Origin of the sequence: Rhizobium sp. AN6A, assembly GCF_900215635.1 — a bacterium.
GTDB classification, from domain to species: domain Bacteria; phylum Pseudomonadota; class Alphaproteobacteria; order Rhizobiales; family Rhizobiaceae; genus Agrobacterium; species Agrobacterium tumefaciens.
Map to the genome: position 1 here is coordinate 1 of NZ_OCNC01000002.1, position 57,528 is coordinate 57,528.

A 57,528-nucleotide genomic window follows, 5' to 3' on the forward strand; every position below is an offset into this window, starting at 1 on the left:
GCTGCTCGCAACTTCGGTTTCTGCTCTGGCGATGCATGTGCCGGCCGCAGCGCAGGGCACCGGTCAGGCAAGCGCCTCACCACGACAGATTTCGATTGCCGCCGGGCCGCTTACCTCCGCCCTCAATCAGCTAGCCACACAAACCGGCCTGCAGATCATGTTTGACGGATCGGTTGCCAATGGCAAACGGTCCCGCGGTGCCACCGGTAATCTGACGCCGCCACAGGCGCTTGACGCAGTGCTTGCCGGCACAGGCGTCCAGTCGCGTTTCGCCGGTCAAAATCAGATCGTCCTCACTGTTGCCGCGAATAATACCGATGCTGTCGGCAGCGACGGCACGACGGTACTGCAGGCGATCACGATTTATGGCGCCCGCAATGCCACGACGCTGGCCAGCACGTCTTCGAGCATCGGTATCGTCACCGCGCAGGAAATTGCCGATGGACAGATACACAGTTTTCGCGACAGTTTCCGCCGCATGGCAAACGTCATGGATGGCGACTGGGCCGACGCCGGTTTCATCATTCGTGGTGTCAGCTCCGAGGGTCTTGTCCCCGGCGGCGCGCCTCTTGCAACGCTCTATATCGACGGCGTTCAACAGACGGTGCGAGGTGCGCGCCGCGGGGCACGCGGGTTGTTTGATGTCGAGCAGGTCGAAGTCTATCGCGGACCGCAGTCCACCCTGTCGGGGCGCGCTGCCATGGCTGGTGCCATTTACATCAAGACCAAAGATCCCACCTTCGAAAAGGAGGCGGAACTTTCGACCACAATCGCCACCGGCAATCTCTACGGCACCGGCTTCATGTTCAATGCGCCGCTGATGGACGATCAGCTCGCCGTTCGTATCTCCGGCGAAGTTCAGCGCAGCAAGAACGATATCAACTACCCGACATTCGCGGGTTACGAGAACTACAACGAGTTCACGCACGACTTTTATTACCAGGTCCGCGGCAAGGTCCTGTTTGAACCGGCGGAAATGCCGGAGACGCGCGCCCTTCTCAGCTACTCGTTTTCGCATGACAACCCAGCTGTTCGCGATATCGGCGGCCCAAAAGGCTCCACCCCCTTCAGCTTCGACCAGAAACGCGGCGATTATCTGCTTCCGGCCTACATAGAATATCGCCCGACCGACGTGCATAATGTCGGGCTGGAGGTAACGCATGATTTTTCAGACGAGCTGAAGCTGACGTCACTTTCGGCCTTCAGCTATTCCGACGCCGATCGTCTCTCGGTCAATTATGGAACCCCGGGCGAAATCAACACCTATCATGGCTACTACAAGGAATGGATCGCCTCCCAGGAACTCCGCCTCAATTATGAAGGTGACAAATGGGACTGGGTCGGTGGCGTCTATTTTGCTTTTGAAGATGAGAAGAATTTCTACGATCGCACCATTCCGCTGACCGCCACCGTCAACCGCAACCAGGTTCAGCACAATACGCAGAAATCGTTCAATGCCGCCCTGTTCGGAGAGGCGACATATGAATTCGTTCCGACATGGAAAATCACCGTCGGCGGCCGGCTGGACTATACGGATCAGGATATAACCCAACATCTGGTGCGGACCCAGCCTCTTGGCGGCAGGCCGACCGTTTTGACGGACTATGCCGCATCCTTCAACGAGGTCAATTTCGTACCGAAAATCGGCCTTTCGAAGGAACTGACGGACACACAGACGGTCGGAATTACCTATTCCCAAGGTTTCCGGACAGGTGGCGCGAGCTACGATTCTTATCGTCGGACGGCCTATAACTACGAACCGGAAACGGCATCGACCTACGAGATTTTCTACAAAGGCTCGTTCATGGATGACCGGCTGACCGTAAATTCAAACGTTTTCCTCACCAAATATTCGGACCAGCAGGTTCTGATGCAGCTCGATCCGACGGATCTGCTAAGCCGGCGCATCATCAACGCCGCGTCATCTGAAGCGTGGGGCTTCGAGTTCGAGCCGTCGTTCAAGGTAACTGACAACCTCGAAACCTTCGCATCGCTTGGCTACGTCCATACCGAGTTCAAAAACTTCAACGATCTGACTTACGGCAATCTGTCCGGCCTGCCATTCCCGGAAGCGCCCGAGTGGTCGCTGGGTCTTGGCGCTCGCTACACGTTTGATAACGGTGTCTATGTCGGTGCAGACGCCAAATATACCTCGAGCTACCTGGCACGGCTGGGCAGCCTGCCGCACGATTATCTCGACAGCCGTTGGATCGTGAACCTGCAGGCCGGCTACAAAACGGAGCGGTGGGAAATCAACGCCTTCGCGCAAAACCTGCTGGACGAGGAATATTTTGTCTACAACGACAATGATATTGCCGCCACGCTCGGCGAGCGCCGCAGTGTCGGCCTGAACCTCAAGGTCAAGTTCTGATGCGTTTCCTGCGCGGCTCCATGCCGCGCAGGCTTCCATTTCTGGAGTAATGAATGATCCTGCGATCGTTTCTCATCTTGCTGATGGGACTTTTTGCATCCGGCGCTTCGGCGCAATGTTCGGGCCGTTCCCTCACGACAGGCGTGTATGGCGCACCGATCTGCGTGCCGGACACACCTCGCAGGATCGTTGTGCTCGATCCCTTCTATAATCTGGGGATGGCGCTTGAACTCGGCCTGCCTGTGGTCGGCGCGCCGCTTATGTCCGTTCAGGACCATGAACTGAAAGGAAAGGCCGACAAGGCGACGGTCTCCGATATTGGCGAAGCCCGGCAGCCCAGTCTCGAGCGCATCGTGGCCCTGAAGCCGGACCTGATTGTCGGAGACGCAGCCCTGCACGGTCAATCCTACCAGAACTTCGCCAAGATTGCGCCGACTGCGCTGATCGACGCAAAGAACTGGAAAGACCATTTCCGCACATTGGCGCTCCTTTCGGGAAAAAGTGATGGGGCGGCAGGGATGCTGGCCAGCTACGAAAAACGTGTTGCCGCCATCAGAGAGAAGACTGCTTCCCATAAGGTATCGGTATTGCGGGTGACGCCCAGCGGTTTTCATGTCTATCTCGACGGTCCGGCTGCCTATGCGCCCTATGCAGTTCTTCGTGACGCCGGCATAAAACGCAGCGTTTATGAAACGACTGAGGACAACACGGTCTTCAAACGACCCGAATGGGAGGACCTCGCCCTCCTCGACGGGGACATCCTGCTTTACGTCGTTGCCGGCAGATACGATACAACCATGGACGATGCGCTTGCCGACCGCACGACGAGCAACCCCTTCTGGCAAATGTTGCCGGCAGTCGCATCCGGAAACGCCCACCGGGTAAAGCGCGAAACATGGATGAGCTTCAACGGCATCGGCTCCGCAAACAGAGTCCTCGATGACATCGAGCAATATCTGCTGGACAGGCCGTGACATTGTTTCGCAGACTATCGAAGGCAGAAAGACCGATACATCCTCGCCGGTCGGAATTTTTCTGCTCGGTCCTGCTTCTGCTCGCCATTGCTGGCCTGCTGGTTTCCGCAATGCTGGCAATAATGGCTGGCCCGGCGCCCCTTTCGCCATCGACGGTGCTCTCTGCAATCTTCCGCTTTGACGGCTCGCGTGATCATCTCGTCGCAACGTTGCTGCGCTTGCCACGCGTCGCGGCGGCCATGATCGCAGGTGCGGGCCTGGCCGTTTCAGGTGCAATCATGCAGGCGGTGACAAAAAACCCACTGGCTTCGCCGGGGCTTCTCGGCATCAATGCCGGCGCAGCTTTTGCGGTCGTCGCCGGCCTGTCGATCATGGGCGTTTCGGGCGACGTGCTGGTCTGGTATGCCTTTGGTGGCGCGGCATTTGCCGCGCTCTGCGTTTTCTTCATCGGCTCTATCGGCCGTGTGGGTGCGACCCCGCTGATCATGGTGCTCGCTGGAGCCGTCGTGGCGACATTCCTCACATCTTTGACCACGGCAATTCTGATCTTCGACCAGACGACACTCGATGCCGTGCGCTTATGGACAGTCGGTTCCTTAAGCGGCCGGACGATGGAGCACGTCTTCACCGTGCTGCCATATTGGCTTGCAGGACTGCTCGGCTCACTGCTGCTCGCCCGTCATTTGACGACACTCAGCCTTGGCACCGACGTCGCCACCGCGCTTGGCCAGAACCTCGCCCTTTGGCGCAGCCTGTCGGTGGTGATCGTCATTCTCCTCTCCGGCAGCGCCGTTGCACTTGTCGGGCCTGTCGGCTTCGTCGGCCTCGTCGTACCGCATATCGTTCGTATGGCCATCAGCGTGGATTACCGGTGGGTCATTCCCTTCAGCGCCGTCATCGGTGCGATCATGGTTGTCATCGCCGATCTCACCGGGCGGATCATCCTGGCCAACCAGAGTTTCCCCGTCGGCGTCACGATGGCGCTGATCGGAGCACCGTTTTTCCTCTGGCTGGCGCGTTATCGCACGGGGGCAGGCAGGCCGTGACACGAGCAATAACTGTTCTGATCATTCTCAACCTTCTAGCCGTCATTGCTGCCATGATCTGGGGTGACCAGTCGATTGCCTGGCGTGATGTCGCCAACGCGGTTATCGGCGGGGCGTCACCCGACCTGCAGATGATCGTCATCGAATTCCGGCTTTCAAGAGCAATGCTGGCCCTGCTTGCCGGTACAGGACTTGCCGTGGCGGGCACGATTTCCCAGACCGTCATGCGCAATCCCCTGGCAGAGCCCGGCGTTCTGGGTATCAATGCGGGGGCAGCGCTCGTTGCAAGCGTGGTTATCATCCTTTTTGCTAATGTTTCACCAACCGTTCTGCCCTGGGCGGGCTTTGCAGGGGCCGTCACAATGGCGGCGGCCGTCTACGCGCTCGCCTGGAAACGAGGCACGTCCTCTCTCAGGATCATCCTTGTCGGCATAGGCCTCAGCGCCATGGCCGGCGCGGGAACCAGCTTTTTGACCGCATTCGGCAATGTCATGGATGTGCAGCGGGCAATGATCTGGCTTTCGGGCAGCGTCTACGGCGCTGACTGGACCAAGGTCAAAAGCCTTTTACTGTGGCTCTCCGTTCCGCTGGCTCTCACCTGGTTCTCCTACCGGCAGCTGGACCTCATGCGTTTTGGCGACGATGTAGCGACCGGGCTTGGGCAGAAGGTCAATCTCGTGCGTGCATTCCTGATATTGCTCTGTACACTGATATCGGGTGCCACCGTCGCGATGGTGGGGCTGGTGGGGTTTGTCGGCCTGATCGCCCCGCATGTTGCGAGACGGATCGTTGGCCCTGCCCATCAAGCCCTCATTCCGGTTGCTGCTCTGACAGGCAGTCTTTTGCTGCTGGTCGCTGATATTATCGGCCGCACGGTCATCGCACCGGCCCAGCTGCCGGCCGGTATCGTTACAGCCCTGCTGGGGGCTCCATTTTTTGCCTATCTTGTGAAGGGCCGCCGGCATGCATGAAGACCATCGCCTCGCGACACGCAATCTGTCCCTTGGATATAACGGCTCCGTCATTGTCGACGACCTGAACCTGAAAATTCCGTCCGGGCAATTCACCGTTCTCGTCGGGAAAAACGGATGCGGCAAATCCACGATATTGCGTGCACTCGCCGGACTTCTCAGCCCGATGAAAGGCGAGATATTTCTGGACGGCACAACGACGCGGAAAATTCCATCGCGGGAACGAGCAAAACACATCGGCGTTCTCACGCAGGGGCCGCAGGCTCCAGAGGGGTTGTCCGTCGCCGAACTGGTCCGGCAAGGACGTTATCCCCATCGCAGGCTGTTCGAGCGCTGGTCCAGCCGTGACGAGGATGCGTGCACCCATGCTCTCGACCTGACCGACATGACATCGCTTTCCGGCCGTCCGGTAGAGGCTCTCTCCGGCGGCCAGCGACAGCGCGCCTGGATAGCGATGACGCTCGCCCAGGAAACGGATATTCTTCTTCTGGATGAACCGACGACTTTTCTCGATCTCGCTCACCAGATCGAAATACTTGAACTGATAAGGCAGCTTGTTCATGATAGAGGTCGCACGATCGTGGCGGTTCTCCACGATCTCAACCAGGCTGCCCGTTACGCCGATGAAATCGTTCTCATCAGGGATGGCAAGGTATTTGACTCGGGGAACCCAAGCGCCGTCATTACGGACAGGAATGTTCTTGATGTCTTCGGAGTGAATGCCGTCATTGTGCCGGATCCGCTTTCGGGAACGCCGATGTGTGTCCCGGTGCCGTCATGCAGCTGAGCGGGCCGCAAGATGTGGCGGCCCCGCAACATTCGTTAGGTTTTTCGTAATTTGCAATGCTGCTTCTCTCATCGCTACGCATTCGCACCCAAGCTAAAAGATGTAATGAATCCAGACATAAACATGATAAAAACTGTCTTCTTTTTAACGGGAAAGGGTTTCTTGTCGCCATAGACCGTAAATCATTGCACTTGCATCGCTTTTTCCTCGCCATTAGAAATTCCTCAGCGGCAACGATGGGAAAAAAACTCCATTGCCGGATGATGACAAGGTTCGGACGAACGCCAAGGAGCTCCAGTTTGCGCTCCGTATCCGCCCTTTAGTTGTCGCATATTGCAACTTGCGGAGGATCAGGAAAGCGATGCGGATGTCGACGGCCAGCCTCAATGAGAGTAGCGGAACCGACCTGCTGAACAGGGCGATCGTTGAGCACTACAGCGACATCATCAAGGCGGTGGGTGGACGCAACCGTTCAGACGGAGCTGCGCGGGAAATTGTTCACGATCTCTACGTAAAGCTTGCACTGCAACCGGATGCGCTCTCCGGCAAGCGATCGATAAAAGCCTTTCTGTGCCGCGCCGCTTCCAACATGCGGATCGATCGGATCAGACGCGAGCAATTCGAGTCCCGGCTTTTCTCCGGTTCGGACGAGGATGCAAGAGGGATGATCGCGACGGACTGCGCTCCCGACCAGGGGCTGGACGTCGAGGCGCGACTGGCGATACTGAAACAGGCCATTGCCGACCTGCCGGAAAAACGGAGGACGGCATTCGTGCTGCACAGGCTGCATCATCTCACGCCCGACCAGATCGCCTCCAAGTTGAAAATTTCGCGCAACATGGTCGACCGGCATCTCAGACGTGCGCTCAGCCATTGCCTCGACCGCCTTTTCGAAATGGAGTAAACATCCTAATCTAGGCAGTTCATTCGTCTACACATTGGAGAGCATAATTGGAGCGTTCCGTGCAACGTAGACGTCTGACGCGCGATCAGCGCAAGCGAAACAGAGATGCAGCCGACTGGGTCTTTCGCAACCGCGACCCCGAGCAGCCCGAGACGGAGCGGGCGGAGTTCCATCGCTGGATGGAGCTGGATCAGGAGAACTGTCGGGCCTACACGGCTGCAAAGCGCATTCTTGGCGAAGCGAGAACTGCGATCCGCTCCGATGCCGGGCTTAGTGATATGCCGGTTGAGAGTTCACCGCGTGGGCGCAACGCGATCATCTCTTCAATTGTGGCAATCATTTCGGCCGGCGCACTCTTCATTGCCCTAGATGGCCCCATGCGTCTGAGCGCGGATGTCATGTCCAGCGCCGACGAAATGCCGGAAGTCACGCTGGAAGATGGCTCCCGGGTCCAATTGAACGCGCAGTCGGCAATCGCACTCGATTTCACCAGCGAACGAAGAACGGTTCGGCTCCTGCGCGGGCAGGCCTTCTTCCAGGTAGCCCCGGATGCGAACCGTCCGTTCTCCGTCAGCACCGAGGATGCGCTGGTCACAGCCCTTGGCACGGCTTTCGATGTTCGCCAAAGCGCGACAGACACGCGCGTTGCCGTAACGGAACATTCCGTCATGGTAGAGTTCAAGACTGAGGGAGGCATCCCGGTGAAACTCGGGGAAGGTGAAGAAATGCTTCACCTGAACGAGACAGGCGAAAGCACGATCCGGAAAACGGATGCAGCTACGGCTCTCGCCTGGCGTCAGGGCCGGCTCACCGTAGACAACGTGCCGCTCTCCTACGTTATCGAGGAAATACAGCGGCATTTTCGAGGGCGCATTGTCATCGGGAACGAAGCGACCGCTCGACGTATCGTCAGCGGCACGCTCTCCGTTAGCGATACAGAGAGTGCGCTAAACTTCCTGCGCACCGCCCTTAATATCCAAACATACAGGATTGGCCCCGTCATTGTCGTAACGTCCTGATCTTTAAATGTCTTGGGTACAAAAACGCTAGGGCCGCACCCTTTTTATGCGACCCTATTATCGCTCCCTCAAAAGGTTTGTTTTATTGAGATGAAATGAAAATCGGCTGGAGTTGCGATCGGCGCCGATAATGACTTCACCCTCATTGCGAGTTTGCAAACAAGTCAAGCCCTTACCGCTAGCGTCGCCTTAACATTTGCGACGGTATTTACCGCGATGAGCTCGAACCTGCCGACCGATGCGGGCTATGAAGATCCCGAATTCGCCGGAACCATTCAGTGGTGCGGTGACTGCTTTGATCCAGAATGGTTCGAGCTGTGCATCGTGGCCAAAAATGCCCGCAATGCTCTGCGCTCGAACGCCAAAGGCGCTTGTTTCAACAGAAGGTTAAAGCCTCCCCGAAGAAATGACGGGGCTCGATCTAAGGTGCGGCTCTTGAGCGGAATCGAACAATCGTTCACCTAGATAATGACGTTAGTGGAGTTCATTGCACTAGCAGCAATTTATTTCTGCAATGACAGCGATCGGGTATGCCGACGCTCGCCCGTACGCGTCAGTGCACCGATCTGCGGTGTTGTACCTGAAGTTTTGCCAGTTCCACTCCATGAGTTATAGAATCCCTCTCTATAACTCAAAATGCCATAAATGAGCTATTGCAAGCCCGTCTATCGCTCAGCACCACAATCTGCAGCTCTCCATTCAAGAGGCAGCGATCGACAGCTAACCACTTGCCCTAAACATATTTTGTTAACGGGCGCCCCCTATTTCCGCTCGCTCTCGGCATTGGTGTCGAGAGAAACGGAATGAGCATGACGAAACACGACCTTTCATCACGTCATTTTCAGCGGAAAATTTCAGAGCTCTACGAGCTTCGCATCGCTCCCATCGCATCCAGACGAGTGTTGGAGAATATACGGCCTTATATGGCCAGTTTGATCATCTACCGGAAATCGCCCCCGCTTCTGAATGGCCATATCGACTGGACGATGATCAGTCAGGCCTGTGGGATCGAAGCCGAGTTGACGGCAGAACTGCACGCCTGAGCTCCTCTGTACTCCATTCAGGTTGTGATGTGCCTTTGCTCAATTTCAAATGCCTCCCACCCCATACAAAAGCTGACATCGATCTAGAACCAGCTGGCCAGCGAAGCGTTGTTAATGTTCTACGTAGGATCTGCTTTATTGGGATGGAAGTGGAATGGCATTAATTTCGGACCGGTATCGGGACATATTTGTTGGTGATGGAGAGATGGCGCAGATGATGCGGCGCCATGATTGGGCGGAGACTTCACTTGGTTGTCCGGACGAATGGCCCGAAGCGCTGAAGGTCGCAATTCGGCTGTTGCTCACCTCAAAATTTGAAATGTGGCTCGGCTGGGGTCCAGACATCGCCTTTTTCTATAACGACGCCTATAGGCCGACCTTGGGAAATAAGCACCCCAACGCGCTTGCTGTGCCGACAAAGATTTTATGGTCTGAAATCTGGAATGATATCAAAGGGCGCTTGGAAACCGTCTATTCAAGCGGAGAGGCGACGTGGGACCGAGCGCTGCTCTTGCTGCTCGAACGCGACGGGTATCCGGAGGAGACGTATCATACCTTCTCTTACAGTCCGCTGATCGGAGATAGTGGCAAGGTCGAGGGCGTCTTCTGCGCGGTCACGGAAGAAACCGAGCGGGTCATCAGTGAACGCCGCCTTGCAACCATGCGTGCCCTGGCGTCTGGCCTCGCCGTGGCCGACAGCGAGGTCGAAGTCTTCAACGCTTCACGCGAGGCGCTTAGCGACAACCCTCAGGACCTTCCCTTCTGCGCACTTTACGTTTTTGACGACAATGGCAATGCGAGGCGCCGGTGGGTTTGCGGCGCAGCTGAAGCCGACGCTTTATTGCCGGTAACAATCAACCGTGGTGTGGGCATCTGGAACCTTGAAAGCGCCTGGCAAAAACAGGCCGTGGAGCTGATAAAGTTCTCGGCCACAGACGTCGTTCCTTCGGGGCCTTGGCAAAGAGCGCCATCTCAGGCTGCGGTCATTCCTTTGGTCGGACAAGCCAGCGACCAACCCAAGGGGGTAATGATCAGCGGGCTCAATCCGCACCGGGCGGTCAGCGACGATTATCTGGATTTCCTTAAATTGATTGCCGGCCAGATTACCTCGCGTTTGGCGAGCGCTGAAGCGTTTGAAACAGAACGTCGACGGGCAACGGCGCTTGCAGAGGCTGCTGAGATCCGGGAAAAAGCAGCGCTGGCACTCGAGCAACTCAATCGTCAACTCTCGTCGGAAGTGGAACTTCGGACCGCGGAGCGGGATCGGATGCGCGTCCTGTTCCAGCAAGCCCCAAGTTTCATGTGCATCCTCAGGGGGCCTGAACACACATTCGAGCTGGTCAACGATGCCTATAAGCAACTTGTCGGGCATCGCAAGCTCCTTGGCCTCAGCGTTAGAGACGCGCTTCCTGAGATTGCCGGGCAGGGTTTCTTCGAATTGCTCGACGGTGTTTTTCGATCGGGCAAACCTTACATAGGTCGCTATGTGCCTGTTTTCCTGGAACGGAATGGCAAGGAGCAGCCGGATGAGCGCTTCGTACATCTGATCTACCAGCCAATTTTTGATCTCAACGGATCGGTTACCGGTATCTTCGTTGACGGCTTCGATGTCACGGACCAAAAGCGTGCTGAGGATCAGCTTCAGAGCCTTAACCACACCCTTGAGGAAAAGGTCGAGCAACGCACTCTTGAACTGAGAACCACGCTTCTGAAGCTTGAGAAAGAAACTGTCGAGCGCGAAACCGCACAGATCGCTTTGAGACAGGCGCAAAAGATGGAAGCGCTGGGCAACCTCACAGGCGGCGTGGCGCACGACTTTAACAATCTTCTCCAGGTCGTGAGCGGCAACCTGCAGCTTCTCACCAAAGATATCGACGGCAATAGGCGGGCAGAACAACGCCTGCATAATGCCTTGGCCGGTGTCGCTCGCGGCGCAAAGCTGGCATCGCAGCTTTTGGCCTTCGGCCGCCGTCAGCCGCTTGAGCCCAAAGTCGTCAATGTTCGAAAACTCATCCAGAATATGGACGATATGCTGCGCCGGGCACTGGGCGAAGAGATAGAACTCGAAACCGTTGTCTCCGGCGGCCTGTGGAATACGCTGATCGATCCGAGTCAGTTGGAGAACGCCATCCTGAACCTGGCAATCAATTCGAGGGACGCGATGGAGGGTCGCGGACGATTGACCATCGAGACCGGAAATGCGGTTCTCGACGACGATTACGCCCGTTCGCACGACGATGTCCGTCCCGGACAATATGTACTCGTTGCAGTGACCGATACGGGGTCAGGAATATCACCGGATATCATCGAACTTGTCCTAGAACCGTTCTTCAGCACGAAAACGGACGGGAAGGGAAGCGGCCTCGGTTTGTCGATGGTTTACGGTTTTCTGAAGCAGTCCGGAGGCCACCTCAAAATTTACAGCGAGGTGGGGCATGGGACGACCATGAAGCTCTATATGCCGCGCACGATGCAGGCCGAAGACAGCCTGAGCGATCCAAAGGCCATTGCGGTGACGGGCGGCACGGAAACTGTTCTCGTGGTTGAGGACGATGACGGCGTTAGGGAAACATCGGTGGCGCTGCTGACTGACCTTGGTTACCGCGTCCTCAAGGCTCACGATGCACAGTCCGCATTCGCCATCGTCAGCAGTGGCGTTCAGATCGACCTGCTGTTCACGGACGTCGTGATGCCGGGCCCGATGCGCAGCACAGATCTTGCGAGGAAGGCCAAGGCTCAGTTCCCAGGCATGGCCGTATTATTTACCTCAGGTTACACCGAAAATTCGATCGTCCACGGCGGCCGGTTGGACGCTGGTGTCGATTTGCTGTCCAAACCCTACACGCGCGAGGCACTGGCCCGCAAAGTCCGCCACGTTCTGAACAACGCGCAGCAACACATGATTGCCTTGCAACGGACGGAGCGCCAGAAGCCGGCGCTTGCACCCGAGCCGAAGCCGGAACCGGAGCCGCGTGATAGCTGCCCAACGGTGTCGGCAAAACCGCATGTCCTCATCGTTGAGGATGAGCCGCTTATCCTGATGTCGACGGTCGACATGGTAGAGGAGCTCGGTCACACGGTGCATGAGGCCAACTCAGCGGAAGATGCCCTTGGCGTTCTTGAAACCAACAGGATCGACATGTTGCTGACAGATGTCGGTTTGCCCGGCATGTCCGGGATCGAACTTGCAAGGCAGGTACGGGAACGCTGGCCAAACGTGCGGATCGTTTTTGCAAGCGGCGACGACAACGCCAAGACAGCCTCGGGTATTGCCGATGCGCAGCAGTTATCCAAGCCTTTCACTATCGACGGGCTGCGACAGGTGTTGGGTAAGGCCCATCAGACCATGTGACCTCAGTTTCGCTGGAATGGCGTGCGCATGGGTGTAACGACATTTGCCATCGCGCTGTTTGGCGATGGCGTGCCGGTCACTCGCTCGAGGTTGACTATCCCGTCTCACCCGCCCTGTTGACCACCGGGTCATCACGATTGTGGGGCTGGATCTGTGGAGATACCCAGATGGCCCCTGGGCGAGCGAGGCCACCTCGCCTTTCGCCGGGTAATGCGCCGTTCGTTTTATAGCGAAAGTCGACGCCTCCTCGGCGTACGGCATAGTCCGATCGACAAGAGCCGTGTGGCATATAACACCACCAGGTCGATACTGGAGCAGCCGTTCGCCGCGGGGACGAGATCACTACAAGCTGACGCCCTCCAATTTCGCGATCAGCGTGTTGCGATCCTCAACCGATTTCAATCGCACCGTTAGAGCTTCGCTCTTAACCGGCACCTGGGGCGGCAGAGAGACCGCAACGCCGGGAATGTGTTCGGCTGCCCACCGCTTGAAGCGAGGCAACTTGTTGGGGCCGCTGATGGGAAGGGTGTGGGTATATCTGAAAGTCATGACTGCTTCTTTCTGGATGCGGGCAATGCCTTGGCACAGGCGGCCAGATTTGCTCCGCAGTTTTAGTGTCGGGTTGCGAAAATCCTGACGCCAATGTCGCGATCGCAACTATCGGCGCCAGGCAATCAGCGTCCGGCACTAACCCTTCGGATAGGAAAGACGTAACGCATCGTGAGCGCGAAACCCGTAAGGTCCATCGTCGCCATGTCAGACACCAGAACTTTGCGGCTCGCTCAATCCCAGGATCAGACGGCCAGAGCGACGGCGGGTGTGGAAGCACCCCGGCTCCTCTTCGAGCTTCCGTACAAAGTCGGCCAGCGCGATATCATCCAGCCTGTCCGCCGCCGCTTGTGGGGAAAACCATCGTCTTTTTCGATGCGCTTTTTCGCGCCAGTGGGTCAAAGTGCCGTGCACGTTCATACCGAATATCGTGACGCAGCAGACAAGCTGAGGACCACCGTTGATGGCCTTGATATATCTGTAAGTCATCACCGGAACCGGGGAAATATTCCCAATAATCCCTGCCACTTTGAACGCATGTCGAGAGGCTGTAACGAAGGGCGGACATTCTTTCACGAGCGAGCCATTGGGCACGATCCAGCGCTCGCGCCCACGGTCCGTGACAAGCAGCACCTTGCGCTCGCCGTCGCGCCCGATCCGCGAGGGAAGTACTCCGACCTGCTGCAACTCGCCTCTATCAACAGGTGACGAGACGATACGGCTTGTTGTCGTCGCGCGCGTCATTGTCCTGCACCCTCCGCGAGCCAGCGAAAGGGCAGTCGAAACTCGTTGCGCTTGCAAAGATGAGGGTGGCGTTCGGCTCTCAGCGGAACAGACGCTTCACACCAAGGGCACCGGGCGGCGGCACCCGGCAGCTGACGGTTGCAGGCAGGGCAGATTGGAAGGGGGCGAAAGAGGGACATAAAATACGCTCCATGGACATCTCGCGCGAGCGACGCGAAACGAACCGCACTGTTAATTGCGTGGTTCCCGGAGCGGCTGGGTCTATGGCGGCGTTAAAGGTTCAGTGCTGCCAGCTCCGGGTTAGGGAACGTGCCTGATCAGTAAGCCTGAAAAATAGGGTTTTCATGGTCTTTTGCATGATGCTTATCTGGGCGAGGATCGTGTTACCTGCAAGGTGACCTTTTGCCGCACGATACGAATGATGTCGGACTATCCGCGCCAAATTGCGCCTAGAGAAACTTCGTGAAATCCACTCAGCGTCAAAAAGCTCTGCGGCACTTTATCGCCTAACGTTCAGGCCCATAGAGGCCATGGACGATCCAGCGCCTAAAGTTCGCCCTTCCGGTGTTGAGATGGGCTGACCCCAAATGCTTTTTTGAAGCTCTGGGTGAAGGCACTTTGGGTTGCAAATCCCCACATCTGAGAAATCTCCTTTACGGACCGATCCTTATTCCGATAGATCTCGTCGCGAGCTTTTTGAAGGCGCAGAGCAAGCTGATACTCACTGATTGTTTGTCCCACGCAGTTCAAAAAGGAATACTGCAAAGAACGAACACTGACCCCGCTCAGGCCCGCCAAGAGTTCAGGAGAGCTTCTGGCCGCTGGGTGCGCATGGATATAATCAATCGCTCGACGGACCTGTCGTGGAGCAATGACGGGCACAGGCGCCTCAAGTTTTTGCGTGTAGTTGTTCGGATAGTTTAGAAGAAAACTGTCAACGATCAGATTACCCATACTCGGGGACTGCTTATTCAATGACCTGGCAATTCCTTGTAATGGTGAACCGTTCAGCATTTGGACAAGAGCCGGAAGTCCTTCGAGACTGCCATGATCCAGAGCGCGTTTGCTAAATTCGATCGGCTGAACCACAGGCCGATCGAGCAATATCGACATGCGTCTTGATAATAGAGCGTCTGAGATTACGACTGTTGAATGTTCGCTACCATCAAGGACATCCACACTGTCGGCGTGCCGGTAGCCAATGACCTGATTAGCCGCAATCGATAGCCTTTCACCCCGGAAGTCATATTCTGTTGCTCCCTTGCTCGCGAAATTAAACAGAACAGCGTCGAACATCGCAATGGGAGTAACGCGATACGAGCCTATCGTCGCCGACCATTCGAAGAATACTTCATCGATCACGGCGAGATGACCGGTGACCCCGTAGTTGTCGTGTGAGCCCAGTGGCATGACAGCGACGGGGGCATAGGCCTCACTCAGGTACTCTTCGACTTCCCCAATATCTCTCGACGAGATCTTGAGCTTTTTGTACAGCCCGTCCGACATTTCCCACACATCCCAACATAGGTTGACGTGATAAAAAGCGCATTAGGTACCAATTCAAATCACCTGAAATGGCATCATAGGTCCCTATAATACCGACCGGTGCGGCATCATTTAGATCGGTCGGTCAACCGACGGTATCGCTCCAATTCGGTCGTAATCAGTCATGCTTGCAATCTGCGTTGCCGAAGACGTTCTCGACGTCCTAGCGGACGGTTCAGAGGACATTTGTCCGGTACGACGGCAATAGTCGCAAAAAAATTGCACCTCAGAAACATACCTGCACTTTACAGGTGGCTCATCGGCTTCACGCGCCTTTTGAGAGTGAGAGTTTTCGACTATTCTTAATTATAAACATTGGCCCCTTACCGGTCGCGGCTCTAAACCTCTAAAACGTTCACGTCGAATGGCTTAGCCAAGGATTACGGCCTAAACGTCCGCGACATAAAGTGGTTTGGATACGGATTTGATACAGAGATGTCTGGATGAGCAATCAATTATTTCGGCCTCCAAGCTTTTAGCGGCGATGGAAAACCCGAAAAGGCTCGCAATACTGCGGATTCTCGTTGAGGCCGAAATGCCGGTTGGTGAGTTGGCACATCGGGTTGGCCTCAGCCAATCAGCCTTGTCGCAACACCTCGCCAAGCTGCGCAATGCAAACGTCGTACAAACCCGCCGTGACGCGCAGGTGATCTACTATTTCAGCCATTCCGATGCCGTGCGGCGTATTTTAGCTACTTTGGAAGCGATTTTCCGCGAGCAGCCGCCTGTGTCTCCGGCTGCGGCGCCAAGCGGGAGATAAATTCGCGCCGGCACATGAAGCCGGCAACGTTATGGATGGCCTGTGAGGACTGGAAAAGCGGCTATTGCCAAAGCCCATACCGAGTGGTGTTGCCATGTGGTTACGTGGCAAAACACGCGGCGGGAATTCGGCGAAACGCTAGCGCGAGATCGGCAACTCTACGCCTTCCTTCATCGAGATCGATGGGCGCGGGAAGACCGGCGCACTGACTGAGCTTGACGGACTTGCCAACCGAAAGCGGCGCGAGGCGAACGTGCGCTTCCGCGACGAGGCCAGCGACTGCGACTGCGACTGCGACCTCGACGACATCGGCAATGGCCGCCGGGTTCAACCCGGGCAGAGAGGTTGCAGACGTTTTTCTGACGGATGTGACCATGTTCCTACTCCTATCATCTGCGACGATAGATAGTACGTATCGCATGTTTTGATCATGCTTCGGATTTTTCCTTCTCCGTTTGCCGTGCTATCCCTACTCCCCCATTCGGCGCTGGTGAGACGCCGTTCACGGCGAAATCTCCAACGATACGGTCGTGATAGATACGGGGATTGTGCGAGGTTATCGTGCGGGCGTTTCGCCAGTGACGATCAAGACCATGGCTGCGTTTTGCAGCGGAGGCGCCAAGCGCATCGAACAGGACAGTGGACGCATCCAGGATAAGGTTGCTGACGACCGTGACCGACTGGCTGACCTCCAGCTCCGCGTCACGGTTCGCAGATGCAATGCGCTCCTCGTCTCCAGACAGGTTGGCATCATAGGCAGCCTGCAGGGCTTCTGCCGCTTTTAAAACAATGGCGCCGGCGCTATAGGCCGCTCCTCTGATCCTCCCCACGACCTGCAGCACCTGTGGGTCTTCGGAAAAACGCGCGGCGTTACTGCGTTGATAGATCCGTTTGCGCTCTGCCACATGGCGGGCGATTTCCAAAGCGGCCGCACGGCCAATACCGGCAAGCGAGGCCAGATGGACGAGCTGGAAAAAGCCACCCGAATAGCTGAAGCGAAGAGCGCTGGGCTTGATCAGGTCTTCGGAAATCGCCACGTCCGTAAAACGCGCCGTGCCGCTTGCCGTCAGCGCCTGCCCAAAACCATCCCAGTCGTTGAGGATCTCGACGCCTTCGGCCTTTGTGGGAACAAGCGCACCAACCGGTACGCCATCGCCATCCACGGCTCCGAGCGTGATCCAGTCGGCATAGAGCGAGCCGGTCGTATAATATTTCTCGCCATTCAGCCGCCAGCCGCCGCCATCCCGGGCGAGCTGAGTGGAATACGTTCCAAGTTTGGCATCCCCAATTTCCGAAAAGCCGCTGCCAATGGTTTCGCCACGCCCGATCCGCTCCAGCCACGCATCCCGCCATGGCGAGGGTGCTGCATTGAGCAGATCTTCCGTAAAGCCAAGGTGGCTGCGATAGGCATTGGTGAGGTTGGGATCCGCCTGCGCGAGTTCAATGATCAAGCCAAAAAGCTCAGGAAGCGTCAGGCCCAGACCACCAAATTTCTCCGGCAGGCGCAGTCTGGAAAAGCCAGCCTTTTTCAAAGCTTCATAGTCGTCGAAACGAAGCTCGCGTTCCAGATCGTGTCGTATTGAATCTTCGCCAATTTCGGAAAAAATTCCCCGAAATCTCTCGGCGATCGCGTCAAAGCGTTTGCTGGGCGCAGAACCCCAGGCATGGATGGCATTGGTCATTGGAAGTTCCTGTCTATGGAGCAGTCCGGCGATTACCCGGCCGGGGCCTAAGCGGCTGCCGCTTCGACACCCTGTTCGAAGTCGTGCAGATGAAGAGCGATTTCGAAACCGCGACGTTGCAGCCAATGCGCCACGACCCTGGCGCGTGCACCGAGCAGGTCGTCCACGAGAATGACCCGCGCTCCGCGCACGGCAATTGTGCGATAGGCAACACCAAGAAGCTGCCCGCCTTCTGACGAAATCGAACCTTGCAGATGGGACGCCGCGAACTCTTCCGGCGTTCGAACGTCGAGAAAATAAGTCGTTCGGCTCGTGTCACGCCGCCACGTTTCGGCTGTTGCCCGATCGATAAACAGCAGTTCGTCATTGTGGGAGAGTGTCGCCAGGCGCGCCCTTGCGGCATCTTTCGCGTTGTCGCTGGCAAGCGGATAGGCCCGTGAACGCCCCGTTTCCAGTTCAAACCCGTCATCTGTCCAGCCGCGCGTCCCATCGTGCAAATAACTGACATCGTTTTCAACACCGGCGTCGATCAATGTCTGCGCCCCGAGGATAGCGCGGGGAAGGCCCGCGCAGGAAACGACAACCCTTGTGTCGGGTGATGGCACGAGGTCGGAAAAACGCAGCAGAAGTTCGGCACCGGGTACGCCGATGGCGCCCGGCACGTGCGCCTTTTCATACTCCGCTATCGTGCGGGTGTCGATGACGACAACATCCTCGCCGGCTTCCTGCCACGCCTTCAGTTCACGGGCGAAAACCACTGGCGTGTTCTTTTCACTTCTCACCTTCTGGACGAAAGGAACGCCGGGAATATCGAATGTCGGCAGGGCGTCAAGGCCGCCCTCGATCCACGCCGGGATCCCACCACGGAGAAAATGAATATCGCTCCATCCCCTGGCGGCAAGCCGTTCCGCCGCCCGCTCGGCACTGCCCTCCCCGTCATCAACAAGAACCGTCCGCACGGCAGGGCGCGGAATGAAGCGGTCGATTTCCGTATCCAGCCTTTCAGCCGGAAGGTTGGTCGCAAACAGCGGCGAAGCATACCCCACCTCCCCTGCGGAGCGAATGTCAAGAACGGCAAGTTCCTTGCCATCTCTCAGCCATTCGATCAGACGGTCTTTGGTCACAGCATGCACAGACATCGTGTATCCTCTTGGTAAATCCTGGTTTCAGATGTGGGTTTCAGGCAGGTGGGTCGAGCCAGAGATCGCCGAAGCTCCAGTTGAGACCCTGCGCACCGGTGACGTAGTTCTTGACCCGCTTGTGCGCGACGATCTGGCTTCCCGCTGCAACGAGATCGACGGAGGCGACGTCGTCATGAATGAGATGCTGGAATCTGCTCCAGGTCACCCAGCGCTTCTTCGCATCGGGCTCGATGGCCGCCGCCTCCAGAAGCGCATCCGCCTCCGGATTGGCGTAGTTGGCCGCGTTGGAAAAGGGCAGTCCGATCTTGAAATTCTTGCTCCAATAGGCACGCTGAATACCGAGCGACGGATCGAACGTGTTGGAGAGGGATTCCACGACAAGATCAAAGGCGCGGTCCGTGTAGACCGTCTTCAGATAGGTCGGCAGGTCGTATTTGCGGATTTCGACGGCAATGCCGATCTTTTCAAGCTGGCTGCGAAGGACATCGGCAAAGCCGGGCGTCAGATAGGAATTGTAGGTCAACCGCACAGGAAAACGTTTGCCGTCTTTCTTGCGGGGATATCCCGCCGCATCGAGTAGTTTTTCCGCCTGCGCCGGATCATAGGCATGGGCCTTGACGGATGCGTCATACCAGTTCGACAGCGCGGTGCTGACGGGGCTTGGCGATACCTGTGCATAACCGAAGAGCGCTACATTGACGATTTCATCGAGGTTGATCGCCTTCGCAATGGCCAGACGCACATCCTTCTTGCGGAAAACTTCATTATCGTAGTTGAAGAACAACTGCTGCTGCGGCCCGGCATAAGCATAGGTGTTCGTGTCCAGAACGAGATCGGGGTTCTGCTTCAATCGCTCGAGGTCTGCCAGCGGCACTGGATTGTCGCCAATATCGACTTCCCCCGTCTCCAGTGCCACCGCGCGCGCGGCGGGATCGGTGATGATGCGCAGAATGATGCGATCGAGATAAGGTTTGCCTGCGTCCCAATAGTCGGGGTTTCGTTCGAATATCAGATGACTGCCTGGCGTCCATTCCGTTAGCTTGAAGGGACCCGTGCCAATAGCGGTCTGCAGTGTCTGGCCATCGGCAGGCTTCAGCTTTTCGAAAATATGCTTCGGTACGATCGGAGATTCCGAACTCGATTGCGCGGCGATCAGGAACGGCGCGGGTTTGGACAGAACGATAATGGCTGTCAGGGGATCGGGCGTTTCCACCGATTGGACGTTCTGGTAAGTGATCCGGCCACGCGGATGAGCTTCCTTCAGACGAAGAATTGAAAACGCGACGTCTTCCGAGGTGAAATCCTCACCGTCATGCCATTTCACATTCGGCCGGAGTTTGAACGTATAGCGCAGGTGATCATCCGAAACGGACCATTCCGTTGCCAGCAAGGGCTGCGGATTGAGGTCGAAATCGAATGTCAGAAGACCTTCAACGATCTTGGGGCCGATTGCCTGCCCTGTGCCTGATGAAGTGTTGATGGCGAAAAGCGCGTTGCCGGGATCGACACGATATAGCAGCTTGAGTGTGCCGCCGGACACAGGCCGGCTCGCATCGCTGTTTGCAGCAAATAACGAGCCAGGCAGGGCTGTGCCTGCCGTTGCCAGAAGAAGCATTTTGTTGAACTGGCGGCGTCTTATCGTCATGAAGATCCCCGTTTGAAAACGTCGTTTCGATAGTCAAAGCATCAGGGCAAAGCGGCATGTTCCTAAGAAGAAAATTCTTCTCGAGTGCCAAAGTAAACATTTCTTGCGAAATTTTATTTCAATACGTATGCAACCAGGCATCAAAATTTGTGCTGATTATAGGATTGCCTTGGATCGCCGTTGCGCTCCTTCGCCGCATGGCGAGATAAATGGAAATTTTGGCTGCAAGCGTTCGGAAGCTCGCATGGAATGTTCTTTCGCTGACAAATTGCCAATGAGTAAGACATTGCTCGGCACGGGATCTGGCAAGGCATATCAAGTAACAGCATTTTGCCGCCTTCCCGGTGTTCATCTGGCCCACCTCCGCTTCCAACGCAATGGAGTTTCGTAGAATGACCCTGTCCAGCCCGATTGCCACACGTGACATCCCAAAGCAGCGGATCGAGGCCCGTTACGGAGTGCAAACCGCCGCTTTCTCCCCGCCTTTCTGGAACGACACCATCGACGCATTGCTGAACCACCGAACTGCGCGCGCCTACCTTTCCACAGCACTTCCGAAAGGCAGCCTGGAACTTCTGGTCGCCGCCGCCCAATCTGCGCCCACCTCGTCCAATCTGCAGGCGTGGAGTGTCGTGGCGGTTCAAGACAAGGATCGCAAGGCGCGTCTGGCAGACTTCACGGGTGGTAATGGCCACATCAGAGAAGCGCCTGTTTTCCTCATCTGGCTTATCGACCTGAAGCGGCTGCGAACGGTCGCTTCAAACCACGGTAACAGCGGAGAAGGGCTGGATTATCTGGAAAGTTTCCTCATTGGTGCCATCGATGCGGCGCTGGCCGCGCAGAACGCGGTTGCCGCCATCGATTCACTCGGTCTTGGCTCCTGCTACGTTGGCGGCATTCGTAACAGACCGGAGGATGTATCCCGTGAACTGAACCTGCCTCCCGAAACGATTGCCGTCTTTGGCCTCACCGTTGGTTATCCCGACCCGACCGTGAAGACCGACGTCAAACCGCGCCTGCCCCAGTCGTCCATCCTGTTTCATGAAACCTATTCGGAGGCCGCACGGGATGATCTTGATTCTTATGACACGGTCTTGAAGACGTTCCAGGAAAAACAGGGCCTACCGCAAAACGGCTGGACAGCACCCATTTCCCAGCGTGTCGAGAACGCCGCGGCGCTCAAGGGTCGCGCGGAACTGAGCCAGACATTGCGTCGCCTTGGGTTCGGCATCAAATAACGCTTATGGCAACTGCCGAACAACAAGGCGTCTGGCAGTAACGGTTACCAGCACGCCATCGACCCATAATTCTGCACCAACAACGACCGATGCTCCATCCGCAGCGAAGCCGGCCAGTATCACTGTAATCAACGTGATCGGTGCCATCGTACGCTTTGAAGGGAGTCGAACGATCGGTATACTCTCCGTTCAGACGCGCAGCGCGTCGATGATGGCGCGCAAGCCGGCCGACAGGTATTTCCGCGTCGGGTAATAGAGATAGAGCCAGTCCTCCGTCGCACTCCAGGATGTCAGGCATTCGATGAGGCTGCCGTTCTGGACATAGGGACGCGCCCGTTCCTCCCAGACATAAGCCAGCCCCACGCCCGAAAGCGCTGCCTCGACCATCAGTTCGTGGTCATCCAGCGACAGAGACCCTGTCGGCTCGAATTCGATGATCTTGCCGACGCGGCTGAACTCCCAGGCATATGGCTTGCCGCTTGGATAGATATTGCGGATGCAGACATGCTGACGCAGATCATCAGGGGTTTTGGGAAGCGGATGATGCTCGAAATAACTTGCTGAGCCCACGACCGCAAACCGCAGTCGCGGCTTAATCTTCACGGCCGTCATGCCATCGCGCAGACTTTCGCCGAGACGGATGCCGGCATCGAACCCCTCCTCCACAATGTCGACAAGCCGGTCGGTCGCGACAATTTCCATCTGGAGACCAGGATTTTTTGCGATCAGCGGGCCGATCACCGATCGGAAGACGAACGGCGCCACCGAATTGGGCGCGTTGATGCGGACTTTGCCAAATGGCGTATCGCGAAACTGGTTGAGGGCGTCGAGCGCCGAGCCGATCTCTCCGAAGGCGGGCGAGAGTTGCGCAAGCAACATCGCGCCGGCATCGGTTAGCGACACGCTGCGGGTGGTGCGGTTTAGCAGACGAATGCCCACGCGCGCCTCAAGATTGCCAACAGCATGGCTGATCGCTGAAGCCGTCACACCGCGCTCTTCGCCGGCGCGGCGAAAGTTGCGGTGGCGGGCAACCGCATCGAAGGCCGCGAGTTCCGAGAGATCCGTGCTGCGCATTGTCAAATCTCACTCATCATTGAGAGAAAGATTATCCCTCTAATCCTTATTGCCAAAAAGGTCCAGATTCTCCTCGCAAACCGGCACTGTGCCGGGCCAGACAGGAGACAAGACAATGGCCGATTTCATCCCTCCCGCCCACAACACTGCATCGCCGTTCACTGACATGCGCGGACATCACGTTGCGGTCCGCACGCCCGACCTCGAAACCGCCAAGCGCTGGTATGTCGAAAAACTCGATTTCCGCGTCGTTGCAGAATGGGACTATGCCGACGAGCAGCTTGCCTATCTTGCACCTGCCACGGACGACCATTTCTATGTGGAAATCCTGGGTGGTGGTGATCCGGCGCCGGTGAACGTCCGCCCCTATACCGATCTCGGCGATAGCCTCAAATATGCCGGCTACCACCACTTTTGCCTGAATGTGACAAGCGTCGATGCCACCGTCGAGGAGCTGCGGGCACGCGGCGTCACCATCGTAACCGAGCCGTTCGAGCTTTTGGCCATCAGCCGCCGCCTCGCCTTCTTCTGCGATCCCTTCGGCAATCTGATCGAACTGGCAGAAGTCCTGCCGTGACCCTTTCTAGCCCGACTGGCCGTCACGGAATCGCGGTGGTCAGCACATCAGGAGAACACCCCATGACGAACTCCATCATGATTATCGGCGCCGGCCCCGGTATCGGCCAGGCCGTCGAAGGCAGGATCGATCGACTATCACCTGCAACGCGACAGCGACGATCCCAAAGTCTGGATCCTCTATGAGAACTGGCGATCGCGCGCCGATCTCGATACGCATTTCCAGCAGCCCTATACCAAAGCCGTCATGGCGCGCTTCCCGGACGTGCTGGCCCGCGACATGGAACTGACATTCTGCACCATGGCATCAGTGCGTCCCTGAGATCCGGCGCAGCACCCTCCCCATCAATCCAACATCAAGGAACATCCCTATGAAAGTCTGGTTCATCACCGGCGCCTCGCGCGGCTTTGGCGCCCTCATCACTACGCGTGCTCTTGCACAGGGCGACGCCGTCGTCGCCACCGCCCGCAATCCACAGGCGATCACTGAACGTTTCGGAGAGCACCCCAACCTGCTTCCGATCGCCCTCGACGTGACCGACGACAGACAGGCTACCGCAGCAGCGAAAACCGCGATCGATCGTTTCGGCCGCATCGATATCCTGCTCAACAATGCGGGTTTTGGACTGATGGGGGCCGTCGAAGAAGCGACGGTGGACGAGGTCGAGGCAGTCTATCGCACCAATGTCTTTGGTCTTCTAAACGTGACGCGCGCCGTACTGCCCTTCATGCGCCGGGCGCGCTCCGGCCGCATCCTGAATATTTCATCGATCGGCGGCTATCACGGTGCGGCCGGTTTCGGTGTCTACTCCTCGACAAAATTTGCCGTCGAGGGCCTGAGCGAAGCCCTTCATGACGAACTCGCGCCACTTGGCATCCATGTCACGGTCGTCGAGCCGGGTTACTTCCGCACCGATTTCCTCGATAGCTCGTCCCTGTCGGTGAGCGGCAACATCATCGGCGATTATGCAGACACCGTTGGCAAGGTGCGAACCATAGCCGCCGGTCTCAGCCATAACCAGCCCGGCGACCCGCAAAAGCTGGCAGAGGCACTGAGCGCCTTCGCTGACGCTCCCAATCCACCGGTGCGCCTGCCGCTCGGCAGCGACACGGTCGCCGCGATCGAAAAGAAGCACGCACAGGATGCTGCCATCCTCGCCGAATGGCGCACGGTCTCGGTCTCGACCGACTTTGCCGTTAATTGACGACGGCTCCCGTCCGTTCCAGCCGCGTTCGATGGGAGCTCGTTCGCGACTCCCATCGACTTGATGAGAACAGAACCTTGGACCCCGCAATTCCAAAAGCATGCAGTGATTGTATTTGAACCGAGGACAACGACTGCGCGATGTCAAATAATGGCCGAGCAAGTCTCGAAAGAACAATTTAGTCAGGCATTACAAAAGGCGCTGAGGTCCTACGTCTCGTCTCGCGGCTTGCGAAAAGAGGATGGATAAATTCCCAAGCGCTGCAGTCGGGCATAGAGGCTCCGTCTCGGTAGTTTGAGCACCTTCGCGACCACGCTCGCATCGCCGCCATGGCTTTGGAGCGCTTGGGTCAGGACGCTGGCCTCGAAGGCATCCATCTGCTCAGTCAGACCCAGTCCGCTCGAAACCTTGCGGTGCGGCGATGCAAGACCAAGCGCAACCTGGGTTGCATAGTTGCGCAATTCGCGGACATTGCCCTGCCATTCATTGCTCAGAAGAAACGCCTCGATCTCAGCATCGATCTGCCGGCTGGAGTACCCGTGGCGGCGCGCTGCATCCTCTAAAAACACACGGAACAGGATGGCGATGTCGCCCTGCCGTTGTCGCAGCGGCGGCACGCCGATACGCACGGTCTCGAGGTGATAAAGCAGATCCCTGCGGAAGTCCGCCTTTTCGTCATTATTGGAAGGGTGTTTCCTCGTCAGGGTGGCGAGGATCCTGATATCGACCGGCGTCATCCCGCCGCTCGGACTGGGCATTTCCCGGCTTTCCGCCACGCTCAGTATCCTCCCCTGCATAAGTGGAGACATGGTCTCCGCCCCATCCAGAAACAACGTTCCGCGCTGGGCCTCGGTAATCAGTCCGCGACGCAGGCGTGTTCCAAAGAGCGTCTCGTCCACCATCGCATCGGAGATCGACGCGCAGTCGATGCGGATGAATGGGCGCGCGCGCCGTGGGCTTCCCTGGTGCAACAGTCTGGCAATCAATTCCTTGCCCGTACCAGTCTCGCCTTCGATCAGGACATTCACGTCCGTCGGGGCGACCCGCTCGATCAAGTCCCGCAACTGCACCATCGCAGGCGTCTGGCCGAGCAGCGGCGATGTGAGTTCCGCTTCCAGCGCCGCCTGGCGCAGTCGCCGATTTTCAACCACGAGACGGCGTGTTTCCAAAGCGCGCCGGACCGAGGCGATCAGGTGGTCCGTCACGAATGGCTTTGCCACAAAATCGAAGGCGCCCCGCTTCAAGGCGGCCACCGCCATGGCGATATCGCCATGCCCTGTCATCAAAATGACCGGCAGTTCCCGATCGCGGGCCAGAATTGCGTCGAACAGATCGTTGCCATCGAGGCGCGGCATGCGAAGATCGGTAACGACGACACCAGGCAGCGTGGTGGCGAGGCTGGCCAGCGCCGATTTCCCATCGTCATGCACCTCCACCTCCAAGCCAGCGATGGCGAAGCTGTCTGCCAATGCTGCGCGAAAGGCGAGATTGTCTTCGACGAGCAGAATCTTCTCCGGTGTATTCTGGGTCATGCCGCCCTCATGGTAACGGTAAAGGCCGCGCCCCCAAGCGCCGAGGCCGTGATGTTGAGGGAGCCGCCGAGATCGCTCATGATATCCTGAGCAATGCCGAGACCGAGCCCAAGGCCATCGGACTTGCCGGTGATGAAGGGCTGAAACACTTGCTTGCCGAGCTTGGGATCGATACCCGGCCCGTTATCCGCAACCGTGAGGCAGATAACGTCCTCATGGCGTTCCACCGTCATGGTAATCTCCGGGTCGGGGCGCCCCTCCAGCGCGTCCATGGCGTTCTGCAGCAGATTGACCAGAACCTGTTCGAGGGGCACACGCTTGCCAAGCACGCCTGGCTGACCGCTTGGGGGCAGAGTTAAGCGAATGCCTGCCTTCCGGATCCGGTCTTCCATCAACAGCATCGCGCCTGCAATGATTCCGTCCAGGGGTTCCTCGGCGATCTGCCCCTCTCCCTTGCGGGAGAATCTGCGCATCTCCTGCGTCAGGCTGCCGATCCGTTCCGTCATCGCAATCATGGTGCCGAGACTGTCGCGAACCCGCTCGCTGCGGCTGGCCGCAAGATGATGGAGCGCATTTTCCGAAAGGGTGCGAATGGTAGCGACCGGCTGATTGATCTCATGCATGAGGCCGGCAGCAATGGAGCCAACGGAGGCAAGCCGATTGGCCTGTGCCAACTCCTCGCGCGCCTCCCGATAACGCTGGTCGGCAATTGCTCGATATCCCATTTCCTCGCGCAATTGCGCAGTTCGTTGGGCAACCGCCGCCTCAAGGCTGCGCCGCTCGGCGGCGCGCCGTGCCGTGCGATTGGCCTGCCACCAGACACTGAAACCGCCAAGAAGCAGAGGCGGTAGGATAGCAAGCGTCGCAAATGTGGCCCTGCGGTCGGCAGCGAGACGCGCTGGCCGCGTGTCAAGAAGATGCAGGATGCGAAGATCCGTTCCCGCAATGGGCAGTGCGGCATACACCATTTCCGCGCCCTGAGCAGTCTCGATCCGATCCGGCCCCGCAAAACGATAGTTGCCCGGCTCCAGCTTTGCATCGCCATATTGACTGATCGCATCGGTCCGTTGCCGAACGGCGGTTGGCAGAGGGGCAAGCGTTGTCAGAATCTGGCCCTTGTCGGGTGCCGCCAGAATGATGCCGTTGGCATCGACGATCAGCGTGCGCCCCGGATCACCGGCCCAGATAGCAGAAAGAGCGCCGAACTCATATTTGACGACGACGACACCGGAGGCGGCATCGCTTTGACCGACACGCCGCGCCAGAAACAGGCCAGCCTGACGGGTGAGCAGGCCGGCGCCGTAATACTCCGCCTTCCCGTTCTGCATCGCACCAGTGAAATAGGGGCGGAAGCCGAAATCCTGCCCGACGAAGCTTCTGTCATCGCGCGCATTGGAGGCGGCCACGGCAACGCCATCGCGATTGATGAGATAGATATATGACGCGCCCGTCTCTCGCACGAGAGAACCAAACTTCTCGCTGAGCCTCGCTGCCGTCTCCTGGTTCTTGGTCGAGAGAACATCGACAAGATCGCCATACTCGCCAAGAACGATCGGCATCAGCCGAAAACGGGCAAGCTCGCTGTCGATCAACAGACTGTGCTGGCGCACCAGCAACTCAGCCTCCTCCGCCAATTGTTCCGCCGCTTGCCGACGCGACCAGAAGGAAGAGCCACTCCAGACGAGAGCGATAACGGCCAGCACGAGCAGCGACAGCATTGAGGTCTGTAGGCGAGGTTTTAGAAGCATCTGTGCAGGATATTGCACAATCAATCCAAACGCCATGCAAAAATCAGCACAGATTCTTCCGCAGGCGCGATGATTAAATCGACTAAACATATTATTTTCAATTACTTAATCGAAATTCAATGAATCCTTCACACGACCACCTTCCCTCCCGCAGATTGCATGAAGAGGACGCGCCGTCGGGAGGATGGCCCAACAGCTTTAACATCAACGGCCATGTGCTGATTGGCAAGGATGCTTTCTGCGGAACGCTCGCTGGTCACGCGGAGGGAACACCCCAAGCTCAAGCCGCGCGTCACGATCTCGGCCCTGCCTGACGAAGGCACCGGGCGTCTTTGTAGAACTTGACCAAGGGAGGGTCTGAGTGTGTTGATCGAGACCGAAAATACTGTCACCCAGAGAGTAGCAGATAAGGCAGCCACGCAGTCGCCAGACCGCAAGCATCGCCTGAAGTCGATTGTCGGCGGCTCGACGGGTAACCTCGTCGAGTGGTTCGACTGGTACGTCTACGCCGCATTTGCGCTTTACTTCGCGCCTCACTTCTTTCCCGCAGGCGATCAGACCGCACAGCTTCTCAATTCCGCAGCCGTCTTCGCCGTTGGCTTCGTGATGCGCCCCGTCGGCGCGTGGATCATGGGTCTTTACGCCGACCGTCATGGCCGCAAGTCCGGACTGGCGGTTTCGGTGACCCTGATGTGCCTTGGCTCGTTGATCATCGCCCTCACACCTGACTATAATACCATTGGCGTCGCGGCACCCACGCTGCTGGTCATTGCTCGACTGCTGCAAGGCCTCTCAGTCGGCGGAGAATATGGCGCCTCTGCCACCTATCTCTCCGAGATGGCCGGCAAAGAACGCCGCGGCTTCTTCTCCTCTTTCCAATACGTGACCCTGATCTCGGGCCAGCTTCTGGCAATTGCCGTCCTCATCATTCTGCAAAACGTCATGTCCACGGAAGATCTGAATGCCTGGGGCTGGCGCATCCCGTTCTTCGTCGGTGCGGCACTCGCCGTCGTCGTCTTCTGGCTGCGTCGTGGTCTTGCGGAAACCGAAAGCTTCAAGAACGCAAAGGCTGAAGGCAAGCCAAAGTCGGGCTTCTGGCAGCTCTTGACCAAGCATCCGAAAGAGACCGCCCTCGTCATGCTACTCACCGCAGGCGGAACCCTGGCCTTCTACGCCTACTCGATCTACATGCAGAAATTCCTGGTCAACACCTCCGGCTTCTCCCGCGAGGTTGCCAGCGAAATCAATGCTGTCACGCTCTTCATCTTCATGCTGCTGCAGCCAATCGCGGGCGGACTTTCCGACAAGATCGGCCGCAAGCCGCTGATGGTGACATTTGGTGTACTGGGCGTGCTCTTCACCTACCCGATCTTCTCGGCTCTGGAGCATGCCAAGGATCCGCTGACGGCCGGATTGCTGGTCATGGCCGCACTGGTGATCGTGACGGGCTACACCTCGATCAACGCGGTGGTCAAAGCAGAGCTCTTCCCCGCCCATATCCGCGCACTCGGCGTTGCTCTTCCCTATGCGCTCGCCAACACGCTCTTCGGCGGCACAGCGGAGTTCGTTGCACTGCGCTTTAAGAGCGCCGGTTGGGAACAGGGCTTCTACTGGTACGTCACAGCCATGATCGGCGTTTCGCTCATCGTCTACCTGTTCATGCGCGATACCAGCAAGCAGAGCGAAATAATCGAAGACTAAGAGCGTCTGTCAAAGCCACACTTACAGGTTTTTTGAAACAGACGACAGCTCAAGTGAGCGGCGGTTTCGGTCCGCCCTCACACCGGCCGCAGCTACGACCACTTGGTAATAGTAAGCGAGCGTTTCAAGGTGAAACGCCGTGAACCGGGGATGGTCAAAAGCTGCTGGTAACGCCTAGCGGTACTAGAGAACTTTTCCTGATCGCTGCTCTTGGTGTGACTCGAACCTATGACGAACTCCACCAATTGACACTAAGATGCTTAATATATTCGATAATGTCCTTGATCACTCCTACAGCTGCTGGGCAGGGGCGACCCAAGCATGCCGCATCGAGGCTCCGATCCGGGAACCGTAGATGTCGAGTCCTGCGCGGCCGATTGTGATTGCGCCGCGCGTTTTCTTCATGTTCAATCTCATCGACAGTTAAGTCACGCCCGTTAGCGGACGCAATCGCCTGAACCGCCCTGAGCTCAGCGGCGGTTCAGGTGCGGAATTTGACCCCTTATCCGGTTGCGGACGGGTTCTAGATTGCTTGGGGCTTGAAGTCGCTCACTGCCACAGGCATCACTCCCTGCATCAAGGCGATAGACTTCTCCAGTCCCTCGAGACTATTCAGGAGCACGTCCTCATGTTCGATCGACAACCAACCATCATAGCCGGCCATCTTCAGCCGATAGCAGAATTGGCGCCACCATTCTTCGCCATGACCGAAGCCGAGGGTGATATAGGACCAACTGCGCGCTGGTATGTCCATCAAGCTGCCGTTTTCGAGCAAGCTCGTGACGGCCTGCTTGGGTGCGTTGAGGAACGTGTCCTTGGCATGAACGTGATAGATAGCTTCGCCGAGCGCTTCCGCAGCGACCAGCGGATCGGCGCCCATCCAAAAGAGATGCGAGGGATCCAGGTTCGCGCCGACGATCGGCCCGACAGCTTGACGAAGCTTCAGCAAAGACGGAACGTTGTAGACGCATTGGTTGCCGTGAAGCTCAAGCGCGATGCGCTCGACGCCGTTTTCCTTGGCGAGAGCCACGATCTTTGTCCAATACGGAATGAGCTTCTCGTCCCACTGATATCGCAGAATGGCCTGCGTTTCCGGGGGCCAGGAGGAGATAACCCAGTTCGGCATGGTGTCCGTTGGGCTGCCTGCAGGAAGTCCGGACATCGTGCAGACCGTTGTTATCCCCAACGCGCCTGCGGCGCGGATCGTGTCCTCAAGGCCTTGACCCTGGGCAGGATCGGTCGGGTGCAGCGGATTGCCGTTGGCGTTCAGACTGATCACTTCCAGTTCGCGCTTCGCGAACGCATTCAGGAAGGTCTTCTGCGCGTTCTTGTCGCCGAGAATGGCGCGCAGGTCAAAATGCGGGGCCGTCGACCAGCCGCATGTGTTGATCTCGACGCCGGAAACATCCAGTCGTTGAGCGTGGTCGAGCATATCGCCAAACGGCAAGCCCCCAAGGCTATCCGATACGAATCCCAGTCTCATGCGTAAAACTCCGGTTTAACAATCATTTTGATCGGTATCTTGCGGCCCTCATCCAAGGCTCTTACGCCGGCTTCCGCCACCACCGCGGCGCAGTATCCGTCCCAACTGCTCGACGCGATGTCGGGGAAAGCCTCGGTCTCGACAAAGCGCAGAAAGGCCCGGTTCTGACGGCGATAGGCTTCGGCGTAGCGTCCTCGCCAGTCGGCTTCGTAACTCGTGCTCTGACCAAGTGCTCGGTCGATGCGCGTGTAGTTGATCGCGTTCATCGCGATCGTAGCCTTCTCACCCACCAGTTCGGCGCGAACGTCGTAGCCATAGGCCGCGTTGTTGTTGATCTCGATATTAACGAGCTGGCCGTCCTCCGTTTCCAGTACCATGTGGACGGGAGCCACCAGTGAGTCGGAGCGCTTTGGCTGAAATGCCGAAATCGATACGTATTCGGTTTCCAACACGTGTCGCGCGACGTCGAATTCGTGCGGAGCGGAATTTGTGATCGCCATCGCTCCGGTGAAGTCCGCGGCTGGCGTCGAAACGTTCCGATGAAAGTTGTGCATCATCAACGCGCGTCCCAGAGTGCCGTCCTGGATTGTGCGCTTCATTTCTACATACGACTGGTCGAAGCGGCGCATGAAACCAAGCATGATATGCTTCGATCCTGCCACCTGTTCGGCCCGCATGATGTCGATGCACTCCTTCGAAGACTGCGAAAGTGGTTTCTCACACAAAACCCGTTTGCCTGCATTGATGCAGGAGAGTGACAAGGGTGCATGTGTAAAGTCAGGGCTGGCGATGATGACGGCATCGACATCGGAGCGATCCGCTACGCGCTCGGGATCTGCGTCTATGTCATGGGCACCGTATGCCTCGGCGACCTTGCGAGCGCGATCCGCATTCATGTCGCACACGACCTGGAGCGTCGCACCGGGCAAATCTTCTGCCACGATCTTTGCATGGTCGGCTCCCATCAGCCCCGCGCCAATGATGGCGATCCTTGTTGTCATTTCGATATATCCTGTAGCTAAAGAACCTGTGGGCAGATGCCTGCTAAACAACCATGGGCCTGCACGAAGAGCGTGACGGGAACACCATCCCCGACACGCGCCCTTGGGAGGGTTTACTTCTTTGTGTATTGGTCAACGTTGTCCTTGGTGATCGAAGCGAACGGCACCAGCTTTTCTGTCGGAGCCGCCTCGCCTTTCTTGATGCCCGCGACCACATCGAAAGCAGCCCTTGCCTGGCCTGCGGCATCCTGGAAGATCGTCTGTGACATCGTACCGGCCTTGATGGCGTTCAGGGCATCGGCCGTGCCGTCGACACCTGAGATCATCACGCCCTCGAGACGATCCGCGCCCTGAAGCGCCTCCAACGCGCCGAGAGCCATCTGATCGTTGGCAGCAACGATCGCGTCGAACTTCGGGAAGCTCTGGATCCAATCTTCCGTCACCTTCATGCCTTCGGCGCGATCATAGTTGGCTGAAAGGCTAGCAAGCGTGGTGACGTCTGCGCGGCCAAGCGCGTCCTCGAAACCCTTCTTGCGCTCCTGAGTATGAGAAAGGCCGGGAGTGCCCTCAAGATAGAGGATTTTGGCGTCCTTCGGCAGATGCTCCTTCATGTACTCGCCCTGCAGTCGGCCGGCGTCGATGTTCTTGGAGCCAACGAACGTGTATTTGCCACCCGCCGACTGAATGCCCAGAGCAATGACGGGGATGCCGGCTTCGTTCGCCTTCTCGACACCAGGTACAATGCCTTGGTAGTCCACCGGCACGACAACGATCGCGTCCACCTTCTGTGCGATGAAGTTGTCGATCTGGTCGAGCTGCTTGCTTGCGTCGTTGTTCGCATCAGAGAAGTTGACTTCGACTGCGGGGTCAGACTTTGCAGCTTCGATGAAGGCGTTCTTTCGTGCCATGACGAAAACGTCCGTGTCCGCCATGTTTGCGTAGCCGACGACGAACTTGTCGGCGGCGAAAGCGGCGCCGGCAGAGAGAGCGGCAACAGATACGGCGCATGCGAGAGCGAGTTTGGCGATAACTTTCATAGTTTCCTCCCAGAGAGTTTCGGATTGATTCAGAGGCGGGAAAATCCGCGTCGACACACAGGTGTTTCCTAGGCGGAGCAGAGCCCCGCCCGGAACGTTGTTCATGCCTTCTTCTTGTTGCGGGCAGACTTGGTCCAGACGTCCAGGATCACAGCGATCGCAATGATCAGACCCTTGATGATCTGCTGCCAGTATGAGCTGACGTTCATGAGATTGAGAATGTTGTTGATGACGCCGATGATCATCGAGCCGATGATCGTCCCTGTGATGGTTCCGGTCCCACCCATGAGGCTCGTGCCACCAACGACGACCGCTGTGATTGCGTCGAACTCGTAGCCGACGCCGCCTGCCGGCTGCCCGGAATTGATACGCGACATCAGAACAATGCCTGCGATGCCGCACAGGATTCCGTTAAAGATGAACGCCTTCACCACGACGCTGTCCGGATCGATGCCGGATGCGCGTGCAGCACGCTCGTTGCCGCCCACTGCATAGACGTACCGTCCGAACTTGGTCTTGTTGAGCAGTATCCACGACACGACGACGACGGCCACAAGGATCAAGACAGAGATCGGGACAGGACCAAGCGAGCCTTGGCCGATCACCTTGAAGTCACCCAGACCAGTCACGGGCGAGCCGCCGGTGTAAAGAAGCACCAATCCGCGCGCAACCGTGGTCATGGCCAGCGTCATGATAAACGACGGGATACGGAAGAACGTGATGACAAAGCCGTTGACGATGCCGGTCAAGATACCGACGGCAATGCCCGCCACGACTGCGAGGATCACGCTTCCGGTCATGGCCATCACACTTGCAGCGAGGACACCGCAGAGTGCGAGAACCGAGCCGAGCGAGACGTCGATATGGCCTAGAATGATGATGAAGGTGACCCCGCATGCGAGAAGGCTCACCACCACCACCTGGCGCAAGACGTTGGTCAGGTTAGCTTCCGTCAGGAACGTCGGGCTTAAGATCGACGCGAGGATAAAGATACCGACAAAGATCAGAATCGTTCCGTATTTGCGGTAGATCTGGGCGAAGCTCAAACTTCCGTCATTCGTAATACCTTGGCGTGTCGGTTTTACGGGTGCGGGTGCGTTTGCAGGTTCGATGCTCATCAATGTCCTCCCGTAGCGAGGCGCATGATGCTTTCCTGAGTGGCCTCGTCTCTGTTCAATTCGCCGGTGACCCGGCCTTCGTTCATCACCACCACGCGATCACTCATGCCGAGAATCTCGGGCAGTTCGGACGAGATCATCAAGATCGCCAAACCCTGACGGGCAAACTGGGTCATGAGCCGGTGAATTTCTGATTTCGATCCGACGTCGATGCCGCGCGTGGGTTCGTCAAGGATGAGAAGTTTGAGATCCCCCAGCAGCCACTTGGCCAGAACGATCTTCTGCTGGTTGCCGCCGCTCAGGTTTTCTACAATCATCGCCGTGTCGGGCGTCTTGATCTGTAACATCTTGATCATACGCTGCGACGCGGTCTCCTCGCGCTGCTCGCTGATGAAAAGGCCCGACGCAAACGTCTTCAGGTTTGCAAGCGATATGTTCTCGCCAACGGAGCGGCAAAGAACGAGCCCCTCCGACTTGCGGTCCTCTGAGACCATCGCAATGCCCTTCGCAATCGCGTCCCTCGGTGACTTAAGGTTAAGAACCTCTCCATTCAGTCGGATCACACCTGCGTCAGCCGCGTCCAGACCGAAGATAACCCGAGCGACCTCCGTACGGCCCGCCCCGATGAGGCCGGAAAGTCCAACGATCTCGCCGGCACGCACATTGAAATTTACGCCCTCAAAAGTCCCCGCACGGGCCAAATTCTCGACCGAGAGAACGACGTCACCGATCGGGACATCCTCTTTTGGAAAAATGCTGGAGATTGTGCGGCCAACCATCTGGGAGATGAGCTTTGCGGAGTCGTATTCGCTTGCCGGAGCGGCCGCGACGAACTGCCCATCGCGCATGACCGTGATATCGTCGGCGATCTGGAAGATCTCGTCCATCTTATGGGTGATATAAATGATGGCAACGCCCGCTGCCTTCAGGTCGTCAATCTGCTGAAATAGTTTGGAGACTTCAGTGTCGCTGATCGCCGAAGTCGGTTCGTCCATGATGACGAGGGACGCCTCGCGCGAGATCGCCTTGACGATTTCGATGAGCTGCATCGTGGCAATCGACAGATCGCGCATCTTTGTTTCAGGCCCGTATTTCAGGCCGAGCCGGTCCAGAAGCGCCTTGGTGTCGGAATTCATACGCCCAAAGTCAATGAACCGGGACAAGACGCCGATCCGCGCGTACGTGGGCTCACGACCGAGGAAGATGTTTTCGGCGATCGTCATGTCGAGAACCGGGCTAAGTTCCTGATGTATCATGGCAATGCCGCGCTCGAGGGCGGACGTGGCGCTCTGATGGTCGAACCGCTCGCCTTTGAAAACGATCTCCCCATCATCGATCTGGTAAAAGCCGCTGAGGATCTTCATCAGCGTGGACTTGCCAGCGCCATTTTCGCCGACAAGGACGTGTACGGTTCCAGGCCGGACCTTGAGGTTCATTTTGTCGAGGGCACGAACACCTGGAAATGCCTTGGTAATCGCGCGCATCTCGAGGACATAGTCGAACCCGTGCGCTTTAGACGCAGATCCTCGTTCGCCGCCAACGAGCGGCGCCGCCTTCTGAAAGGTCGCTGACATGAATTCCTCCGATTAGGGCTCTCCCAAGCCCTCAGGCCGCATCGGCCTCGTTACCGACATGAAATCGGAGAGAATGAGAGATTTGTCAACAATACGGTAGATTTTACTCTCAAAAACTCTCATAAAGAATGTCAGAGAATGAGAGGAAAACATGTCTCGCCCCACAATCCCGGAGCTGGCGAAAGCCGCGCAAGTTAGTATCTCAACGGTCGATCGTGTACTCAATGGTCGTGATCCGGTCCGCGCACAAACCGCGGAAAAGGTTCTAGCCGCTGCTCGGCAGATCGGATTCCATGGCGTGCGAGCGATCGAGCGGCGCCTTGAACGAGACAAGCCGGTCATCAAGTTTGGTTTCCTTCTCAAACAATCGCATCGCAAGGTATATCAAATGTGGAACGAGGTTCTCACGGAGGCAACGGATACGTTCGCTGCCGCTCATGGCCGGGCAATTGTTCGCTTCATGGACGACCTGTCTCCCGACAAGGCTGCGGAGGCTATTTATTCTTTGAGCCGCGAAGCCGACGTCATCGGGATTATCACGTCCGACCACCCTCAGGTGAATCACGCGGTCGATGGTCTTGCCGCCGAGGGAATTCCAGTGGTGACGATGATTTCCGACCTCTCGACATCCTCTCGTGCCGGTTATGTTGGCAACGACTGCGTGAAGAAGGGCCGAACCGCAGCATGGTTCATAGCTGGGCTCAATGCAAACGGCGGCAAGGTCTCAGTCTTCGTCGGAAGTCATCGCTATCTTGCCCAGGAACTGAATGAGATGGGCTTTCGGTCATATTTTCGAGAAAGCGCGGCGGACTTCCAGATGCTCGAAACCATCGCCACGCTGGAAGAACCAGAAATCGCTTACGAAGCTACGCGCCGACTTCTCCAGACCGAGCCGGATTGGGTTGGACTTTATGTCGCCGGAGGTGGAATCACGGGCGTGATGCGGGCCCTTCGGGAGGATGGTGGACCCGTCGCGAAGGGTCTAGTCGTGGTTGCTCATGAACTGACGAACGACACAAGAACTGGCTTGGCAGAGGGGCTAATCAAAGTTGTCCTATCCCATCCGGCAAAACTGCTTGCGGAAACCTTGGTGCGTTCCATGGCGGAGGCACTCAACGCGGGTCCAGCGGCCACAGTATCTCAGCACATTATTCCTTTTGACGTCTACACCGTGACGAACATCTAGCTTGGCTTTGCGTGGATATGAACCAACGGCAAGTCGGTAAGCTACAGCGTTGGTTTCTCAATTGAACCGCTTGCTGCACGATCTCGCGCGTCAAATCTGCACAGGCGGCGAAAATGAACTGTCTAACCGCAGGCGTGGCTGACTTAAACCCTCTAGTGCGCGGCAATTTAGCCGATAACCTCGGCTTGGCGCTTACGATACGTCGGTTTGTGTACTTGCCGTCCACCATTAATCCGGGGGAAGGACGACACCAGTACCAAAAGCCGCCGCAGTAACCCAAAGAGAAGCCAACACCGATTTGGCCCATTAACCGCTGCGATGAGAGTAGCCTCTCCCACCAGCTCTTTTGAAAGGGTAAAACTAACTAGGCGATACGCACTTAGAACGGCAATATCGACATCGAAGACTCCCAATAATGCTAACTGCCCAGAGAGGGCTCAAATCGGGTTCATCAGATAGGTCTAATTTCGCGTATTTTCCGCCACATCGGTACCATCAAATTGCCCATCGCGGCCACGGCAACAGCACCGATGATGATAGCAAGCACAGCTTGCTGAACAGACGTCGCAAGCCAACCCACGACGGATGGAGCGAAAGAGATGGCAGAAACGACCGCGGCTGAAACATCGTGGATGAGATGTTCCGGACCAGCATAGCCGAGCTGGGCAAGCCCATGAACCACAATGCTGCCTCCCACCCACAGCATCGCCGCGGTGCCGAGAGCCGCCAGCACTTTGAGGAAGATCGGCATGCCGTAGACGAGACCGCGACCAATGACCTGAAGGGCCAACGATGAGGTCTTGGCCATCGCGATGCCGACGTCATCTGCCTTAACAATAAGCGCGACGAAACCGTAAACGGCAAGTGTGATCAGGATACCCACGGCAGCGAGCACAAAGCCCTGCATAGAGACACTGGACTGTGAGACATCAGCCAGTGTCAGCGCCATGATTTCCGCAGAGAGGATGAAGTCGGTGCGAACCGCGCCGCTGACCTTTTGGTTTTCAAGAGCGACCGGATCAAGCTCTTCACCCAGAACCTTCTTTTCGTGATCATGCGCAGCATGCGGAAAAAACACCGAATAGAGCTTTTCGGCACCTTCGTAGCAGAGGTAGACACCACCGACCATGAGCAGGGGCGTAATGACCCACGGCGCAAAAAAGCCGAGAAGAAGCGCTGCCGGCAGAAGAAACACAAGTTTGTTCTTCAACGAACCCAAAGCAATGCGGGCGATGATAGGGAGTTCACGGGCGGGACTGAGGCCCACCACATATCGCGGCGTGACGGCAGCATCATCAATCACGACACCTGCTGCTTTACCAGTGGCCTTGACCGTTTGCGTCGCAACGTCATCGACTGACGCAGCAGCCAGCTTTGCGATTGCCGCGACATCATCGAGAAGCGCTATCAGACCCGTTGCCATGAAAAATGTAGCCTTTGTTTTTTGAAATGAATGGAGATGAATTCGCGTCCGTCAGGGAACGAAGACCGAGATTGCCTTTTCCCTGATATGAAACGTCACGGGTGTGTTGGTCTTTAACTCGCCGTCGAGATTGACCGCGCGAGGATTGCTGGTGCGAATGGTCAGATGTTTTGTCGAGAACGACCGGACATCGTTCCAGTCGCCATGCGTACCCTTGCGCAAGCTTGGCAAAAGCGCCAACAATCTCCACCAATGGTCGACCTCGAGACTATAGAAATCCAGCATGCCGTCTGTCGCCGTGGCATCTGAATGCACGGTCATGCCACCACCGTAAAAGCGCCCATTGCCGACAGCCACCTGCAAGGTTCGCAGTTCTTCGGTTTGGCCGTCATGCTCAAGCGTTGCGGTGAATAGTCTTGAGCTGGCGAGCAACCGGGCAGCGACGATACCGTAGCCGAGCGTGCCCCAACGCTTCTTGGCCTTTTCGGTGAGCGACATTGCCAGATCGGCACTGAAGCCGACACTTGCCACATTGAAGAATGGATGCCCGTTCGCTTCGCCGAGGTCGATCTTGGTCGTGTTGCCTTTGGCAATGACACCCACTGCCTGAGCAAGATCCAACGGTAGACCTATGGTGCGGGCAAAATCATTTGCCGTTCCAAGCGGCAGAACACCCAAGGGAAGCCCTGCTTTCAAAAGCCCGAGCGCCGCGCCGTTCAGGCTGCCATCACCACCGCCGACGATGACACGATCAACCAAGCCGATATGCTCTTCAATCGCCTGGGACGTCGTACCCGCATAGTCGCCCGGCAACTCGGTGAAACGGATTCCAGCTTGCTCTAGTAACCGTCGCACCTCTGGCAGACTGTCTCTCCCTTTGCGGGAATTCGGGTTGACCAGCAACAAGGCCGCTTGTGACGTCATACTCTCAGTTTCTGCGCCCTGCGCACGTTTGCCAACGTTAGATCGGTAGCGGGTTGTTCAAGTTAAAAAGATCGACCGCTTTTATATGTGCACTGCAGCATTCGTCGTCAATGGCATGCTTGTGCGGCTTGCTCGGCATATCCATCTACAGAAAAAAGAAGAGAAGATTGACGGATTTCACGTCTCTATTTTTCCATGATTCCGGCTCTCAATCCGCCTTAGTTTGACGTAAAGACAAGAGGAACGGACCACGCTCTGCGTCCAGCAACCGCAACAGGGCCGCATCCCCACGACATTATCCGGCTCAAGGCCGTAACCTGTTCTTGAAAGGAACGAGATGACAGTTGTCGCCTCCTATATGTACCGTGCGGGCAAACGGGCAGAGGACGTTCCCTTGAACGATCAGCCTTTTGAGACGGACGACAATGCCTTCGCCTGGATCGGGCTGACGGAACCCACGGTGCAGGAGATGGCAAGCCTGAAGGTTATGTTCGGGCTGCATCCGCTGGCCATCGAGGATGCCTTGAAGGGCGGTCAAGTTCCGAAAGTCGAGGTCTATGGCGATCGGCTTTTCATCGTGGCAAAGACTGCATATCTCGAGGGTGACAAGATCGCCTATGGCGAGACCTATGTTTTCGTTGGTCCGAACCACGTCGTCACGGTCAGACACGGGTCGGCCCGTGGGCACAAGGAATTGCGGGAGCAACTCGAACAGTCACCGCGGCTTCTGGAACATGGCCCGGATTATGTGCTCCACGGTATTCTCGATTTCGTCGTCGATGGCTATCTGCCGATGGTCGAGAAGCTGGAAGACAGGGTTCTCGAAATGGAGAAACATATGTTGATCTCCTTTCTCGAACGCGACCAGATCAGACGTCTTTTCCGGATGCGCCGGCAAGTTATCCTGTTTCAGCGTGTCCTGGGGCCGATGTCAGAAATGATCGGCAGGATGACCCATCTTGAGTTGCCGTGCATCGACGAGAATGCAAGACCGTATTTTCGCGATGTCCACGATCACGTAAGACGGGTTGAGGGAATGGTGTCAGGCCTGCGCGAAGTGGTCACATCCGTTTTCGAGGCCAGCAATCTTCTTGAAATGCAGCGTCAGGGCACGATCACCAGACAGCTGGCAGCATGGGCCGCAATCCTCGCCGTCCCCACCGCCATCGCCGGGATCTATGGGATGAACTTCCAGCATATGCCCGAACTTGAGACGCAGTACGGCTATTATGTCGTCTTGGCAGTCATCTTTTCTCTCTGCGGCATCTTGTATTACCAGTTCAGAAAATCTGGATGGCTATGACGCTTTAGTTTTCCAGATGCGGCATCTCGACCGGCGAAACGACGTACATGCTACCATGATCGTCGTCCTTCCAGATCAGATAGACAGACATGCAAAGACCCGTTGGAAGAAAACCAAGATGCGGTTCAACAAGAAAATTCCCCTGTGAGCCGATGTTTCGCCCAGCTTCGATTGCGGCACCATAGAACTCTTCGAACTTGAGGAGTTTAGCGAGCTGGATTTTTCGCTGGCCTTCGTCCTGCTCCAAGGCATAGATGTTCGCAAGTTTACAACGGTAATCATCACAGCGTGTGAGGTTTTTCCATTCTATTTCAACGCCATCGAGTTGGTATGCGTAGATATGTTTCACTTTCATAGTGATTTGCTCCATCTGTGATGTCAGGAGAACCCGCGAAAAATCGTCGGAGCGACTGTGAGGATGATAGCGCTACATGTGATAGCGGCGAGAAAAAGGAACTCGAACGCACCTCTTATGAACGTCCGTAGCAAACGATATCTGAACATCAATTTTGGCTCCGAAACAGTACTCGGGCCGGATGGCGCCGTGTTGAGCCGACATTGAAAAGATCCTTGACCTCAAGGCTTTGCTTTCCACGTCCCCAGTAAAAAAGATCTGAACGGTCGCCGCTTTCGGTTCTTGCGAAGCGAATGGCAGACGCTTTGTCAACGAATATGCCACCAACCAGGCCGAGCGTGTCACACACAAGCCAGCAGCCTTTCCTGTTTCGCCCGATCGTGAACCGATTTCCTGCGTTCGGGTCGGGTCCAAATTTGTCTTGCATCGTCTCTTCCTGTGAGAAAACTTGCGTCTTATCTCGATGTCAAAAGGACATGTTTTCGTCTATTGGATGCTGCCCATGATGAGCGACACCGCGAATATCAGTCCACCGACGACGGCGAACAGGCGAACAAACATCGTCAGTTCTGTCACGGCTTGTCGGCGTTCAAGTGGAGTTTTGTGTTCTTCAGCCTGGTCTGTCGCAACCCTTCGCCGCAGTTCCGACTGAAGTCTGTAATAAAGTCCTAAGCGTCCGTGCATCTGCAATAACTCCTTGAAAGAATGGTGTTTCCAACCTCAACTCTATGGTCGGCGTAGTCCTGTGCTTTCAGGATGGACGATCACCGCCCTGCGAAATGCGCGCAGTTCGTGCCTCCAAAATCAAAGGTGATTGAGGACGACGAGGGCGGGCGTGTCGCAGAGGCTTCAGCGCCCGCATGACGGCGTGGGCTGTCTCGTCGCTGATATTTGTCATTGGCAGTCGGACTGCATCATCAATGCCGCGCAAACAAGACAATGCGTGCTTTAGGGATGCCGAGGTATTTTCAAGGGATACGGCACTTGCCAGCGAAAGCAGTTGTTGATGGAGGTGTTGTGCCTGGTGTGCATCACCTGCCCTTATCGCCCGCTGCATGGAGGAAACGGTCGCAGGGCACATATTGGCCACAGCCGATATCGATCCGTGCGATGCTGCAATCGCGTCGTCACCGGCGAAGTCATCGCCACACAGATATATGACATCGGCTGCGGCATGATCTACAGACTTGGCAATGCGCGCCATAGTGCGGGTGTCGTCAACAAGACCGACCACGTTCGGAATCTGCAAAAGTATATTCACTGTGCAATGGCTGATTTCCACAGCGGTATGACGCGGATCGTTGTGAAGGAAAATCGGCAGCTGAACCCGCTTCGCAGCCTCCTTGAAATGGTGAATGACGCCTTTCTGACTTGGCCGACTATAGTAGGGCTGAACGATGAGCACTGCGTCTGCACCGAGTTGTTCAGCCTCAATGGTTCTTTCGCATGTCGTGGCAGTGCTGTTGGTGCCAGTCGCAGCGATGACTGGAATGCGCCCCCTCGTCAAATGAACGCAACGGCTGATCAAACTGCGGCGCTCTTCGGTCTTAAGAGTGGGGCCTTCGGCTATCAGGGTGTTCAGTACGAGGCCATCAATTCCCTGGTCGATCTGCCATTCAACCAGATGATCGAATGCTGCATAATCGATACCATTACCAAGGAACGGCGTGACCAGAGCCGTCATTGTTCCCGAAAAACGATGCTTTCCATGCAATTGCTCCTGCATCTCAGTCACCCTCGCCGGTTTTTAAAACTGTCTTCATGTTGCTCTGCCGCTGGTATTTCAGGATGGTGAGAAGAGCTATGAACACGGCACCTTCCATGTCTGCATGCCGACCCACTGCCTTTCGTGAGGCTCCGTCGATGGCCAGAGATGCCGAGCACATCCATCCGTGGCATGTCCTGCGTATGGCTTTGAGGGAGATGGAAGGGCGCAACGTCGACACTGCCAAAAACAATGCATCGATAAGTGCATCGGCTTCCAGGAGCGTTTGAAAGCGCTTCCCTGCTGCGGTATTTGCCGAACAGAGCTGAGGGAACGTATGCTTTGCGAGACACCATACGTGCTCTTCACGTACCCTAGAGCCGTTTTCGAGTCGTTGGCGAAGGTCGGTGATGTTGAGAATATCTGGCTGCATGGAAAACCGCTACACTGTACACGGTCTCCGTTTTACCCCCGATCGACATAGGGATTCGATTGGGTCCTAGGGTCTATAAAATAAAGAAACCATAAGTGACGGATGCTTTCGGGCTGAACGCTAACCTATGGATCAACCCTGTCAGTTCGGCCACCGGCAGTGACTCGCCGACGCAGATACGAATCTACCGCGATCTGCTGCCGGCAGGGTAGTCTCCACCCTTGACGTTGACCATGCCTTCGGATGTCCCGAGAAGATCGGCCATCCTGATGACGTCGGCGGCGGTGTCGGCCCGCATCTTTCGCATCGCCTGGCCACGATGGACTTTCACGGTGACCTCGCTCAGACCGATCTCAGCTGCGATCTGCTTGTTGAGACGTCCGCGTGGGCTGCCGCACGACGTTCTTCGATATCGTTGAGCCTAGCGCTTCGGCGCATCATCCGGCAGGTTTCAAACGTCTTTTAAATCTGGTCAGATCAAACGAACAGCAATCCAACGATACACTCCGCAACGCCGAAAGGTCATGAATTTTCCTTCCCCCGTAGGAGTGTCTCCGAGGAAAACCTCAAAAACGGAGATAGCCATGATCGGAAATTCTTTTCCAGACCCATCAAACGCAAAACAACATCTTTTTGCAGTGCCGCTACCACTCCGCCGCAACCTGCTGATCGCCGGTCTTTCGGCCCCGGTTCTCGCGGCAATGCCCGCCGCTGCGGCAAGCAAAACCGCCTCCACCAAGGTCGGTAATAGGGCCAAGGAAGGACGCGATATGAACTATGTCACCACCCCCGACGGTGTCGAGATTTTCTATAAGGACTGGGGTCCCAAAGATGCCCAGCCGCTCGTCTTCCATCACGGATGGCCACTATCTGCTGACGACTGGGACGCTCAGATGCTCTTCTTCCTCGGCAAAGGATATCGCGTGATCGCACATGACCGGCGCGGCCACGGACGTTCGAGCCAGGTTAGCGATGGCCATGACATGGATCACTATGCTGCCGATTTCGCGGTGGTTGCGAAACATCTCGACCTTCGCAGCGCCGTTCATATAGGCCACTCCACCGGCGGCGGCGAGGCAGCGCACTATGTTGCCAAGCACGGCCAGCCGAACGGACGCGTGGCAAAGCTGGTGCTGATCGGTGCAGTGCCACCGATCATGGTCAGGAACAAGGGCAACCCCGGCGGCCTGCCGATCGAGGTCTTCGATGACCTTCGCGCACAGCTTGTGGCGAACCGCGGTCAATTCTACTACGACCTCGCAAGCGGCCCCTTCTACGGCTTCAATCGGGAAGGCGCCAAGATGGTCGAAACCATCGTTCAAAATTGGTGGCGCCAATCAATGATGGGCGGCGCTAACGCGCAATATCTCGGTATCAAGGCGTTTTCGGAGACCAATTTCACCGAAGACCTGAAGGCGATTACCGTACCTACCTTTGTCTTACATGGCGACGATGACCAGATCGTACCGGTCGCCGACGCCGCGCCACTTTCGGCAAAACTCCTGAAGAACGCTACACTCAAAATCTATCCCGGCCTGCCGCACGGAATGTGCACGACGCATGCCGAGATCGTCAACGCCGACCTACTCGCCTTCATCAAGAGCTAGTCGGCTGGGAAGCGGTGCCATCCGCCGCCGGCACCGCTTCCCGTTTCATTCTGCTACCCGTAGCTGCCTTTAAGATTGAGTCAGATACAGATTCACTTAGGAGTGCGGTGCCTTTTGCACAGATTACCCCCTGGATCGACAGAGCGGCCTTTGCGCTTGGTACCCCATTCCTAAACTCCAGAATAGGTCGGGATAGCCAAACAGACGATATCCCCAATCCAGAGAGAATTTTATCCTCCTTCCTCGTACTCGTCACCGAGCCCGCTGGAAGGAATCGCGCATGGCTTTCTTTAGCATCAATGAGCAGCACCCGGCTGAGACAGGCGTCAAGCCCCTGGAAATGAGCGTGACGCCGGACCGGGAGATGCAGCGAGTGCTACGCACCGCGCCAGTGGAAACCTTCCGGATCGACGATCCCTTCGACACTCGGCTCGCCCGCTGGAAGCACACCCCATTCCACGAGGTCGTGCAGCCCATGACCGACCACGTGATCATGACCTATCTTGGAAAGATGCAGCGCCTGGAACGCCGGTCCGGAGGCGAGTATTCGACGGGCATGGGACGGCGTGGCAGCATCACGTTCATCCCGGCCGGCTCCAGTTCGCGCTGGGATATCCACGGTCCTATGGATATTGTGCAGCTTTATCTGTCCCCGAAACTTTTGGACCGCGTCGCACGAGAATCCCCAGGCGCCGCACGGCCGCTGACCGAAAGTACAGCGCGGTCGGACAATATCATGGCGACACTGCTTGAGTTGACGCTCCAGTCCTCCGGCGATCCGGTTTACCTGGAGGCGCTTTATCGCCAGCAACTGGCGAGTTTAATCGCCATCCACCTGGTAAAGACCCATAGCGGTTTCGTCCAAGCTGCCGATAAAGCTCTGGGTGGGCTTGCTCCGAGGGTTTTGCGCATGTCGCTGGAGCGACTTTCCTCGGAAAATGCCGGGGATTTTTCGCTGGGCGCGCTTGCAGAAGCCGCCAATCTATCTCGCTTCCACTTCTGCCGCGCGTTCAAGAGAAGCACGGGGCTTACGCCTCATGAATGGCTGCGCCAGAGGCGGATGGAACAAGCGATGGCAATGCTGCGCGACCCGCTCCTGCAGATCACTGACATAGCGGGAACGCTGGGTTATACCACGCTCACCGCTTTCTGCGTGGCGTTCAAGCGCAATACTGGCCTGACACCGGGCGAATGGCGCCGTGCGGCCCTATGAACCGAAATCGACATGTGATTGCTACCGGGATAAAAAGTCACGGCAGTCGGCTCTTCGCAAGCCGCTTGCCGCTTTTTATGCAACGCGTGGGTGCAAGATGCCTCTTTCCTTTAATGCTCGCGCGGCGCAGGGAACCCCTTGACAATTGTGAGCTCAGGCCACGGCAGTACCGTCTTGCCCAAAACCTGCCAGTCGCGATCCACACGGCGCAGCCGCAGCTCGTAGGACGTCGACGACGCGCGATCGCTCATGCGGCGATAGAGAACCGCAGTCGCCTCGCAGCCCTGCTGTTCGATGTGCAAGATTCGTTTTTCCGCCGAAAGCTGCCTTTCACCGGGATTGCACGTGGCACGGAATTCCGCGAACATTTCCGCCTTGGGAAACCGCGCGATCGTTCCCTCACCTGTCAGAACGAGGAAGCCGAGATCCTTGGAATAGAGCCTGCCCATCTCCGCCAAACGATCGATGAACGCAACGATTCCGGAATTGTGTTGTTCAGCCATCATGCTACTCCTTCACGCCAAGGTCATGCCGCCATCGACATGCAGTTCTATACCGTTGACGAAGCTCCCTGCGTCGGAAGCAAGGAACAATGCAGCACGGGCCAGTTCCTCCGGGCGTCCCATACGGCCTGCGGGAATGAGGGAGGCCATGTAATCTTCGAACGCCGGACGATCGGCCTGCGAAACCCCGAGCTTCCCGAGGATTGCGGTTTCGACCGGTCCAGGACTCAGGATGTTTACACGAATCTTGCGTGGCTTAAACTCGATGGCCCAGTTTTTGGCGAAAGCGGCGACGGCGGCTTTCGAGCCGGCATAGACGGTGTGGTCCGGCAGAACCTTCGTCGCAGCGAGCGAACTCGTAACAATGATATTGCCGCCATTACGGATCAACGGGGCGACTTCCTGCACGCCGAAGAATACACCGCGTGTATTCGTGGCGAAGTGGCGGTCATAGTCCTCCGGCGTCACGTTGCCGGAAGCGGTGAGATTGATGACACCGGCATTGGCCATGTAGACATCGAGACCGCCGAAGCGGGTTCTCACCAACTCCGCGAGCATTTTGTGGTGTTCCAGATCACCGACGTCGCCCACCAACCCGATGGCGCCATGGCCGATCTCGCCGGCCGTCTGGTCGACGACGTCCTGACGTCTCCCGGTGATGATCACTTGCGCTCCTTCTTGCGCGAAGAGAAGTGCAGCTGCTTTGCCGATGCCGCTGTTGCCGCCGGTTATGACGGCAACCTTGTCCTTGAGTTGTTGCATTTGACTATCTCCTTTTTCCATCGAGACAGAGATAAACCCTTGCGTCATGTGCGATTAGATCACGATCGGGCACATGATCTGTGCCCCGGAGATGCCAATGCCAAACCTCTTGGGTGAGACGTCTGGAATGACGGCTTTCGTGCGAACCGTGGAGGCCGGCTCATTTACGGCAGCCGCACGCGACCTGGGCACGACACCGTCGGCGGTCTCGAAAAGCGTGGCGCGACTGGAGAGAAAGATCGGGACGCGGCTCTTCCTGCGCTCCACCCGGGCGCTCACCCTGACACAGGACGGGCAGGTCTTTTTCGAGCGTGTCGCACCGCTTCTGCGGGAACTCGATGCCAGCGACGACGCCATCCGTTCACAGGCAGGCCCAGCAGGAAGACTGCGCATCAGCATGCCGGGCGAGCTTGCTCCGCTGTTGCTACCGCAGCTATTCAGCAACTTTGCAAAGAGTTATCCGGACCTCCAGCTCGATATCGGGCTGACCGATCGCTTCGTCAACCTGGTCCGCGAGGACTATGATGTAGCGTTGCGCGCCGGAACGCCCTTGCAGGAGGATCTGATCGTACGGCGGCTGGCTTACCTACCGATGATCGTGGTCGCCTCCCCTGCCTTTGTCGAAACATGGGGTCATCCGAAATTCATGGCAGATTTGGCCGCCTTACCTTTTGTGCGCTACGCGATGAGTGGCGAAGTGAAGTCTGTCAGGCTCGCCGACGGTACCGTTTTCGTTCCCAAGGGGCGGGTTGATTGCGATACGGGTATTGCGATGATCGAAGCTGCGCGCAGCGGGCTGGGGGCGGCCTATCTGCTGCGATGTCTGTTGACGGACGAGTTACGAGCCGGCACGCTCGTCGACCTTGCTCCGGATATCGCGCTTCCGAAGCTTTCACTCAGCGCCTTGCATGCCTTCGGCCGGACAGTCCCGACGCGCGTGAGACTATTCTGCGACTTCATGGCCAGCGAAGCAAAAATCCTCGCCGACCTTTAATATCGGCATCGATGACGACCGGTACCGCTGCATCACTCTTCGAAGGGTGCTGCGGCAACAAGATCGACCGATGAGGGACCGCTGTAGCCAGGAACCAGCCGCTCGCCGAAATCCCGGACAAAATTATCGTAGGTGGTTTCCGGCTGTGTTCTGGCAATGGTGCAAAAACATGCGGTCATTTTTTTCTTCATCCCAAGCCGGGGAAACGCGTCAATGATCGCCCGCACCTGGGAAGACGGAATGAGGCTGTATTTGAGCCCCACGACGTCAAAACAGATTCCGGTCGTGCAAAGTGCTATCTCTGCCTCCTTGTAGAGCCCGATCGAAGGCGTCGAATTGAGAGCAACGCTGTCCCAGATCAGTTGGGCACGCCGTCCGTCGAGCCCGGCCTCAGTCGCGAAACTTCGAGCCAGATCGGCGGCCTCCACTTCAAAACGGCGAGGACCTGCAAATCGGTCATTAAGCGTGATGTCATGCAGTAACGCGCCGACTGCAAGCACTTCGGCGTCGTGCGCTACGTTCTGTATCTCGGCGATCTTCGCCGCGAACAGCCACGATCGCATCACATGATTGAAAAGATAGGGTTCACAGGTCTTGCGCGCATACTCGATCGCCCGGTCGACCAGCGGCGTATCGGGCACCGAGACATCAGCGACAATGCGCGTTTCCGTCGAAGTCATGACATAACCTCTTCCTGGCGTTTGTGCGGGTGAAAATTGAAAAAACACTGCGCATTTGCACGTGCACCTTCTGCCGCGAGAGCCGCATGCGATCTTCCGGATATCTGATCGCATGCGGTCGCGTGACTGGCACCTAGGCCAATATGCAGTTAATAATCCCAGAAAACGGGTACCCAACGGAAGGCGTCTCCGTCGACAGCAACATGCCCGACCGACGGGAACGGCATATGCGTAGCCACCAGCAATTCCCCTGTTGCCGCCAGCTCATTTAGAAGTCTGACCCGAACGCGGGCAGCCTCTTCGGGATCGTGCTCGAAGCCGTTGAACCAGTCGGGATGTTCGAAGCCGACAGCGAATACGGCGTCGCCGGCAAACATCAGTCTGTCTTTTCCGGAGGCGACGCGCACCACACTGTGCCCTGGAGTGTGGCCGCCGGTACGTGAGACGACGACACCGGGAGCCACCTGATGTTCCTCATCGAACAGCCGAAGCTGGTCACGGTATTCCTCGGCAAACCGTTTGGCGGCCGCACGAAGCGCATCCGGAAAGCCAGGAGGCATCTGGACATGCGTGAAGTCGGGTGCTTCCCAGAATTTAACCTCGGCGGCGGCCACATGAATGCGCAGGTTCGGGCGCAGCTTTTCCTTCACGCCGTCGACGAGCAGCCCGCCAACGTGGTCCATATGCATGTGCGTCAGGACGACGTCGGTCACGGAGCCGAGGTCTATGCCGGCACGCTCCAGTCGCTGCACCAGTTGCCCGGCCCGAGGCAGGTTCAGTTCCGGATCCAAGCCCAGACCTGCATCGATAAGTATGACCTGCGCGCCGCTGCGCACCACCACCGCGTTCAGCGCCCAGTCAAAAGCCTCTTGAGGCAGGAACATGTTGTCCAGCCAAACTGCGCGTTCCGCCGCATCCACATTGTGTCCCAACATCTTCGTGGGAAGTGGTAGGACGCCGTCGCTGATGACGAGCACTTCAATTTCACCCACCTTCACCGCGTAGCGAGAGGGAACCAGTTCTTCTGTTGACCGTAGGTCGGCACGTCGAGTGCTCTGCAAGCTCACGTTTGTCTGCTGCTGACCCATTGTAGCGGGCTTTGCTTCTATCTGCGTCATGATGCGCTCCTGTTTTCGGGACTGGAACGTGCCGGGCACGAACCATGCGGCGAAGTGTATTGAGGAGCATCTGGACGGTCGATTGGGTCAAGGAAGAGGAGAGGCTACCCCCGAGGATAGGGTGGCCTTGTTTTTAGTTTATAAGCGCGTAGGTCAGGTACAGGCCAAATCCACACTTCCACTTCCGGGAATGGCTCGCCAAGACTCGTCTCTGGACGGGCTGAAATGAGCTTTGCCAAAGGATGATTTGGATCAGCTCTGTCGGTCGCCCAAGGCTTTGCGAACGGCCGCAACAAGGGCGTGCCCATCAAACGGTTTTCGCAGAAACCATTCAATGCCCCCGGCGCGGTCCTGGTCGGCAATTTCATGGCGCCCGGTAATCAGGAATACGGGCAGTTGCGGGTTCGCCTGCCTGGCGAGGTCCCGGAGTTCAAATCCGTCTGCACCAGGCATCCCGATATCGCTAATCAATACATCGACGCCTTCAAGACCGTATGCGAGCAGCGCCTCACCCGAGCGGAAGCTTCGCGTTCCGAATTCCGCCGATTCCAGGAGTTCAACCAGCGAGGCAAGCACCCTCGGGTCGTCGTCGACGATCGCTACTAGAGGTTTGTTCATACCGTCCTCCCTCAAGCCCAGTTACCTAGTCATGGCATCTTCGTCACGTCGAGCGGCAGTGTGAAAACGAATATCGCGCCGCACGGTTCATTCCTTTCCGCCCATAACTGACCGCCATGCGACTCGATAATCGAGCGGGAAATAGCGAGGCCCATTCCCATCCCTTCATCTTTTGTTGTGAAGAAAGGCTCGAAAATCTTTTCCGGGAACTGGATGCCGCGCCCCCTGTCCTTGACCTCGATACGCACCATATCTCCCGCCCGGAAGGCCCGGATATCGAGAACACGTTCGCTCGAAACGGAAGCCATCGCATCCATGCCGTTGCGTATGAGATTGACCAATACCTGCTGTATTTGCACCCCGTCGAACGGAACTGGCCGAAGACCGCTCTCGCCTTCGATATTCATCGTCATGCGCCGCCTTCCCGCCTCCTCTGCGAGCAGGTCACGCGCCTGTCTGACGACGGCGCCAAGCTCAGCACTGTCACGCTTATCCGTCGATTGCTTGAAGAGGGCGCGAATTCGGCTGACGACATCGGCTGCGGAGTTGGCACTTTGAACCAAGCGATCAAGCGCCTTCAGAGCGCGCTCGATATTGGGCGGGCCGGCGGTGAGCCAGCGCTGGCATGCGCTGGAATAATTCATGACCGCTGAAAGCGGCTGGTTTACCTCATGCGCGATCGAGGCCGACAATTCAGCAAGGCCGGCAGCCTGACTTGATCGCGCGAGATTTTCCTGGGCGCGGCTCAGCTCCTCTCGCGCGTTCACCTGATCCTCGATATCCAGGCAGATACCGTTCCACTGGACGATCTCGCCGTCTCCATTGCGCATCGCCGAAGCTCGGGTCTCTACCCAGCGGTATACCCCGTCAAAGCGACGCAGCCGGTGTTGTAGCAAATAGGGCTCGCCGGTCGCCAGTGAATGGGCGTACCGCTCCTTGACCTCGACCAGATCGTCGGGATGGATCACAGCGTCGAGAGTGCCCTCCAGCCGGGTTTTCCCAAGACCGTCCGTTTCTTCGAGATTGAAACCGAGATACTCGCGGAGACGCTGGCTGCGATAGATCGGCTTGCCGTCCGGCAAAGCGCAATAGATCATAGCAGGCAGCGTTTCAACGAGCTGCTGAAGCTGTTGTTCGCTTTCCCGCAACGCCTCCTGCGTGGCTATGAGGTCATGGATGTCTGAGCTTACGCCATACCACTGGACGATCAGGCCTGCTTCATCCCGTAAGGGGTGGGCCCGCGTCTCGGTCCAATGATAGTTGCCGTCGGCGCGATGCTGGCGATACCTCTGGATATAGGGCGTGCCTGATGCCACGGAACGGAGGAACGCCTCTCGCGCCGCCGCCCTGTCTTCGGGGTGAACGACGCCAAGCGACGCAGATCGATCCGGCGCGGTGATGTCCTCAAGTGTAGCCCCGGTGACCTCGGTGAAGGGCTTGTTGACATAAGTCGGAGTCCCGTCGGCCATCGTGCTCCAGATCAGCGCCGGTACGGAGTCGATCAGTTGCTGCAGTTGCCGTTCTCGCTCGCGCAGCTCAACCTCGAAGGTCCGCGGCGGAGAGTCGATGTCTATGAAGGTGCCGTACCAGCCAGCGATCGCGCCGTCCGCGTCATAGATCGGCTGGCCGCTGCTGCGCACCTGGCCATAAACTCCGGTCGCACGCGGCATCCGATGCTCGACACTATAATGCTCGCCTGTCTTTAAGCACTGACGCCATGCCTCGGCGGCCGCGTCGTAATCTTCCGGGTGAATGATCCGCCTCCAGCCGGACGAATTGTTGTCCGGCGGCAAATTGAGGCTTTCCAGGCTTATTTTCAAGGGAGCAAGCGCAGCCGGTGTCACATAGATAAAATTGCCAATAGCATCGGTCGCCCAGGCATTGCTGGTGACCCGCTCGACCAGCTTCGCTGCTTCTACTGCTTTGTTGCGGGGCGCCTCTTGCGATGCACCGCTCCTATCCATTCCCGACGGTCCTACAAACTTCGCCATGCCTCACCCCGATCCCATGACATTCGAGATCACCATGGTGCGCCTGAAATTGGGACAGCACCACAGCCATGTGGGGAGAACGGTATATCGAAGCGTCTGGCAGAAACACCTGTGCCGAAGGATAGGGCAAGGTTCGCTAGGCAATACAAATTCGACGGTGGTCGAGGGTCTTCATCACACTCACGCAGCAGCACGAAACAAGTGCGGCAAGGTCGGGACTTAATGTCCCACCATTGCCTTTCTGAAGAACCTGTCGGGAAGGAAGGCGGACAGTTGTCACGAAGCTGCCAGCCCCTCACTTTTCAATGCCGTCTGGACCGAATGCCGTGCCAGCAGGCGCAGCGCTGGCACATTCCCCTTGGCGGTCACCGCGCGCAAATCACCACCCGATGCGGTTATCTTCGTCTTGAGGTCTACGCGTTCGGCTTCGAATTGCCCTCGATCAGGCAGATGTGGCTCGCCAGGCTGCAGGCGCCAGGCGCGTAAAAGAGTTTCAAGACAATTGTCTCGTTCTTCCTTGGGCGTTTTCGATGGGTTTCGGCCTGGGCCAACATTCAGGTGCTGAATATCGACCGGATCGACTTCAAGAAAGCGGAAGCGCTCCGCTCGTGTTTCATCGCAGCCGGCGGGAGCTGGCCGACGTCGTCGGAGCTTGCGGACAGTATCGCCGCGACCTCTTCAGCTATTGCCGGGCGGTCGGCGATCAGGTGCGCAAAACTCTTCTGGTCGATCTCGTAGGCGGTCACCCGCGTGAGCGCCTGCAGGGTGTAGGTTTCTTGCATTCCCGCGAGAAGACCCGTCTCTCCAAAAAAGTCGCCCGAAGAAAGCCGCCGCTTTTCCTGCTGGTTGTGCTGCATCGATATCACTCCCGTGCGGACAATCATCATCGATGGCAGCGTCTGCCCCTGCGAGACTATGATATCCCCGATGCGGTATTCACGCTTTATGCCAGATTGAGCCAGCTTTTCTCTTTCGAGCCGCGTTAAGCCGGAAAAGATCGGGTTTTCATCGATCATCTCGTCCAAGGTCGCTTCACGCTGTCTGCTGGTATGCGCCGGCTGAATCCCGGAGGCGATGGCCGAAGACGGCATTGCGAGCTGCAGACCGGTGGACCTGCAATGCCGGTAAAAGCGATCGATCACCTCGTTTCGTGCCTTCATTCTCAGCATCGGATTGCTTACCCGGAAAAACAGGTGGATTTCCAACGCTGTGGCATCCACACTGCTTAGCGAAACCAGTGGCGGCGGCTCCCGCATGATCGAATTGCACCCCGCCAGAACCGTCAGCATCGCCTCTTCGACGATCGAAGGAGCGTGCGTCGGCACCACCCGCACCGTCATATTGAGCAGATGCGTTTCGTCGGGCCGGCTGACATTGGTCAGTTTCTGCTTCGCAAGAACACTGTTCGGTAGCACCACAATGTTGTTGGCACCCGTCAATATCTGCGTCGAACGCCAGGTGCTCGCGATGACCCGTCCTTCCGTACCGTCCTCAAGGAGAATCCAGTCACCTAGCGCGTAGGTGTGTCCGAGATTGAGAGCGACACCGGAAAATACGTCGCCGAGCGTGTTCTGAAGTGCGAGGCCGAGCGCAATGGCGATGACGCCCGACGTCGCGATCAGCGTTCCGACCGGGGCGCCGAAAACGAAAGCCAGTGCGGCGAGCGTGGCACACATGTAAACCGCACCGACGACGATATCTTGAAGCAAACGGGCCTCGCGCGGCCGGCCTTCCAGAACAAGATAGATCCGCACAAACCCGATAACGGCCCATGAAAGATGAAGCCACCACAGCAACTGGGCGAAGACGATAAAAGCGGCTCGTTCGTCGCCTAAGCGCAAACGTTCCGATTGACCGAGCGGAATATCTGCGAGAACGAGGACAGACGTCATGGCGGTGAAAAAGATGATCTGCACCACCAGCCGCAGATTGGAGCGTACCGGGCCGATTGCTTTCCACACGGCTATTCCGCTCAGGCCGAGAATGATCAGCCATGCCAGCGGTGCAGCGGCGATTTCAACCAGATATGCATCAAGCATGGCGATCCTCCCGATATCGGCTATCAGTAACCGATGCCGGCGATGTAGTTTGCCAGCATATGTTCCTGCAGTTGTTCCTGTTCGAAGAGCACTTTCAGGGCATCGCGAATATCAAGGACACCCAGCGGTTTCGCGTCTGCGCCGAGAACCGGCATGTTCTGGATGCGGTGTTCAACCATCACCTGCCATGCGACCTGCAATTCGTCGGACGGGCTGCAGAAAATGATGTTGCGACTCATCAGCGTCTCGATGCTGGCGTTCTGCTCGATATCCGTCAGATGGCGAATGAGGTCGGATTTGCTGAGTACGCCCATCGCTTTGCCACCTGTTTCGCTGACGACGGCCAGTCCGATCCCTGGATTGGAAAACGTCCGGGCAGCAGACTGCAGAGTGGCGGCCACATTGATCACCATCAGGCGAGCCGATGTCATGGGATAGAGTTTTTCGATGCGCATAGGCCCCTCCTGGCGGCGCTCGCTGGCACAGCCGGGTATTGTCGGTATCGTTATGGTTCGATCTCGGGATGGCGACGGCTATTGGGCCATGCCGAGATCGATGTCGAGCAAGAGCCGCCCTGAAGGTGGGGCCTTAACAGCAACCCCGGGCGCGGCTCGGGATTGGAAGCTCCTCCCCTGCGTTACTTTTCGTAGATCGTCAGGTTGGTTTCGTTCGTATCGACCACGAAAACCGCAAGCAGGCGAGCGCGCTCCGTCTTGCTTGCATTTTCGCTGACGGCATGATGATCGCCGGGGAACTCGGCAAAGTTCTCGCCGGCGTGGTAGACCGTAACGGGCCCGTCATTGACCTGGCTGGTGATCGCTCCCTCCAGTACCGTCGCATAGATGAATGCAGAGTTCGGGTGGGTATGCGCTGGCGAAGTTCCGCCTGGAGCGTATTCGACGAGCACGCCCTTCATGCTCTTGCCGGGCACGTTCGGCAGCGGCCGATCAAAGATCACCGTCACCTTTTCATCACGGGCGTCGTCATGGGCCATGACCGAAGGGCTGGTGGCGAATACGAGAGCCGCCGCGAAAAGAAAAGTCCTGATCATCTTCTGTCTCCTTATTGAGCTGAGGTCTGCCGCCCCCTCCGGGCCGGCGAGACTGAGAGGGGATTTGCGAGCGCGCTTACTTCTTCTGTGCGGCGGGGGACTGCAGCCAGTCCTCGAAGCGGATTGCACCAAGGCGAGCGCTGGCATCGGGAACCAATGTCCGGTCATCGATCTCGACCTCGAAGTAACGGGCGTGCGCGTCAGGGACGAGGGTGCGCTGGTCGTCGGTCGCCTTGAGGTAACGCGCGATGAACTCGTTCATCGGCGCCCGCTCCGGACCGGCGATCTCGATAACGCCGTTCTCAGGCTCGGCCAAAGCGGCCTCAGCCATGGCATCGGCGACGTTGTCTGCGGCAATTGGCTGGAAAGCGCCCGTCGGGGCGCGAACGCTCGTTCCGTCGGTCGCCGATTGGGCGATGGCGCCAACGAACTCGAAGAACTGCGTCGCATGGACGATCGTATAGGGAATTCCGGAACTGCGGATGTGCTCTTCCTGGCGAAGCTTGGCGCGGAAATACCCCATTGCCTGCATACGGTCGGTTCCGACAACCGATAGCGCGACATGATGGCGAACGCCTGAGGCCCTTTCTGCGGCGAACAGGTTGCGCCCGGCCGCTTCGAAGAATTCCATGGCGACTTTTTCCTCGAAGGACGGCGAGTTTGCCAGATCGATTACGACCTGCGCACCCGCCAAGGCTTCGGCAAGGCCTTCTCCGGTGACGGTATTTACGCCGGAGTTCGGAGAAGCGGCGAGTACTTCGTGCCCCTTCTTGCGCAGCCGTTCGACAGTCTTCGAACCAATGAGGCCTGTGCCTCCGATGACAACGATTTTCATGTTCAATCTCCTTGTTTCAAGTTTTGATAGTGTGGTTGGGGGGTCGTGTGCGGGCACTACTGCGCGGAGGCTGCTTCCTCGATCAGCGAGGCAATTTCCCTGGGATGGGAGACCGGCAGGGCGTGCGATCCACCCTCGATAACGACGGTTTTCAAGGCCCCTGCCCGCTTTGCCATGAAGGCCATGACTGCCGGTGGTATGTTGCGGTCCTCGGAACCATAGATCGCATAAGAAGGCAGCGTCTTCCACGAAGCGACCCTCGACGGTTCGGCTAATGCGGCCTGCGCGATGGGACGTTGAGTGGCCGCCATCAGTTGCGCTTCGTCGTCAGGCACATCGGCGGCGAATTGGTCATGGAAGCGGTCCGGCCGAATGTAAAGATCCTGACCGCCGCCTGTCAGTGAGGTTGTCCTCAAGGCGTCCGTCAGTGTGCTGCCGGGAAATTTTGCCGACAGGCTCACGCTGGATTCGCCAGTGTCCGGAGCAAAGGCCGCGACATAGACCAAGGCCTTTACATTGGGATTTCCGTTGGCCGCTTCGGTGATGACAGGCCCACCGTAGGAATGACCGACCAGCACGATCGGTCCCGGGATTGAGCGGAGCAGGCTTGCAACAGCAGCGGCATCGCTGGCGACACTGCGAAGTGGGTTGGCGGCGGCAATTGCGGTATAGCCGTCCGTCGAAAGCGCGCCGATCACGCCGTTCCAGCTCGACCCTTCGGCAAATGCGCCATGCACCAGGACGATCGTCGGCTTTGCTCGCGGTTCCGCGGCCTGTGTGAATGCGGTCCCCGCCGTGCCCACCGCTGCGGCAAGCGCGAGAATTTTGAGAATATTACGCATCTGATGTCTCCTGTTTGTGCCTTTCGACCGGTCAGGAGAATGCGCTACGGCAGGCCGCCAGCCTATCGAACACAGGCATCAGGTACCTAGTCCCAGAGTACAGGTATGATAGATCGGGTGGTTAG

The 57,528-nt window shown here is 57.3% G+C and carries 51 protein-coding genes and 2 pseudogenes; 21 read left to right on the plus strand and 32 right to left on the minus strand.

Annotation, left to right across the window (positions count from 1 at the left end; all coding sequences use genetic code 11):
- Position 1: 1 nt before the first annotated feature.
- From CRO62_RS01335 to CRO62_RS01375, 10 genes and pseudogenes are all read left to right on the plus strand, one after another.
- A complete protein-coding gene (locus CRO62_RS01335) occupies positions 2–2,371 on the plus strand; it encodes a TonB-dependent receptor (protein ID WP_323455426.1) in 2,370 nt (789 codons plus the stop codon).
- A 53-nt stretch (positions 2,372–2,424) separates the two neighbouring features.
- Positions 2,425–3,345, plus strand: a complete 921-nt coding sequence (locus CRO62_RS01340) for an iron-siderophore ABC transporter substrate-binding protein (protein ID WP_080863809.1) — start codon at positions 2,425–2,427, stop codon at positions 3,343–3,345.
- Positions 3,342–4,391, plus strand: coding sequence for a FecCD family ABC transporter permease (locus CRO62_RS01345; protein WP_097098879.1), 1,050 nt, complete (start codon positions 3,342–3,344; stop codon positions 4,389–4,391). The genes CRO62_RS01340 and CRO62_RS01345 overlap by 4 nt, the downstream gene beginning before the upstream one ends.
- Entirely contained in the window at positions 4,388–5,362 is a 975-nt protein-coding gene (locus tag CRO62_RS01350) for a FecCD family ABC transporter permease (protein WP_097098880.1), read from the plus strand. The genes CRO62_RS01345 and CRO62_RS01350 overlap by 4 nt, the downstream gene beginning before the upstream one ends.
- Positions 5,355–6,149, plus strand: a complete 795-nt coding sequence (locus CRO62_RS01355) for an ABC transporter ATP-binding protein (protein ID WP_097098881.1) — start codon at positions 5,355–5,357, stop codon at positions 6,147–6,149. The genes CRO62_RS01350 and CRO62_RS01355 overlap by 8 nt, the downstream gene beginning before the upstream one ends.
- Before the next feature lie 361 nt (positions 6,150–6,510).
- Positions 6,511–7,053: an RNA polymerase sigma factor gene (locus CRO62_RS01360; protein WP_097098882.1), complete on the plus strand. Its 543-nt coding sequence runs from the start codon at positions 6,511–6,513 to the stop codon at positions 7,051–7,053.
- A 59-nt stretch (positions 7,054–7,112) separates the two neighbouring features.
- On the plus strand, positions 7,113–8,072 hold the full coding sequence (locus tag CRO62_RS01365) for a FecR family protein (protein ID WP_323455427.1): 960 nt from the start codon (positions 7,113–7,115) through the stop codon (positions 8,070–8,072).
- A gap of 216 nt (positions 8,073–8,288) precedes the next feature.
- The gene (locus CRO62_RS26980) at positions 8,289–8,537 is read left to right on the plus strand and encodes a hypothetical protein (RefSeq protein ID WP_143539372.1); all 249 of its coding nucleotides are present in this window, start codon (positions 8,289–8,291) and stop codon (positions 8,535–8,537) included.
- A gap of 338 nt (positions 8,538–8,875) precedes the next feature.
- Positions 8,876–9,106, plus strand: a pseudogene (locus CRO62_RS01370) (hypothetical protein); the annotation flags it as partial.
- A 214-nt stretch (positions 9,107–9,320) separates the two neighbouring features.
- Positions 9,321–12,467: a response regulator gene (locus CRO62_RS01375; RefSeq protein WP_097098884.1), complete on the plus strand. Its 3,147-nt coding sequence runs from the start codon at positions 9,321–9,323 to the stop codon at positions 12,465–12,467.
- 342 nt (positions 12,468–12,809) lie between these two features.
- Here the strand turns inward: CRO62_RS01375 and CRO62_RS01380 are convergent, their stop codons facing one another.
- The 3 genes from CRO62_RS01380 to CRO62_RS01395 all read right to left on the minus strand — a co-directional run bounded on the left by CRO62_RS01380 (position 12,810) and on the right by CRO62_RS01395 (position 15,266).
- Positions 12,810–13,016 (minus strand): hypothetical protein, encoded by a 207-nt coding sequence (locus CRO62_RS01380; protein ID WP_097098885.1) that lies wholly within the window; start codon positions 13,014–13,016, stop codon positions 12,810–12,812.
- 207 nt (positions 13,017–13,223) lie between these two features.
- Positions 13,224–13,760 (minus strand): NUDIX hydrolase, encoded by a 537-nt coding sequence (locus tag CRO62_RS01385; RefSeq protein ID WP_097098886.1) that lies wholly within the window; start codon positions 13,758–13,760, stop codon positions 13,224–13,226.
- 546 nt (positions 13,761–14,306) lie between these two features.
- Complete coding sequence (locus tag CRO62_RS01395; protein WP_097098888.1) at positions 14,307–15,266, minus strand: helix-turn-helix domain-containing protein; 960 nt, start codon at positions 15,264–15,266, stop codon at positions 14,307–14,309.
- A gap of 478 nt (positions 15,267–15,744) precedes the next feature.
- On the opposite strand from CRO62_RS01395, the gene CRO62_RS01400 reads away from it, so the two are divergent.
- Positions 15,745–16,065, plus strand: coding sequence for an ArsR/SmtB family transcription factor (locus tag CRO62_RS01400; protein ID WP_143242039.1), 321 nt, complete (start codon positions 15,745–15,747; stop codon positions 16,063–16,065).
- A 100-nt stretch (positions 16,066–16,165) separates the two neighbouring features.
- On the opposite strand, the gene CRO62_RS01405 is transcribed toward CRO62_RS01400, so the two are convergent.
- From CRO62_RS01405 to CRO62_RS01420, 4 genes are read right to left on the minus strand one after another with little or no spacing between them, the layout of a single operon-like run.
- Complete coding sequence (locus CRO62_RS01405) at positions 16,166–16,441, minus strand: hypothetical protein (RefSeq protein ID WP_323455428.1); 276 nt, start codon at positions 16,439–16,441, stop codon at positions 16,166–16,168.
- A gap of 52 nt (positions 16,442–16,493) precedes the next feature.
- Entirely contained in the window at positions 16,494–17,747 is a 1,254-nt protein-coding gene (locus CRO62_RS01410) for an acyl-CoA dehydrogenase family protein (protein WP_097098889.1), read from the minus strand.
- Between the two features lie 47 nt (positions 17,748–17,794).
- Entirely contained in the window at positions 17,795–18,886 is a 1,092-nt protein-coding gene (locus tag CRO62_RS01415; protein ID WP_097098890.1) for a rhodanese-like domain-containing protein, read from the minus strand.
- A gap of 40 nt (positions 18,887–18,926) precedes the next feature.
- Positions 18,927–20,534, minus strand: a complete 1,608-nt coding sequence (locus CRO62_RS01420) for an ABC transporter substrate-binding protein (RefSeq protein WP_097098891.1) — start codon at positions 20,532–20,534, stop codon at positions 18,927–18,929.
- A gap of 392 nt (positions 20,535–20,926) precedes the next feature.
- On the opposite strand from CRO62_RS01420, the gene CRO62_RS01425 reads away from it, so the two are divergent.
- Positions 20,927–21,772: an NADPH-dependent oxidoreductase gene (locus CRO62_RS01425; RefSeq protein WP_097098892.1), complete on the plus strand. Its 846-nt coding sequence runs from the start codon at positions 20,927–20,929 to the stop codon at positions 21,770–21,772.
- 189 nt (positions 21,773–21,961) lie between these two features.
- Here CRO62_RS01425 and CRO62_RS01430 read toward each other — a convergent pair whose 3' ends face one another.
- Entirely contained in the window at positions 21,962–22,846 is an 885-nt protein-coding gene (locus CRO62_RS01430) for a LysR family transcriptional regulator (protein ID WP_097098893.1), read from the minus strand.
- A 115-nt stretch (positions 22,847–22,961) separates the two neighbouring features.
- On the opposite strand from CRO62_RS01430, the gene CRO62_RS01435 reads away from it, so the two are divergent.
- From CRO62_RS01435 to CRO62_RS01445, 3 genes are all read left to right on the plus strand, one after another.
- A complete protein-coding gene (locus CRO62_RS01435) occupies positions 22,962–23,423 on the plus strand; it encodes a VOC family protein (protein ID WP_097098894.1) in 462 nt (153 codons plus the stop codon).
- A 129-nt stretch (positions 23,424–23,552) separates the two neighbouring features.
- Positions 23,553–23,744 carry a putative quinol monooxygenase gene (locus CRO62_RS01440; protein ID WP_097099262.1) on the plus strand — a complete coding sequence of 64 codons (192 nt, stop codon included), beginning with the start codon at positions 23,553–23,555 and terminating at the stop codon, positions 23,742–23,744.
- Between the two features lie 49 nt (positions 23,745–23,793).
- Complete coding sequence (locus CRO62_RS01445; RefSeq protein ID WP_097098895.1) at positions 23,794–24,627, plus strand: oxidoreductase; 834 nt, start codon at positions 23,794–23,796, stop codon at positions 24,625–24,627.
- Between the two features lie 209 nt (positions 24,628–24,836).
- Here the strand turns inward: CRO62_RS01445 and CRO62_RS01450 are convergent, their stop codons facing one another.
- Entirely contained in the window at positions 24,837–26,159 is a 1,323-nt protein-coding gene (locus CRO62_RS01450; protein WP_097098896.1) for a sigma-54-dependent transcriptional regulator, read from the minus strand.
- Entirely contained in the window at positions 26,156–27,877 is a 1,722-nt protein-coding gene (locus CRO62_RS01455; RefSeq protein WP_323455429.1) for a sensor histidine kinase, read from the minus strand. Before CRO62_RS01455 ends, CRO62_RS01450 begins: the two co-directional genes overlap by 4 nt.
- 474 nt (positions 27,878–28,351) lie before the next feature.
- On the opposite strand from CRO62_RS01455, the gene CRO62_RS01460 reads away from it, so the two are divergent.
- Complete coding sequence (locus CRO62_RS01460) at positions 28,352–29,608, plus strand: MFS transporter (protein ID WP_414896248.1); 1,257 nt, start codon at positions 28,352–28,354, stop codon at positions 29,606–29,608.
- Positions 29,609–30,131: 523 nt separating this feature from the next.
- On the opposite strand, the gene CRO62_RS01465 is transcribed toward CRO62_RS01460, so the two are convergent.
- From CRO62_RS01465 to CRO62_RS01485, 5 genes are all read right to left on the minus strand, one after another.
- A complete protein-coding gene (locus CRO62_RS01465) occupies positions 30,132–31,091 on the minus strand; it encodes a sugar phosphate isomerase/epimerase family protein (RefSeq protein ID WP_097098898.1) in 960 nt (319 codons plus the stop codon).
- Entirely contained in the window at positions 31,088–32,092 is a 1,005-nt protein-coding gene (locus tag CRO62_RS01470; RefSeq protein ID WP_097098899.1) for a Gfo/Idh/MocA family oxidoreductase, read from the minus strand. The genes CRO62_RS01465 and CRO62_RS01470 overlap by 4 nt, the downstream gene beginning before the upstream one ends.
- Before the next feature lie 113 nt (positions 32,093–32,205).
- Complete coding sequence (locus tag CRO62_RS01475) at positions 32,206–33,234, minus strand: sugar ABC transporter substrate-binding protein (protein ID WP_323455430.1); 1,029 nt, start codon at positions 33,232–33,234, stop codon at positions 32,206–32,208.
- Positions 33,231–34,247: an ABC transporter permease gene (locus CRO62_RS01480; RefSeq protein ID WP_097098901.1), complete on the minus strand. Its 1,017-nt coding sequence runs from the start codon at positions 34,245–34,247 to the stop codon at positions 33,231–33,233. Before CRO62_RS01480 ends, CRO62_RS01475 begins: the two co-directional genes overlap by 4 nt.
- Complete coding sequence (locus CRO62_RS01485) at positions 34,247–35,821, minus strand: sugar ABC transporter ATP-binding protein (protein WP_097098902.1); 1,575 nt, start codon at positions 35,819–35,821, stop codon at positions 34,247–34,249. The genes CRO62_RS01480 and CRO62_RS01485 overlap by 1 nt, the downstream gene beginning before the upstream one ends.
- Positions 35,822–35,972: 151 nt before the next feature.
- Between CRO62_RS01485 and CRO62_RS01490 the strand changes: the two genes are divergently transcribed.
- Positions 35,973–37,007, plus strand: coding sequence for a LacI family DNA-binding transcriptional regulator (locus tag CRO62_RS01490; protein ID WP_097098903.1), 1,035 nt, complete (start codon positions 35,973–35,975; stop codon positions 37,005–37,007).
- 451 nt (positions 37,008–37,458) lie between these two features.
- Here CRO62_RS01490 and CRO62_RS01495 read toward each other — a convergent pair whose 3' ends face one another.
- Complete coding sequence (locus CRO62_RS01495) at positions 37,459–38,430, minus strand: DUF808 domain-containing protein (protein ID WP_097098904.1); 972 nt, start codon at positions 38,428–38,430, stop codon at positions 37,459–37,461.
- Between the two features lie 51 nt (positions 38,431–38,481).
- Positions 38,482–39,354, minus strand: coding sequence for a lipid kinase (locus tag CRO62_RS01500; RefSeq protein ID WP_097098905.1), 873 nt, complete (start codon positions 39,352–39,354; stop codon positions 38,482–38,484).
- A gap of 337 nt (positions 39,355–39,691) precedes the next feature.
- Here CRO62_RS01500 and corA point away from each other — a divergent pair, with 337 nt between their 5' ends.
- The gene (gene corA / locus CRO62_RS01505) at positions 39,692–40,657 is read left to right on the plus strand and encodes a magnesium/cobalt transporter CorA (RefSeq protein ID WP_097098906.1); all 966 of its coding nucleotides are present in this window, start codon (positions 39,692–39,694) and stop codon (positions 40,655–40,657) included.
- A gap of 4 nt (positions 40,658–40,661) precedes the next feature.
- Here corA and CRO62_RS01510 read toward each other — a convergent pair whose 3' ends face one another.
- The 4 genes and pseudogenes from CRO62_RS01510 to CRO62_RS01530 form a co-directional block, all read right to left on the minus strand.
- Positions 40,662–41,012, minus strand: coding sequence for a hypothetical protein (locus CRO62_RS01510; protein WP_097098907.1), 351 nt, complete (start codon positions 41,010–41,012; stop codon positions 40,662–40,664).
- A 751-nt stretch (positions 41,013–41,763) separates the two neighbouring features.
- On the minus strand, positions 41,764–42,738 hold the full coding sequence (gene dapA / locus CRO62_RS01520; protein ID WP_097098909.1) for a 4-hydroxy-tetrahydrodipicolinate synthase: 975 nt from the start codon (positions 42,736–42,738) through the stop codon (positions 41,764–41,766).
- A gap of 1 nt (position 42,739) precedes the next feature.
- Positions 42,740–43,150 carry a hypothetical protein gene (locus CRO62_RS01525; RefSeq protein WP_097098910.1) on the minus strand — a complete coding sequence of 137 codons (411 nt, stop codon included), beginning with the start codon at positions 43,148–43,150 and terminating at the stop codon, positions 42,740–42,742.
- Positions 43,151–43,334: 184 nt separating this feature from the next.
- Positions 43,335–43,520, minus strand: a pseudogene (locus tag CRO62_RS01530) (LuxR C-terminal-related transcriptional regulator); the annotation flags it as partial.
- A gap of 400 nt (positions 43,521–43,920) precedes the next feature.
- Here CRO62_RS01530 and CRO62_RS01535 point away from each other — a divergent pair.
- Together CRO62_RS01535 and CRO62_RS01540 are read left to right on the plus strand one after the other, a co-directional pair.
- On the plus strand, positions 43,921–44,757 hold the full coding sequence (locus CRO62_RS01535; protein ID WP_097099264.1) for an alpha/beta fold hydrolase: 837 nt from the start codon (positions 43,921–43,923) through the stop codon (positions 44,755–44,757).
- Between the two features lie 280 nt (positions 44,758–45,037).
- Positions 45,038–45,970 (plus strand): AraC family transcriptional regulator, encoded by a 933-nt coding sequence (locus CRO62_RS01540; RefSeq protein WP_097098911.1) that lies wholly within the window; start codon positions 45,038–45,040, stop codon positions 45,968–45,970.
- Positions 45,971–46,080: 110 nt separating this feature from the next.
- On the opposite strand, the gene CRO62_RS01545 is transcribed toward CRO62_RS01540, so the two are convergent.
- Both CRO62_RS01545 and CRO62_RS01550 read right to left on the minus strand, forming a co-directional pair.
- Positions 46,081–46,473 carry a hypothetical protein gene (locus CRO62_RS01545; protein WP_097099265.1) on the minus strand — a complete coding sequence of 131 codons (393 nt, stop codon included), beginning with the start codon at positions 46,471–46,473 and terminating at the stop codon, positions 46,081–46,083.
- Between the two features lie 12 nt (positions 46,474–46,485).
- Positions 46,486–47,235, minus strand: coding sequence for an SDR family NAD(P)-dependent oxidoreductase (locus CRO62_RS01550; RefSeq protein ID WP_097098912.1), 750 nt, complete (start codon positions 47,233–47,235; stop codon positions 46,486–46,488).
- A gap of 97 nt (positions 47,236–47,332) precedes the next feature.
- Between CRO62_RS01550 and CRO62_RS01555 the strand changes: the two genes are divergently transcribed.
- Positions 47,333–48,229, plus strand: a complete 897-nt coding sequence (locus CRO62_RS01555) for a LysR family transcriptional regulator (RefSeq protein WP_097098913.1) — start codon at positions 47,333–47,335, stop codon at positions 48,227–48,229.
- A gap of 32 nt (positions 48,230–48,261) precedes the next feature.
- Here CRO62_RS01555 and CRO62_RS01560 read toward each other — a convergent pair whose 3' ends face one another.
- The 9 genes from CRO62_RS01560 to CRO62_RS01605 form a co-directional block, all read right to left on the minus strand.
- Positions 48,262–48,957, minus strand: a complete 696-nt coding sequence (locus CRO62_RS01560) for a hypothetical protein (protein WP_323455431.1) — start codon at positions 48,955–48,957, stop codon at positions 48,262–48,264.
- Positions 48,958–49,058: 101 nt separating this feature from the next.
- On the minus strand, positions 49,059–49,997 hold the full coding sequence (locus CRO62_RS01565; protein WP_236765573.1) for an MBL fold metallo-hydrolase: 939 nt from the start codon (positions 49,995–49,997) through the stop codon (positions 49,059–49,061).
- Between the two features lie 282 nt (positions 49,998–50,279).
- Positions 50,280–50,645 (minus strand): response regulator transcription factor, encoded by a 366-nt coding sequence (locus CRO62_RS01575; RefSeq protein WP_097098916.1) that lies wholly within the window; start codon positions 50,643–50,645, stop codon positions 50,280–50,282.
- Between the two features lie 29 nt (positions 50,646–50,674).
- Positions 50,675–52,636, minus strand: a complete 1,962-nt coding sequence (locus CRO62_RS01580; protein WP_097098917.1) for a PAS domain-containing protein — start codon at positions 52,634–52,636, stop codon at positions 50,675–50,677.
- A gap of 554 nt (positions 52,637–53,190) precedes the next feature.
- A complete protein-coding gene (locus CRO62_RS01585; RefSeq protein ID WP_097098918.1) occupies positions 53,191–54,675 on the minus strand; it encodes a mechanosensitive ion channel family protein in 1,485 nt (494 codons plus the stop codon).
- Positions 54,676–54,698: 23 nt separating this feature from the next.
- A complete protein-coding gene (locus CRO62_RS01590) occupies positions 54,699–55,130 on the minus strand; it encodes a CBS domain-containing protein (protein WP_097098919.1) in 432 nt (143 codons plus the stop codon).
- Positions 55,131–55,312: 182 nt separating this feature from the next.
- Positions 55,313–55,726, minus strand: a complete 414-nt coding sequence (locus tag CRO62_RS01595) for a cupin domain-containing protein (protein WP_097098920.1) — start codon at positions 55,724–55,726, stop codon at positions 55,313–55,315.
- 76 nt (positions 55,727–55,802) lie between these two features.
- Positions 55,803–56,561 carry an SDR family oxidoreductase gene (locus CRO62_RS01600; RefSeq protein ID WP_097098921.1) on the minus strand — a complete coding sequence of 253 codons (759 nt, stop codon included), beginning with the start codon at positions 56,559–56,561 and terminating at the stop codon, positions 55,803–55,805.
- Positions 56,562–56,617: 56 nt separating this feature from the next.
- Positions 56,618–57,403: an alpha/beta fold hydrolase gene (locus tag CRO62_RS01605; RefSeq protein WP_097098922.1), complete on the minus strand. Its 786-nt coding sequence runs from the start codon at positions 57,401–57,403 to the stop codon at positions 56,618–56,620.
- Positions 57,404–57,528 lie beyond the last annotated feature (125 nt).

What these genes read in the sequence shown, in the direction of transcription:
- CRO62_RS01340 (WP_080863809.1), top strand. Translation starts at nt 2,425, where the DNA reads ATGATCCTGCGATCGTTTCTCATCTTGCTGATGGGACTTTTTGCATCC.
- CRO62_RS01355 (WP_097098881.1), top strand. Translation starts at nt 5,355, where the DNA reads ATGCATGAAGACCATCGCCTCGCGACACGCAATCTGTCCCTTGGATAT.
- CRO62_RS01360 (WP_097098882.1), top strand. Translation starts at nt 6,511, where the DNA reads ATGCGGATGTCGACGGCCAGCCTCAATGAGAGTAGCGGAACCGACCTG.
- CRO62_RS26980 (WP_143539372.1), top strand. Translation starts at nt 8,289, where the DNA reads ATGAGCTCGAACCTGCCGACCGATGCGGGCTATGAAGATCCCGAATTC.
- CRO62_RS01375 (WP_097098884.1), top strand. Translation starts at nt 9,321, where the DNA reads ATGGCGCAGATGATGCGGCGCCATGATTGGGCGGAGACTTCACTTGGT.
- CRO62_RS01380 (WP_097098885.1), bottom strand. Translation starts at nt 13,016, where the DNA reads ATGACTTTCAGATATACCCACACCCTTCCCATCAGCGGCCCCAACAAG.
- CRO62_RS01385 (WP_097098886.1), bottom strand. Translation starts at nt 13,760, where the DNA reads ATGACGCGCGCGACGACAACAAGCCGTATCGTCTCGTCACCTGTTGAT.
- CRO62_RS01395 (WP_097098888.1), bottom strand. Translation starts at nt 15,266, where the DNA reads ATGTCGGACGGGCTGTACAAAAAGCTCAAGATCTCGTCGAGAGATATT.
- CRO62_RS01405 (WP_323455428.1), bottom strand. Translation starts at nt 16,441, where the DNA reads ATGGTCACATCCGTCAGAAAAACGTCTGCAACCTCTCTGCCCGGGTTG.
- CRO62_RS01410 (WP_097098889.1), bottom strand. Translation starts at nt 17,747, where the DNA reads ATGACCAATGCCATCCATGCCTGGGGTTCTGCGCCCAGCAAACGCTTT.
- CRO62_RS01415 (WP_097098890.1), bottom strand. Translation starts at nt 18,886, where the DNA reads ATGTCTGTGCATGCTGTGACCAAAGACCGTCTGATCGAATGGCTGAGA.
- CRO62_RS01420 (WP_097098891.1), bottom strand. Translation starts at nt 20,534, where the DNA reads ATGACGATAAGACGCCGCCAGTTCAACAAAATGCTTCTTCTGGCAACG.
- CRO62_RS01425 (WP_097098892.1), top strand. Translation starts at nt 20,927, where the DNA reads ATGACCCTGTCCAGCCCGATTGCCACACGTGACATCCCAAAGCAGCGG.
- CRO62_RS01430 (WP_097098893.1), bottom strand. Translation starts at nt 22,846, where the DNA reads ATGCGCAGCACGGATCTCTCGGAACTCGCGGCCTTCGATGCGGTTGCC.
- CRO62_RS01435 (WP_097098894.1), top strand. Translation starts at nt 22,962, where the DNA reads ATGGCCGATTTCATCCCTCCCGCCCACAACACTGCATCGCCGTTCACT.
- CRO62_RS01445 (WP_097098895.1), top strand. Translation starts at nt 23,794, where the DNA reads ATGAAAGTCTGGTTCATCACCGGCGCCTCGCGCGGCTTTGGCGCCCTC.
- CRO62_RS01450 (WP_097098896.1), bottom strand. Translation starts at nt 26,159, where the DNA reads ATGACCCAGAATACACCGGAGAAGATTCTGCTCGTCGAAGACAATCTC.
- CRO62_RS01455 (WP_323455429.1), bottom strand. Translation starts at nt 27,877, where the DNA reads ATGCTGTCGCTGCTCGTGCTGGCCGTTATCGCTCTCGTCTGGAGTGGC.
- CRO62_RS01465 (WP_097098898.1), bottom strand. Translation starts at nt 31,091, where the DNA reads ATGAGACTGGGATTCGTATCGGATAGCCTTGGGGGCTTGCCGTTTGGC.
- CRO62_RS01470 (WP_097098899.1), bottom strand. Translation starts at nt 32,092, where the DNA reads ATGACAACAAGGATCGCCATCATTGGCGCGGGGCTGATGGGAGCCGAC.
- CRO62_RS01475 (WP_323455430.1), bottom strand. Translation starts at nt 33,234, where the DNA reads ATGAACAACGTTCCGGGCGGGGCTCTGCTCCGCCTAGGAAACACCTGT.
- CRO62_RS01480 (WP_097098901.1), bottom strand. Translation starts at nt 34,247, where the DNA reads ATGAGCATCGAACCTGCAAACGCACCCGCACCCGTAAAACCGACACGC.
- CRO62_RS01485 (WP_097098902.1), bottom strand. Translation starts at nt 35,821, where the DNA reads ATGTCAGCGACCTTTCAGAAGGCGGCGCCGCTCGTTGGCGGCGAACGA.
- CRO62_RS01490 (WP_097098903.1), top strand. Translation starts at nt 35,973, where the DNA reads ATGTCTCGCCCCACAATCCCGGAGCTGGCGAAAGCCGCGCAAGTTAGT.
- CRO62_RS01495 (WP_097098904.1), bottom strand. Translation starts at nt 38,430, where the DNA reads ATGGCAACGGGTCTGATAGCGCTTCTCGATGATGTCGCGGCAATCGCA.
- CRO62_RS01500 (WP_097098905.1), bottom strand. Translation starts at nt 39,354, where the DNA reads ATGACGTCACAAGCGGCCTTGTTGCTGGTCAACCCGAATTCCCGCAAA.
- corA (WP_097098906.1), top strand. Translation starts at nt 39,692, where the DNA reads ATGACAGTTGTCGCCTCCTATATGTACCGTGCGGGCAAACGGGCAGAG.
- CRO62_RS01510 (WP_097098907.1), bottom strand. Translation starts at nt 41,012, where the DNA reads ATGAAAGTGAAACATATCTACGCATACCAACTCGATGGCGTTGAAATA.
- dapA (WP_097098909.1), bottom strand. Translation starts at nt 42,738, where the DNA reads ATGCAGGAGCAATTGCATGGAAAGCATCGTTTTTCGGGAACAATGACG.
- CRO62_RS01525 (WP_097098910.1), bottom strand. Translation starts at nt 43,150, where the DNA reads ATGCAGCCAGATATTCTCAACATCACCGACCTTCGCCAACGACTCGAA.
- CRO62_RS01535 (WP_097099264.1), top strand. Translation starts at nt 43,921, where the DNA reads ATGAACTATGTCACCACCCCCGACGGTGTCGAGATTTTCTATAAGGAC.
- CRO62_RS01540 (WP_097098911.1), top strand. Translation starts at nt 45,038, where the DNA reads ATGGCTTTCTTTAGCATCAATGAGCAGCACCCGGCTGAGACAGGCGTC.
- CRO62_RS01545 (WP_097099265.1), bottom strand. Translation starts at nt 46,473, where the DNA reads ATGGCTGAACAACACAATTCCGGAATCGTTGCGTTCATCGATCGTTTG.
- CRO62_RS01550 (WP_097098912.1), bottom strand. Translation starts at nt 47,235, where the DNA reads ATGCAACAACTCAAGGACAAGGTTGCCGTCATAACCGGCGGCAACAGC.
- CRO62_RS01555 (WP_097098913.1), top strand. Translation starts at nt 47,333, where the DNA reads ATGCCAAACCTCTTGGGTGAGACGTCTGGAATGACGGCTTTCGTGCGA.
- CRO62_RS01565 (WP_236765573.1), bottom strand. Translation starts at nt 49,997, where the DNA reads ATGGGTCAGCAGCAGACAAACGTGAGCTTGCAGAGCACTCGACGTGCC.
- CRO62_RS01575 (WP_097098916.1), bottom strand. Translation starts at nt 50,645, where the DNA reads ATGAACAAACCTCTAGTAGCGATCGTCGACGACGACCCGAGGGTGCTT.
- CRO62_RS01580 (WP_097098917.1), bottom strand. Translation starts at nt 52,636, where the DNA reads ATGGCGAAGTTTGTAGGACCGTCGGGAATGGATAGGAGCGGTGCATCG.
- CRO62_RS01585 (WP_097098918.1), bottom strand. Translation starts at nt 54,675, where the DNA reads ATGCTTGATGCATATCTGGTTGAAATCGCCGCTGCACCGCTGGCATGG.
- CRO62_RS01590 (WP_097098919.1), bottom strand. Translation starts at nt 55,130, where the DNA reads ATGCGCATCGAAAAACTCTATCCCATGACATCGGCTCGCCTGATGGTG.
- CRO62_RS01595 (WP_097098920.1), bottom strand. Translation starts at nt 55,726, where the DNA reads ATGATCAGGACTTTTCTTTTCGCGGCGGCTCTCGTATTCGCCACCAGC.
- CRO62_RS01600 (WP_097098921.1), bottom strand. Translation starts at nt 56,561, where the DNA reads ATGAAAATCGTTGTCATCGGAGGCACAGGCCTCATTGGTTCGAAGACT.
- CRO62_RS01605 (WP_097098922.1), bottom strand. Translation starts at nt 57,403, where the DNA reads ATGCGTAATATTCTCAAAATTCTCGCGCTTGCCGCAGCGGTGGGCACG.